General features: G+C 66.6%; 48 protein-coding genes and 2 pseudogenes (1 of these 50 running past the window's edge). 22 read left to right on the forward strand and 28 right to left on the reverse strand.

Annotated elements, in window-relative coordinates:
• Nucleotides 1-565: 565 nt before the first annotated feature.
• Both FHP25_RS23685 and trxB read right to left on the reverse strand, forming a co-directional pair.
• A complete protein-coding gene (locus tag FHP25_RS23685; protein ID WP_147849449.1) occupies nt 566-1456 on the reverse strand; it encodes a LysR family transcriptional regulator in 891 nt (296 codons plus the stop codon).
• A gap of 74 nt (nt 1457-1530) precedes the next feature.
• Nucleotides 1531-2502 carry a thioredoxin-disulfide reductase gene (trxB, locus tag FHP25_RS23690; RefSeq protein WP_147849450.1) on the reverse strand — a complete coding sequence of 324 codons (972 nt, stop codon included), beginning with the start codon at nt 2500-2502 and terminating at the stop codon, nt 1531-1533.
• A gap of 244 nt (nt 2503-2746) precedes the next feature.
• Here trxB and FHP25_RS23695 point away from each other — a divergent pair, with 244 nt between their 5' ends.
• Nucleotides 2747-3229, forward strand: coding sequence for an Lrp/AsnC family transcriptional regulator (locus FHP25_RS23695; RefSeq protein ID WP_147849451.1), 483 nt, complete (start codon nt 2747-2749; stop codon nt 3227-3229).
• A 45-nt stretch (nt 3230-3274) separates the two neighbouring features.
• Here the strand turns inward: FHP25_RS23695 and FHP25_RS23700 are convergent, their stop codons facing one another.
• The 6 genes from FHP25_RS23700 to FHP25_RS23725 form a co-directional block, all read right to left on the reverse strand.
• Nucleotides 3275-4069 carry an enoyl-CoA hydratase gene (locus tag FHP25_RS23700; RefSeq protein WP_147849452.1) on the reverse strand — a complete coding sequence of 265 codons (795 nt, stop codon included), beginning with the start codon at nt 4067-4069 and terminating at the stop codon, nt 3275-3277.
• Between the two features lie 56 nt (nt 4070-4125).
• Nucleotides 4126-5310: a CaiB/BaiF CoA transferase family protein gene (locus FHP25_RS23705; RefSeq protein ID WP_147849453.1), complete on the reverse strand. Its 1185-nt coding sequence runs from the start codon at nt 5308-5310 to the stop codon at nt 4126-4128.
• A 190-nt stretch (nt 5311-5500) separates the two neighbouring features.
• Nucleotides 5501-5977: a transcription elongation factor GreA gene (greA, locus tag FHP25_RS23710; RefSeq protein WP_147849454.1), complete on the reverse strand. Its 477-nt coding sequence runs from the start codon at nt 5975-5977 to the stop codon at nt 5501-5503.
• A 128-nt stretch (nt 5978-6105) separates the two neighbouring features.
• A complete protein-coding gene (locus FHP25_RS23715) occupies nt 6106-7026 on the reverse strand; it encodes a DMT family transporter (protein ID WP_147849455.1) in 921 nt (306 codons plus the stop codon).
• The gene (locus tag FHP25_RS23720; RefSeq protein ID WP_147849456.1) at nt 7023-7697 is read right to left on the reverse strand and encodes a gamma-glutamylcyclotransferase; all 675 of its coding nucleotides are present in this window, start codon (nt 7695-7697) and stop codon (nt 7023-7025) included. Before FHP25_RS23720 ends, FHP25_RS23715 begins: the two co-directional genes overlap by 4 nt.
• Nucleotides 7698-7760: 63 nt before the next feature.
• Nucleotides 7761-8225: a MaoC family dehydratase gene (locus FHP25_RS23725; protein ID WP_147849457.1), complete on the reverse strand. Its 465-nt coding sequence runs from the start codon at nt 8223-8225 to the stop codon at nt 7761-7763.
• A gap of 142 nt (nt 8226-8367) precedes the next feature.
• Between FHP25_RS23725 and FHP25_RS23730 the strand changes: the two genes are divergently transcribed.
• Nucleotides 8368-9201, forward strand: a complete 834-nt coding sequence (locus FHP25_RS23730) for an enoyl-CoA hydratase (protein WP_147849458.1) — start codon at nt 8368-8370, stop codon at nt 9199-9201.
• A gap of 135 nt (nt 9202-9336) precedes the next feature.
• Here the strand turns inward: FHP25_RS23730 and FHP25_RS23735 are convergent, their stop codons facing one another.
• From FHP25_RS23735 to FHP25_RS23770, 8 genes and pseudogenes are all read right to left on the reverse strand, one after another.
• A complete protein-coding gene (locus tag FHP25_RS23735; RefSeq protein WP_147849459.1) occupies nt 9337-10149 on the reverse strand; it encodes an ABC transporter permease in 813 nt (270 codons plus the stop codon).
• A gap of 150 nt (nt 10150-10299) precedes the next feature.
• Nucleotides 10300-11124, reverse strand: a complete 825-nt coding sequence (locus tag FHP25_RS23740; protein ID WP_147849460.1) for an ABC transporter ATP-binding protein — start codon at nt 11122-11124, stop codon at nt 10300-10302.
• A 5-nt stretch (nt 11125-11129) separates the two neighbouring features.
• Entirely contained in the window at nt 11130-12170 is a 1041-nt protein-coding gene (locus tag FHP25_RS23745; protein ID WP_231712447.1) for an ABC transporter substrate-binding protein, read from the reverse strand.
• A 122-nt stretch (nt 12171-12292) separates the two neighbouring features.
• Nucleotides 12293-13477, reverse strand: a complete 1185-nt coding sequence (locus FHP25_RS23750; protein WP_147849461.1) for an efflux RND transporter periplasmic adaptor subunit — start codon at nt 13475-13477, stop codon at nt 12293-12295.
• Nucleotides 13467-16659: pseudogene (locus FHP25_RS23755) on the reverse strand (efflux RND transporter permease subunit). Before FHP25_RS23755 ends, FHP25_RS23750 begins: the two are co-directional and overlap by 11 nt.
• Nucleotides 16660-16917: 258 nt before the next feature.
• Nucleotides 16918-17781: a crotonase/enoyl-CoA hydratase family protein gene (locus tag FHP25_RS23760; RefSeq protein ID WP_147849462.1), complete on the reverse strand. Its 864-nt coding sequence runs from the start codon at nt 17779-17781 to the stop codon at nt 16918-16920.
• A 112-nt stretch (nt 17782-17893) separates the two neighbouring features.
• Nucleotides 17894-18970, reverse strand: coding sequence for an NAD(P)-dependent alcohol dehydrogenase (locus tag FHP25_RS23765; RefSeq protein ID WP_147849463.1), 1077 nt, complete (start codon nt 18968-18970; stop codon nt 17894-17896).
• Between the two features lie 231 nt (nt 18971-19201).
• Entirely contained in the window at nt 19202-20806 is a 1605-nt protein-coding gene (locus tag FHP25_RS23770) for a GMC family oxidoreductase (protein ID WP_231712448.1), read from the reverse strand.
• A gap of 231 nt (nt 20807-21037) precedes the next feature.
• Here FHP25_RS23770 and FHP25_RS23775 point away from each other — a divergent pair, with 231 nt between their 5' ends.
• From FHP25_RS23775 to FHP25_RS23810, 8 genes are all read left to right on the forward strand, one after another.
• Nucleotides 21038-21727 (forward strand): helix-turn-helix domain-containing protein, encoded by a 690-nt coding sequence (locus FHP25_RS23775; RefSeq protein ID WP_178133738.1) that lies wholly within the window; start codon nt 21038-21040, stop codon nt 21725-21727.
• A gap of 225 nt (nt 21728-21952) precedes the next feature.
• Entirely contained in the window at nt 21953-23134 is a 1182-nt protein-coding gene (locus FHP25_RS23780; protein WP_147849466.1) for an ABC transporter substrate-binding protein, read from the forward strand.
• Nucleotides 23135-23161: 27 nt separating this feature from the next.
• Nucleotides 23162-24685 carry an ATP-binding cassette domain-containing protein gene (locus FHP25_RS23785; protein WP_147849467.1) on the forward strand — a complete coding sequence of 508 codons (1524 nt, stop codon included), beginning with the start codon at nt 23162-23164 and terminating at the stop codon, nt 24683-24685.
• On the forward strand, nt 24682-25563 hold the full coding sequence (locus FHP25_RS23790; RefSeq protein ID WP_147849468.1) for a branched-chain amino acid ABC transporter permease: 882 nt from the start codon (nt 24682-24684) through the stop codon (nt 25561-25563). The genes FHP25_RS23785 and FHP25_RS23790 overlap by 4 nt, the downstream gene beginning before the upstream one ends.
• Before the next feature lie 5 nt (nt 25564-25568).
• Nucleotides 25569-26582, forward strand: a complete 1014-nt coding sequence (locus tag FHP25_RS23795; protein ID WP_231712456.1) for a branched-chain amino acid ABC transporter permease — start codon at nt 25569-25571, stop codon at nt 26580-26582.
• Nucleotides 26579-28657 (forward strand): hydantoinase/oxoprolinase family protein, encoded by a 2079-nt coding sequence (locus tag FHP25_RS23800; protein ID WP_147849470.1) that lies wholly within the window; start codon nt 26579-26581, stop codon nt 28655-28657. Before FHP25_RS23795 ends, FHP25_RS23800 begins: the two co-directional genes overlap by 4 nt.
• Nucleotides 28654-30426, forward strand: coding sequence for a hydantoinase B/oxoprolinase family protein (locus FHP25_RS23805; RefSeq protein WP_147849471.1), 1773 nt, complete (start codon nt 28654-28656; stop codon nt 30424-30426). The genes FHP25_RS23800 and FHP25_RS23805 overlap by 4 nt, the downstream gene beginning before the upstream one ends.
• A 10-nt stretch (nt 30427-30436) precedes the next feature.
• Nucleotides 30437-31348, forward strand: a complete 912-nt coding sequence (locus tag FHP25_RS23810; RefSeq protein WP_147849472.1) for an N-carbamoyl-D-amino-acid hydrolase — start codon at nt 30437-30439, stop codon at nt 31346-31348.
• Here FHP25_RS23810 and FHP25_RS23815 read toward each other — a convergent pair.
• Nucleotides 31338-33230: a sugar-transfer associated ATP-grasp domain-containing protein gene (locus FHP25_RS23815; protein ID WP_147849473.1), complete on the reverse strand. Its 1893-nt coding sequence runs from the start codon at nt 33228-33230 to the stop codon at nt 31338-31340. The two genes, FHP25_RS23810 and FHP25_RS23815, sit on opposite strands and share 11 nt — an antisense overlap.
• A 195-nt stretch (nt 33231-33425) precedes the next feature.
• Here FHP25_RS23815 and FHP25_RS23820 point away from each other — a divergent pair, with 195 nt between their 5' ends.
• On the forward strand, nt 33426-34664 hold the full coding sequence (locus FHP25_RS23820) for an FAD-dependent oxidoreductase (protein ID WP_147849474.1): 1239 nt from the start codon (nt 33426-33428) through the stop codon (nt 34662-34664).
• 29 nt (nt 34665-34693) lie between these two features.
• Here FHP25_RS23820 and ettA read toward each other — a convergent pair whose 3' ends face one another.
• The gene (ettA, locus tag FHP25_RS23825; RefSeq protein WP_147849475.1) at nt 34694-36376 is read right to left on the reverse strand and encodes an energy-dependent translational throttle protein EttA; all 1683 of its coding nucleotides are present in this window, start codon (nt 36374-36376) and stop codon (nt 34694-34696) included.
• Nucleotides 36377-36697: 321 nt separating this feature from the next.
• Between ettA and FHP25_RS23830 the strand changes: the two genes are divergently transcribed.
• The 4 genes from FHP25_RS23830 to FHP25_RS23845 are packed head-to-tail and all read left to right on the forward strand — an operon-like array spanning nt 36698 to nt 39915.
• Nucleotides 36698-37033: a hypothetical protein gene (locus tag FHP25_RS23830; RefSeq protein ID WP_147849476.1), complete on the forward strand. Its 336-nt coding sequence runs from the start codon at nt 36698-36700 to the stop codon at nt 37031-37033.
• A 40-nt stretch (nt 37034-37073) separates the two neighbouring features.
• Nucleotides 37074-37844 (forward strand): glucose 1-dehydrogenase, encoded by a 771-nt coding sequence (locus tag FHP25_RS23835; protein WP_147849477.1) that lies wholly within the window; start codon nt 37074-37076, stop codon nt 37842-37844.
• Between the two features lie 53 nt (nt 37845-37897).
• On the forward strand, nt 37898-38695 hold the full coding sequence (gene pcaD, locus FHP25_RS23840; RefSeq protein WP_147849478.1) for a 3-oxoadipate enol-lactonase: 798 nt from the start codon (nt 37898-37900) through the stop codon (nt 38693-38695).
• A gap of 53 nt (nt 38696-38748) precedes the next feature.
• Nucleotides 38749-39915 carry an acyl-CoA dehydrogenase family protein gene (locus FHP25_RS23845; protein ID WP_147849479.1) on the forward strand — a complete coding sequence of 389 codons (1167 nt, stop codon included), beginning with the start codon at nt 38749-38751 and terminating at the stop codon, nt 39913-39915.
• 134 nt (nt 39916-40049) lie between these two features.
• Here the strand turns inward: FHP25_RS23845 and FHP25_RS23850 are convergent, their stop codons facing one another.
• Nucleotides 40050-40241 (reverse strand): hypothetical protein, encoded by a 192-nt coding sequence (locus tag FHP25_RS23850; protein WP_147849480.1) that lies wholly within the window; start codon nt 40239-40241, stop codon nt 40050-40052.
• 37 nt (nt 40242-40278) lie between these two features.
• Here FHP25_RS23850 and FHP25_RS23855 point away from each other — a divergent pair, with 37 nt between their 5' ends.
• A complete protein-coding gene (locus tag FHP25_RS23855; RefSeq protein WP_147849481.1) occupies nt 40279-41520 on the forward strand; it encodes a CaiB/BaiF CoA transferase family protein in 1242 nt (413 codons plus the stop codon).
• A gap of 43 nt (nt 41521-41563) precedes the next feature.
• On the opposite strand, the gene cysE is transcribed toward FHP25_RS23855, so the two are convergent.
• From cysE to FHP25_RS23870, 3 genes are all read right to left on the reverse strand, one after another.
• The gene (gene cysE / locus FHP25_RS23860) at nt 41564-42364 is read right to left on the reverse strand and encodes a serine O-acetyltransferase (RefSeq protein ID WP_147849482.1); all 801 of its coding nucleotides are present in this window, start codon (nt 42362-42364) and stop codon (nt 41564-41566) included.
• Nucleotides 42365-42499: 135 nt separating this feature from the next.
• On the reverse strand, nt 42500-43147 hold the full coding sequence (locus FHP25_RS23865) for an MlaC/ttg2D family ABC transporter substrate-binding protein (RefSeq protein ID WP_147849483.1): 648 nt from the start codon (nt 43145-43147) through the stop codon (nt 42500-42502).
• Nucleotides 43110-43799, reverse strand: coding sequence for an MlaA family lipoprotein (locus FHP25_RS23870; protein ID WP_178133739.1), 690 nt, complete (start codon nt 43797-43799; stop codon nt 43110-43112). The genes FHP25_RS23865 and FHP25_RS23870 overlap by 38 nt, the downstream gene beginning before the upstream one ends.
• Nucleotides 43800-44180: 381 nt before the next feature.
• On the opposite strand from FHP25_RS23870, the gene FHP25_RS23875 reads away from it, so the two are divergent.
• The 3 genes and pseudogenes from FHP25_RS23875 (at nt 44181) to metH (ending at nt 49803) form a co-directional block, all read left to right on the forward strand.
• Nucleotides 44181-45167: an ArsR/SmtB family transcription factor gene (locus tag FHP25_RS23875; RefSeq protein WP_147849485.1), complete on the forward strand. Its 987-nt coding sequence runs from the start codon at nt 44181-44183 to the stop codon at nt 45165-45167.
• Nucleotides 45168-45221: 54 nt separating this feature from the next.
• Nucleotides 45222-46118, forward strand: coding sequence for a methylenetetrahydrofolate reductase [NAD(P)H] (metF, locus tag FHP25_RS23880; protein WP_231712457.1), 897 nt, complete (start codon nt 45222-45224; stop codon nt 46116-46118).
• Nucleotides 46119-46123: 5 nt separating this feature from the next.
• Nucleotides 46124-49803: pseudogene (gene metH / locus FHP25_RS23890) on the forward strand (methionine synthase).
• Between the two features lie 118 nt (nt 49804-49921).
• Here metH and FHP25_RS23895 read toward each other — a convergent pair.
• The 5 genes from FHP25_RS23895 to iolG all read right to left on the reverse strand — a co-directional run bounded on the left by FHP25_RS23895 (nt 49922) and on the right by iolG (nt 54188).
• The gene (locus tag FHP25_RS23895; protein ID WP_147849489.1) at nt 49922-50935 is read right to left on the reverse strand and encodes a sugar-binding protein; all 1014 of its coding nucleotides are present in this window, start codon (nt 50933-50935) and stop codon (nt 49922-49924) included.
• 44 nt (nt 50936-50979) lie between these two features.
• Complete coding sequence (locus FHP25_RS23900) at nt 50980-51951, reverse strand: ABC transporter permease (RefSeq protein WP_147849490.1); 972 nt, start codon at nt 51949-51951, stop codon at nt 50980-50982.
• Complete coding sequence (locus FHP25_RS23905) at nt 51951-52691, reverse strand: ATP-binding cassette domain-containing protein (protein WP_147849491.1); 741 nt, start codon at nt 52689-52691, stop codon at nt 51951-51953. Before FHP25_RS23905 ends, FHP25_RS23900 begins: the two co-directional genes overlap by 1 nt.
• A gap of 99 nt (nt 52692-52790) precedes the next feature.
• Complete coding sequence (locus FHP25_RS23910) at nt 52791-53147, reverse strand: hypothetical protein (RefSeq protein ID WP_147849492.1); 357 nt, start codon at nt 53145-53147, stop codon at nt 52791-52793.
• A gap of 168 nt (nt 53148-53315) precedes the next feature.
• Nucleotides 53316-54188: an inositol 2-dehydrogenase gene (gene iolG / locus FHP25_RS23915; protein WP_408068540.1), complete on the reverse strand. Its 873-nt coding sequence runs from the start codon at nt 54186-54188 to the stop codon at nt 53316-53318.
• 86 nt (nt 54189-54274) lie between these two features.
• On the opposite strand from iolG, the gene iolD reads away from it, so the two are divergent.
• The 3 genes from iolD to FHP25_RS23930 all read left to right on the forward strand — a co-directional run bounded on the left by iolD (nt 54275) and on the right by FHP25_RS23930 (nt 57480).
• Entirely contained in the window at nt 54275-56119 is a 1845-nt protein-coding gene (gene iolD / locus FHP25_RS23920; RefSeq protein ID WP_147849493.1) for a 3D-(3,5/4)-trihydroxycyclohexane-1,2-dione acylhydrolase (decyclizing), read from the forward strand.
• A 2-nt stretch (nt 56120-56121) separates the two neighbouring features.
• Complete coding sequence (iolE, locus tag FHP25_RS23925) at nt 56122-57021, forward strand: myo-inosose-2 dehydratase (protein ID WP_147849494.1); 900 nt, start codon at nt 56122-56124, stop codon at nt 57019-57021.
• Nucleotides 57022-57132: 111 nt separating this feature from the next.
• Entirely contained in the window at nt 57133-57480 is a 348-nt protein-coding gene (locus FHP25_RS23930) for a TFIIB-type zinc ribbon-containing protein (protein WP_147849495.1), read from the forward strand.
• A 24-nt stretch (nt 57481-57504) separates the two neighbouring features.
• Here FHP25_RS23930 and FHP25_RS23935 read toward each other — a convergent pair whose 3' ends face one another.
• Nucleotides 57505-57671, reverse strand: the 3' end of a protein-coding gene (locus tag FHP25_RS23935) for a TauD/TfdA dioxygenase family protein (RefSeq protein ID WP_147849496.1). Its footprint extends 682 nt past the window's final position; the window shows 167 of its 849 coding nt (coding positions 683-849); its start codon lies off the right edge, out of view — the gene reads right to left on this strand; the stop codon is at nt 57505-57507.

Genomic DNA, 57671 nt, shown 5'->3' on the forward strand with positions numbered 1-57671 from the left:
AGCACAATATATCCATAATTGCTACTCAAAAACACCATTTACATGCCTACATACTGGACGCAAAATCGCCGCTTTTTTCAACAAAGCCAAATACTTACCTGACTCTGTCAGGGGTAACTTCGGGCTAGTCAGCGCAAGCACGGTGTTGCGAGCCCTGTAGACGCTCGCCGTCAATTCTAGCGACGCATTTGAGCATTCAAAAGAAAAGGCCGGGTCACGAGGACCCGGCCAAGTCAAACAGGGAGGCTTCACGTCTGGGAGACGTAGGATCCGAAGATCCTTGCCCGGGGAGGCCCCGAGCCCACTGCCGTTGCGCGCAACAATGCGGCGCATCAGTAGTAAGACAAAGATGGGCTTCCACATGCGTCTTTACCATGGGGAATAACTCATCACAGCCATGCGGACCCCGCATTACCTTTGCGGAAATGCAGGTATGCGCAAAATTCCGGCACGACTCCGCGTCCGGCACGGGCCGTCTTTTGCATGCTTGTGCGAAACAATTGGTGCGAGCGTGACAAGCTTTCCCGGCAATCCGGGAAAGTAATCGCGCCTTGCGTCGGAGGGATCAGAAGCGGGTCTCAGCGACCTTGCGCAGCAGGAAGTCGCGAAACACGGCGATCCGCTTGGAATGACGGAGCTCTTCGGGATACGTAAAGAACACATCCGTCGTGCGGACATTCACCTCGGGCAACACCTGCACCAGTTTCGTGGACTGCCGCGCCAGATAGTCGGGCAGCGAGGCAATGCCCAGTCCATTCTCGACGGCGCGGAAGATGCCGTAGGTGTTGTTGACCCGCAGCACCACCTTGCGCGGCTTGTTGTCGGGATTGCCTGCCTGCAGCAGCCAGTTGACGTTCTGCACCGGCGCGCGGGCATCCTCGCCAAAGATGATCAGGCGGTGGTTGTCGAGGTCCGAGACCTTGGTCGGCTTGCCGTACTTCTCGATGTATGCCGGAGCCGCATAGACATGGCTGTGCACCGTCATCAGGTGGCGCTGCACCAGACCGGGTTGGCGCGGCGCGATGAAGCGCAGCGCCACGTCAGCTTCACGCATGCCCAGGTCGAGCTCGTTGTCGGACAGGATCAGGCTGACGTCGATCTCGGGATACGTGCTGATGAATTCGTGGATCTGCGCCGTCAGCCATACCGAGCCGAAGCCGATCGCGGCCGTGATCTTCAGCCGGCCCACCGGCTTGTCCTGGTTGGCGTGCAGCAGCGTCTCGGCAGTCGCCACCTTGCCGGCCATCTCGCGCGCGGTACGGTACAGCAGCTCGCCCTGCTCGGTCAGGATGAGGCCGCGCGCATGGCGGTGGAACAGCATGACACCGAGCTGCTCCTCCAACGCTCCGATCTGCCGGCTGATCGCCGACTGGCTCAGCTTGAGTTGGTCCCCTGCGTGCGTGAAGCTGCCCGCGTCTGCCACAGCGTGGAAGATGCGCAGCTTGTCCCAGTCCATTTTTCCGTTTCCTCCCTGACCCGCTTCATTCGTGCTCATCACCTCACCTGTCCCGCTTGATGAGGAGGATCAACTCACTCCGCCGCTTTGGCCTGCGAGGACTCATGCGCCGCCAGGTAGCGCTCCGCATCCAGCGCCGCCATGCAGCCCGTGCCGGCAGCCGTGACCGCCTGGCGATACACCTTGTCCTGCACATCACCGGCGGCAAATACGCCAGGCACGCTGGTCTCCACCGTCCCGGGACTAGTCAAGATGTAGCCTTCGGCATCCATCGTCAGCTTGCCCTTGAACAACTCCGTGTTGGGCGTATGGCCGATGGCGATGAAGACGCCGTCCGTCCGCAGGATGTGCGACGCGCCGGTCTTCACGTTGCGCACCCGAACGCCCTGGACCAGCGGAGGGCTTGCCGTCTCGCCGACGATCTCCTCGACAACGCTGTCCCACAGCACATTGATCTTCGGGTTGCGGAACAGCCGCTCCTGCAGAATCTTCTCGGCCCGCAGGATATCGCGACGATGAATCAGCGTGACCTTGGTGGCGTGGTTCGTGAGGTACAGGGCTTCCTCGACCGCGGTGTTGCCGCCGCCGACGACCACGACCTCCTTGCCGCGAAAGAAAAAGCCGTCGCAGGTGGCGCATGCCGAGACACCACCGCCCCGGAATGTTTCTTCGGACGGCAGGCCCAGCCAGCGCGCCTGCGCGCCGGTGCAGATGATCAGCGTATCGCCGACATAACGGTCACCCGAATCGCCGACCGCCACGAACGGACGCCGCGTCAAATCCACATCCGTGATGACGTCGAAGACGACCTGCGTGCCGACGTGCTCGGCCTGCTTCTGCATCTGCTCCATGAGCCACGGCCCTTGGATCACGTCTGCGAAGCCCGGGTAGTTCTCGACATCGGTGGTGATCGTCAGCTGCCCACCCGGCTGCAGGCCTTGCACGAGGATCGGCTTGAGGCTGGCGCGGGCGGCGTAGATCGCAGCCGTATAGCCCGCCGGCCCCGACCCGATGATCAAGACTTTGCTGTGATGCGTCGTGCTCATCCCTGCCATCCCTACGTAATATGCATATGTACTACATGGACGCAGAGCTCAAGCCTTTATAGGGGCTATATATGCACATTGGGAAAAGCTGTTCGCGCTTTTATGCAGACATCGGGCTGACGTCCTATTAAGAGGCGAAAATAAGGCATCAAGCCCGAAAAATGCCCACTTCGGGATGATCAAGTAATTTTATTGCGTTCCACTGCCCAGTTGGCCTAGAACCGCGCCAACTTGGGAGCTAATGATGTCGAGCAGCCGCGTCAAATTGGACAAGATCGACCGCCGTATCCTGGCGGATCTGCAGGAGGACGGCCGCATGACCAATGTCGATCTCGCCAAGCGGGCGGGTATCTCGGCGCCACCTTGCCTGCGTCGTGTCCGGGCGCTGGAGAAATCGGGGGTCATCCGCGGCTACCACGCCGACGTGGCGCCCGACTCGCTGGGCTACACCGTGACCGTGTTCGGGCTTGTCGGCCTGAACAGCCAGGCGGAGGCCGACCTCAAGTCGTTCGAGGAGCTGATGGCGTCGTGGCCCAACGTCCGTGAGTGCCACATGCTGGCCGGCGAGGCCGACTTCCTGCTCAAGATCGTGGCCGAGGACTGGGATGCCTATCAGCGCTTCCTGACCACCAAGCTGACATCGGCCCCCAATGTCAGCCACGTGAAGTCGCTGATGGTGTTCCGCACCGCCAAGCACAAGCCCGGCGTGCCCATCCCGCCGGAATGACCGGGCGTCCCGCCTCGCGGCGGGCCCTGCCGCCGGCGCCGGTCGTCAACGTCCCTTGAAGGCCGGCTTGCGCTTTTCCATGAAGGCTCTGCGTCCTTCCTTGTAGTCGTCGCTGGCGAAGCAGACGTCCACCGCTTCCTGCACGCGCGCAAGGTCGCGCCGGTCGGGATCCTTCATCGCGGCGTTGATCGCCATCTTGGCCGCCTTCACGGTGAGCGGGGCATTGGCGGCGATGGTGGCGGCGTATTTGCGCACATAGGCCTCGAGCTCGGCGACCGACACGATGCGGTTCACCAGTCCCATGACCCGCGCCTCCTCGGCCGTGAACTGACGCGCCGTGTAGAAGATCTCCTTGGCAAACGATGGCCCGACGACATCGGCCAGGCGCTTGATGCCGCCATAGGCATAGCCGAGCCCCAGCTTGGCGGCCGGCACGGCGAAGGTCGATGTGTCGCCGCAAATGCGCAGGTCGGTGGTGAGCGCGATGCCCAGGCCGCCGCCGATGCAGTAGCCGCGGATCATGGCGACCGTCGGCTTGGCGGCATTGATCAGAGCGGCGTTGGCGTGATCGCCGGCCTCGTTGTAGACTTTGATGGCATCGACCGTGCCACGCTTCTGCTCGAACTCCGAGATGTCGGCGCCGGACACGAACGCCTTGTCGCCGGCGCCCGCCAGCACGATCACGCGCACATCGGGGTCGGCCTCGTAGTCGGCGATGATCCTGGGCACGGCCAGCCACATGTCGTAGGAGACGGCGTTCAGCTTGTCGGGCTGGTTAAAGATCATCCAGCCGATACCGTCTTCCTTGCGCGCGATCATCTTTGTCGTGCCGGTATCCATCACTTGACCTCCTGGAGTCGTCGTTCCTTCTTCCCGCGCAGGCAGGGAGAAGGGACCTAAACCACCTTGCGCTTGCGCAGGTCGGCGATCCTGGCGTCGTCGTAGCCCAGGCCGCGCAGGATCGCGTCGGTATGCTCGCCGCATTCCGGCGTCGGTCGGTCGATCACGCTGGGCGTGCGGCTGAGCCGCACCGCCTGATCCACCACGGCGACGTCGCCCTTGCTGGGGTGCCGCAGCGGCGCGGCCGCGCCGACATGCTTCACCTGCGGATCGGCGAAGACCTGATCGATGCTGTAGATCGGTCCGCAGGGCACGCTCGCCTTGTTGAGCCGCTCGATCAGCTCGGCGCTGGAATACCTGCAGCTGTAGCCGGCAATATCGGCATTGAGCTGCTTGCGGTTCTTCGAGCGGTCGGCGTCGGTCTTGTAGGCGGGGTTGTCGAAGAGCGCCCGCGCGTCCATCGCGGCGCAGAACCGCTTCCAGATATGCTGGCCCGAAGCCGCGATGTTGATATGCCCATCCTTCGTCGGGAACACGCCGGTCGGGATGCTGGTGGGATGGTCGTTGCCGGCCTGGCCGGGAACCTCCTTGCTCACCAGCCATCGCGCCGCCTGGAAGTCGAGCATCGCGATCTGCGACTGCAGCAGCGATGTCTGCACCCACTGCCCCTCGCCCGAGGTCTCGCGCTCCAGAAGCGCGACCAGCACGCCCATGGCGGCAAAGATCCCGGCGGTCAGATCGGCGACCGGTATGCCGACGCGCACCGGCCCCTGCCCCGGCAGACCGGTGATCGACATCAGCCCGCCCATGCCCTGCGCCACCTGGTCGAAGCCCGGCAGCAGCGCGTACGGACCGTCCTGGCCGAAGCCCGAGATGCTGGCATAGACAAGCCGCTTGTTGATCTTGCGCAGCGTCTCGTAGTCGACCCCCAGGCGATGCTTCACGTCGGGCCGGTAGTTCTCGACCACCACATCGGCATCGGCCACCAGCGCCTTGAAGATCGCGACCGCATCGGGCTCCTTCAGGTTCAGCGTCATGCTGCGCTTGTTGCGATGCAGGTTCCAGAAATCCGGACCATGGCGCGGACCGCCCATGCCCTCGCCGTCCTCGGCCGACGGCGGCATCTCGATCTTGATGACATCGGCGCCCCAGTCCGCCAGCTGGCGCACGCAGGTCGGCCCGGCGCGCACGCGGGTCAGATCGAGCACCTTGAAGCGCGCCAGCGGTCCCGTTCCAGGCATGCCGTCTCCTCCGAGTCGATGCCATGGTGGTAGCATTGGCGACGGGTCCTGGACGAGTCCCCTGGCACGCACGGCGGCCCAACGAAAAACGCCCGGCCGAAGCCAGGCGTCAACGCCGATGTCGCGCCGCCATCCCCGGACCGCGGCGCCTCACCCGCTCATGCGCGGGCCGGAGGCCACGGTCCCGTGATCACTTGAAGTGGACTTGCATGATCTCGTAGCTCTTGGTGCCGCTGGGCGTCAGCACCTCGACCGTGTCGCCTACCGTCTTGCCGATCAGGGCCTTGCCCAGCGGCGCCGTGACGGAGATGCGGTGCTTGGTGAGATCGGCCTCGAACGGCCCGACGATCTGGTAGCGCACCTCCTCGTCGGTGTCCTCGTCGGCGAGCTTCACCGTGGCGCCGAACTTGATCACCTTGCCGCCCTTGAGCTTGGCGATGTCGATGACCTCGGCCCGGGCGATCACGTCCTCGATCTCGCTGATACGGCCCTCGACGAAGCCCTGGCGCTCGCGCGCCGCGGCGTATTCTGCGTTCTCCGACAGGTCGCCATGGGTGCGCGCCTCCGAGATCTGCCGAATGATGCTCGGCCGCTCGGTCGTCTTCAGGGTCTTCAGCTCGTCTTCGAGAGCCTTGAACCCGGCGGGCGTCATGGGAACCTTTTCCATTTTTCGATCCGTCGGAAAAAAGAAACGGCCGGCGTTGAGGGCCGGCTCATTAGGGACACTATACCTGGATTTGGGGGCTCGGGGAACCCGCCGCAAGGGGTGCCGGCCGCCCTCTCCAGAGTTGCCGGCTAGGGTTTGGCCTCCGCCGTGGCGGTCCGGACCTGGGCGCGGCGCACGGCCTCGCGGTGCGAGATGTACATAGCGCTCGCGAAGATCACGGCCGCGCCGATGAAGGTCCAGGTGCTAGGCTGCTGCTGGAACAGGATAAATCCAAACAAAGTATTCCAGATCAGCGACAGGAAGCCGATCGGCTGGACGGCCGAGATCTCGGCCACCTGATACCCGTACTGCATGACCAGGTGTCCCACCGTGCCGAACAAGCCGGCCAGCAGGAACCAGCCGATATGCTCCCAGGTCGGAGTCTGCCAGAACACCGCGGCAAAAGGCGCCGCGCAAAGCACGATGAAGATATTTTGCCAGATCACGATCGTGTCGGCATCGTCGGTGCGCGCCAGAGCCTTGGCCATCAGGTTCGAGGCCGAGAACAACGGCGTCGCCGCCAGCGCCGCCAGCACGCCGATCCCGATCTCCGTGAAGCCGGGACGCACGATCAGCATGGCGCCGAGGAAGCCGACCATCACCGCCATCCAGCGCCGCAGCCGCACGTCCTCGCCCAGGAACAGCGCCGCGCCCAGGGTGATGAAGATCGGGCCGGTGAAGCCCAGCGCCGTGATGTCGGCCAGGGTGATCAGCGGCAACGCCACGAACCAGAGCTGCATGCCGCTGCTGTGCAACGCGCCGCGGATGGCGTGCAGGCCGATGCGTTGGGTGCGGAACGGCTCGACGAAGCCCTTGCGCCAGAAGATCGGCAGCAGGAACAGGCCGCCGAACAGATAGCGGCAGAACGCCATCATGTAGGAGTTCAGCTCCTGGGCCGGGAAGATCGTCGCGACATTCAGTGCCGCGAACAGCACGCCCGAGATCGCCACCAGGATGATGCCCTGCAGATTGCCAGACAGGGCTGCCCAGCGGGCCCGCAACCGCGTCATCGCTTCCCGCCGCGCAGCCGCAGCACCTCGGTCTCGAGGCTGTCGATATAGGGATCGCGAACCCCCAGGTCGCGCAGCTGGTCGGCGGTCTCGAAAAGATAGGCCCGGCAGGTGCCGCGCCGGCCTTCGGCATGGGCGATGTGATCGGCCTTCCTGTCCATGTCCAGCCTGCCGCAGTACTGCGGGTGGCCCGGGTTGATGACGAAGGTCACAGCTGACAGGCGCTGGCCGCCCGGGTCCGTGACGTCGACCCAGACCGCATCGTAGATTCCACTCAACATCTCGCGATTGAACAGGATGGAGAGCTCGGTTTCCACTTCGGAAGCCGCGACACGGTAGGCCATGCCGTCGCATACGCCGCCCTTCTCGATCGCCAGCATCAGGCCCGGCTTTTCCGGCGTGCCGCGGCCCAGCGGCGTCCAGAAGCAGAAGCTGCGGCGATAGCCTTCGAGGCGGCCCGGCCGGCGCTCCACGAAATGGAAGGCCGGGTTCCACATCAGCGAGCCGTAGGCGAACACCCAGGCATCGGTTCCGGGCTTCCAGCGGATCAGCGCCTCCGCCAGGCGCTGCTCACGCTCGGCGCGCGACAGGAAGTAGTCGAAGCCAGCCGCCTTCGCTTCGCTGGCGATCTGGTCGACACGCTCGGGCGTCAGTTCTTCGCGTTTCAGCACGGTCCGCGCGGTGGCTTTTGGAGCGTCACCCCTGTTCCTTTTTCTCGTCGGCGTGCGGCCGGCTCAGGCGTAGGCAATCCCCATGGTCTCGGCGATGCAGGCCGGCTTGTCGGCACCCTCGCGCTCGATCGTCCATTCGTAGGTCATGCGCATGCCGTTGCCCGGCATGGGATCGGCTGCCAGCAGCTTCTGGCGCGCCCGCAGCCGGCTGCCCACGGGAACGGTGCTGGTGAAGCGCACCTTGTTGCATCCGTAGTTGATGCCGCGCGATACCTTCCTGATCTTCAGGATGTCATGCGAGAACAGCGGGATAAGCGAAAGCGTGAGGTAGCCGTGCGCGATGGTCTTGCCATCGGGCATCTCCTTTTTCGCCTTCTCGACGTCGACATGGATCCACTGGTGGTCGCCGGTGGCATCGGCAAACAGGTTGATGCGCTCCTGCGTGATCTCGACCCAGTCGCTGACGCCGATCTCCTGGCCGACGAGCTTGGGCATATCCTGCGGGGTCTCGACTTCGCGCTTGGCCATCCATCCCTCCTGAATCCGACGGGCGCGGCCACGCCCGGGGCCGGCCGACCCATTCTGCCCATCGCCTTGCAGATCACAAGGCCGGCCGCCATAAATCAACGTGCATTCGCGCAATCCGCCTATACGGCTCCCGGAGGAAACCATGGCATACGAGACCGTGCTGTACGATGTCGCCGACGGCATCGCCACCGTCACCCTGAACCGGCCCGACAAGCTCAACGCCTGGACGCGTCTGATGCAGGGCGACGTGAAGGACGCCATGCTGCGCGCGGCCGCCGATGAGAGCGTGCGCGCGATCGTGCTGACCGGCGCCGGCCGCGGCTTCTGCGCCGGCGCCGACATGGAGGTGCTGACGGCGGCCAGCACGGGCGCCGGCGGCCCGGTCAGCGGCGCCGTGCCCCGGCCTGCCGTCGATCCGACCGCCGCGGTCAACGCGCGCGCCGATTTCCGCATGACCCATTCGTACTTCCCGGCAATCCCCAAGCCGATCGTCGCCGCCGTGAACGGCCCCTGCGCCGGGCTGGGGCTCGTGATCGCGCTCTACTGCGACATGCGCTTCGCCGGCCAGAGCGCGATGTTCACCACGTCGTTCGCGCAGCGCGGGCTGATCGCCGAGCACGGGCTGTCATGGCTGCTGCCGAAGCTGATCGGCGTTCCCCATGCCGCCGACCTGCTCTACTCGGCACGCAAGGTGCGTGCGCCCGAGGCGCTGCAGCTGGGCCTGGTGCAGCGGCTGTTCCCCGACCAGGAGCTGCTCGCCCAGACGCGCGCCTACCTGAAGACCATCGTCGAGGACGTCTCGCCCCGCTCGGTCGCCATCATGAAGCGCCAGATCTGGGAGGCGCAGTTCCAGACCCTGTCCGAGGCGACGGTGATCGCCAATCACGAGATGGAGCAGAGCTTCGGCACGGCCGACTTCAAGGAGGGCGTGGCCCACTTCCTGGAGAAGCGCAAGGCGCGGTTCACGGGACGGTAACGGCTCGGCCGTGCCGGTGACGGGTCAGACCGCGTCGCTCCAGCGACGCACCGGCGCATAGCGCCGGGTCATGATCATGAGCGCCGCTGGAGCGGCGCGGTCCCAGCCGTCACCGGCACGGTCAGGGTTCTTCATCTAGACCGGCTCGGTCTCGCTGGTCTTGGGCTGCCACAGCAGCAGGCGCTGCTCGACCAGGCCGACGGCCATGTCGAGCAGCAGCGCGAACGCGGTCAGCACCAGGATGCCGGCGAACACGGTGTTGATGTCGAACGTGCCTTCCGCCTGAAGGATGAGATAGCCGACGCCGTGCGCCGAGCCGAGATACTCGCCGACCACGGCGCCGACAAAGGCCAGGCCGACCGCATTGTGCAGGCTGGCGAAGACCCAGCTCATGGCGCTGGGCAGATAGATGTGGCGCAGCAGGTGGCGCTTGCTGGCGCCCAGCATGCGGGCGTTGGCGATGACGGTCGGGCTGACCTCGCGCACGCCCTGATAGACGTTGAAGAACACCACGAAGAAGACGAGGGTCACGCCCAGCGCCACCTTCGACCAGACGCCGAGCCCGAACCAGACGGCGAAGATCGGCGCCAGCACGACGCGCGGCATCGAGTTGAAGCCCTTGATGTAGGGATCGAAGATCGCCGATGCGGTCGGCGCCAGCGCCAGCCACAGGCCGATGCCCAGGCCGAGGACGGAGCCGACGATGAAGCCCAGCGCCGTCTCCAGCAACGTGATGCCAAGATGGGAGAAGATCTCGCCGGAGACGAACCAGTTGATGATGATCTCGAACACCCTGAACGGCTTGCCGAAGAAGAACGCGGCCCGTCCGGGATCGTCGAAATAGATCGGCGGCAGGAAGCCTGGGTCCGTCAACGCCCACCATACGCCAATCGCCAGGCCGAGCACGAGCAGCCGCAGCACCGTCAGCTTGAACTTGCCGATCTTCATGGGTGTTCCGTCTTTGGACCGCGCGCGTCCACGCGCGCATCGTCAGCAAACGCTTTACTTTCGCCTGTCGCGCGCCAGCGTCGACGCGTTCGCTCTTCGCTTCGCTGCGAGCGAATGCGGGCGTGGACGCCCGCGGTCCGAAAGAGGAGGCTAAGCCGCCTTCTGCCGGGCATAGGCCTTCAGCACTTCTTCCTTCATGGCGTTCCAGATCTCACGATGCAGCTCGTTGAAGCCGGGCGTCATGCGGATCTCCGAGACGTCGCGCGGGCGCGGCAGCTCGACCTTGAAATCGCCGATCGGCCGCGTGGCGGGGCCGGCCGACAGCACCACCACGCGGTCCGACAGGGCGATCGCCTCCTCCAGATCATGGGTGATGAACAGAACCGATTTGCGGCTCTCGGCCCACAGCGCCAGCAGCTCGTTCTCCATCAGCTGGCGCGTCTGCACATCCAGCGCCGAGAACGGCTCGTCCATCAGCAGGATATCGGGGCTGAGGATCAGGGTCTGCGCCAGCGCCAGCCGCTTGCGCATGCCGCCCGACATCTGGTGCGGATAGCGATCGCCGAATCCGGCCAGCCCGACCCGGCGCAGCCAATCCTCGCCCTGGCGCCGCGCCGCCTCGCGCGGCACGCCGCGGAACTCCAGGCCGGCGACCACATTGTCGATGCCGCGCCGCCAGGGCATCAGCGCATCGGCCTGGAACATGTAGCCGGCGCGACGGTTGACACCGCGTTCGGCAACAAGGCGCTCGCCGAAGACTTCCACCGTGCCCGAGGACGGCGCCAGCAGGCCCGCCGCCACGTTGAGCAGGGTGGACTTGCCGCAACCGGTGGGGCCGACGACGGAGACGAACTCGCCGGCTTGCACCATGAGCGTCGCATTGGCGACCGCCGTGTAGGCCTCGCCGCCATCGCGAGCGGCAAAGCGGCAGGTGACGTCGTTGAAGGCGAGCGCCGGCGTGCCGGTCGTCGTCATGCTGCTCAGGTCTTCTGGCCGGCGCGCTTAACGAACTCGTTCGTCCACGTCGCGGCAAGGTTGGCCTTGTCCGGCTTGATCTCCTTGTCGCCCTCGGCCAGGAACTTCAGGCAGTTCGCCGGGCCGTCGTCGGGCATCACGCCGTCAGGCGAGATCGTCTCGCGCACGCTGGTGAACGCCGTCATGTAGAGCTTGGGATCGCCCAGCAGATAATTCTCCGGCACTGTCTTGGCGACCTCCTCCGGGGCCGCCTTGTGCAGCCACTGGTTGGCGCGCACGATGGCGTTGGCCAGCGCCTGGGTCGTGCCCGGCGTCTTCTTCAGCAGGTCGGGCTGGGCATAGAGGCATGCCGCCGGCATCGAGCCGCCGAACAGCTCCTGGTTGCCCTTCATGGTCCGGGTATCGACCATCACCTTGATCAGGCCCTTCTGATCCAGCATCGTGATCGACGGGTCGGTCTGCGAGATGCCGTCGATCTCGCCCTTCTCGACCGCGGCGATCACCGAGGCGCCGGCGCCAACACCGATGGCCACGATATCGCTCGGCTTCAGGCCACCCTTGGCGGCCCAGTAGTTGACCAGCATATGGGTCTGCGATCCCGGGGCGCTGACGCCGAACTTCATGCCCTTGATATCGGCCGGCGACTTCACCTTCGCGGCGCGGTCCTTGAGCAGAGCGATGGCAAGCTGCATGCCGCGGCCGATCAGGGCGAAGCCGACAATCGGCTGGCCACGCTGCTGCATGCGGATCGTATGCTCGTAGGCGCCGGCAACCACATCGGCGCTGCCGCCCATCAGCGCCTGCAGCGACTTGGCGCCGCCCTGGAAGTCGTTGATCTCGACGTCCAGGCCCTCGTCCTTGAAGTAGTTGAGCCGCTCGGCGATGGTCAGAGACAGATAGTACAATCCCGACTTGCCGCCGACCGCGAGCACGACCTTGGCCTTCTCCGGCTTCGCAACGGCAGGGGCGGCCAGACTGGTCGCGCCGACAGCTCCCAGGGCGGCCGAGGTCAGCAGCAACCGCCGGCGCGCAAGGCGCATGTGCATCGTTTCCTCCAGCATCTCGCGATGACGGGCTTGCCCGCCCGTTCTTGCGCCAGCTTGCCGCAAGCGATGTCCAGCGTCCACCACCGACCGCTGTCGGCGCGACACTCGGCCGCGATGCCCGCTCAGCTCTTGCCGCTGCGGCCGGGTGGCGGCGCATCGCCGATGACGCGCACCTGATCACCCTGGGCGATGCCGTCGGGCGGGCTTTCGATGACCCGATCGCCGGCGGCGAGCCCCGATGCGATCTCGATGACCCGGCCGAGATCGCGGGCCACCGTGACCTTCTTCAGCACGACGCGGTTGCTGGCATCGACGGTGGCGATGCGCAGCCCGTCCTGGCCGAAGAGCAGGGCGCTGGAAGGCACGCTCAGCACCTCCGCCGGCCGCGGCAGCTCGAGCCGCACGCTGGCGAACGCCCCGGGCATGAGCTCACCCGCCGCATTGTCGACGGCGAGCTGGCCGCGCGTCGTGCCGGACGCGGGATCGACGGCCTGGGAAGACGCCTCGACGGCGGCAACGAAGACCCGGGCCGGATACTCCGGCACCGTCACCTGAGCCTTCGTGCCTTGCCGGACGCCGGGCACGAAGCTCTGCGGCACGTTCACGTAGAGCCTCAGCCTGCGGACATCGGCGATCACGAACAGGGGTGGTCCGCTGCCGTTGTCGGCATTGATCAACGCGCCCATGTCGGTGTTGCGCGCGGTCACGGTGCCGTCGAACGGCGCCACGATGCTCTTGAAGCCGGTCATGGTCTGCAGGCGGTCGACATTGGCCCGCGCGGCCTTGGTCTGCGCCTGCTTGACCCGGTAGTCGGCGACCTTCTCCTCGATCGCCTGCACCGATACGGCATTCGACCCGGTGAGCGCCTGCCAGCGCTTGGCTGTGACCTCGGCCAGCGCCTCGCTGGCTTCGGCGCTGGCCAGGCTGGCCCTGGCCTGCAGCAGCTGCTGGTCGAGGTCGGGGGCCTCGATCTCGGCCAGGACCTGCCCCGCCTTGACTGGCGCGCCGATGTCGACGGTCCAGCCCTTCAGATAGCCGCCGACACGGACATAGAGCGCGGCGCGGGCATAGGCCTCCAGGCGGCCCGGCAGATCGAGCGACACCGCGTTGGCGACGCGGCCGGGCTGCACGACGTTGACCGAGGGCACCGCCTGGGCATCGGTCCACGCCCGCAAGCGCGTGTCGCTGGCGAAGCGGCTGGCGACCCCGTTGCCCACCACGAGCCCGGCGATCAGCAGCACGGCGACGCCGACGACCAGCCATTTGCGGCCGGACGGCGGCGGACTCGGCATGGGCTCAGGCGGCATGACTCGCTCCGGAGGCAGGCGGAACCGGCACGGCCCCGCCGCGGCGCTGCCTGTGCACGATGCTGAACACGACGGGAACGAACACCAGCGTCGCGACCGTTGCAAACGCCAGGCCACCGACGACGGCGCGGCCCAGCGGCGCGTTCTGCTCGCCGCCTTCGCCCAGCCCGAGCGCCATCGGCGCCATGCCGATCATCATGGCAAGCGCGGTCATCAGCACGGGACGGAAACGGATGAAGCCGGCCTCGATGGCGGCGGTGAGCGGGTCGCCCGTCTCCGCCAGGCGTTCGCGCGCGAAGCTGATGACCAACACGCTGTTGGCCGTCGCCACGCCCATGCACATGATCGCGCCCGTCAAGGCCGGCACCGACAGCTCGGTGTAGGAGGCGAACAGCATCCAGACGATGCCTGCCAGCGCCGCCGGCAATGCCGAGATGATCACGAGCGGATCGCTCCAGGACTGGAAGTTCACGACGATCAGCAGATAGATCAGCACGATCGCGCCCAGCAGGCCAAACAGCAGCCCCCGGAAGGCGCTGTTCATCGTCTGCACCTGGCCCTGCAGCACCACCTGCGTGCCGCGCGGCGCGTCCTTGGCGGCGTCGGCGACGATGCGGCGGATGTCGTCGGCGACCCCACCCAGGTCGCGGCCCTGGGTCGTGGCGTAGATCTGCACCACGGGCTGGATGTTGTAGTGCGAGACGACGGCATTGCCCGTCACGCGCTTGATGTCGGCGACGCTGGCGAGCACCTGCGACGAGGTGCCGCTCTGCCCGGTCAGGGGAAGGTTGCGCAGCGCCGAGAGCGAATCGATCCGGTGCTGCGGCGCCTGCATGACGATCGGATAGGAGATGCCGTTCTCGGGATTGAGCCAGTAGGTCGGCGCGACCTGGCTGCTGCCGGCCAGCGACACGACCATGCTGTTGGTCACGTCGCGCACGGTCATGCCGATCGTCTGCGCCCGGGTGCGATCGACATCGACGTTGAACACGGGGCTGCCGCGCGACTGCTGGATCCTCGCGTCGGCAACACCGGGCACGCGCCGGATCTGCGCCAGCAGCTTGTTCGCGTGCTCGAAGTTGGCGGACAGGTTGGGCCCGCGCAGCTGCAGGTCGATGGGCGCCGGCGCGCCGAAGTTCAGGATCTGGCTGACGATATCGGCCGGCAGGAACGAGAACGTGGTGTCGGGGAAGCGCCGCGGCAGCTCCTCGCGCAAGCGCCGGACATGCTCCGCGGTCGGGGCATGGCCCGGCGCCAGCCGGATCTGGATGTCGCCATCCTGCGAGCCGATCGTGCCGGTGTTGTTGTAGGTTGATGCCGCTGACCGGCATGCCGATGTTGTCGACGATGGCGGCCAGCTCCCGCGGCGGGATGATCTGGCGGATCGCCGCCTGGATGGCCGCGAAGCGCACTGCCGTCTCCTCGACGCGTGTGCCCACGGGGGCGCGCGCATGCATCAGGATCTGGCCGGAGTCGACAGCCGGAAAGAAGTTGCGGCCCAGGAACGGGACCAGCAGGAACGATGCCAGCACCAGCACCATGAAGCCGGTCATGAACAGGCGCGGCCTGGCCAATGCCAGCATCAGCAGATCGCGATAGGCCAAACGCAGGCGCTCGAAGCGGGCCTCGAAGCCGCGCTGGAACCGCACCAGCGGGTTGCGCGACGGTGGCCGCGGCGCGTCAGCGCCGTGCACGGCATGCGGCTTCAGCAGGTACTTCGCCATGGTCGGCACCAGCGTGCGCGACAGGATGAACGAGGCGACCATGGCGAACATCACGGCCTCGGCCATGGGCACGAACAGGAACCGCGCCACGCCCTGCAGGAAGAACATCGGCACGAACACGATGCAGATGCACAGCAGGGAGACGAAGGCCGGCACGACGATCTGCCGGGCGCCATCGAGGATGGCGGTCTCGACGTCCTTGCCTTGCTCCAGGTGCCAATTGATGTTCTCGATCGTGACCGTGGCATCGTCGACCAGGATGCTGACCGCGAGCGCCAGGCCGCCCAGGGTCATGATGTTGAGCGTCTCGCCGACCGCCGCAGCGCCGCGATCGAGGCCAGGACCGCCAGTGGGATCGAGGTGGCAATGATGACCGTCGAGCGCCAGCTCCCCAGGAACAGCAGGATCATCAGGCTGGTCAGCGCGGCGGCGATCACCCCTTCATATGCGACGCCCGAGATCGCTCCTTCCACGAACAGGGACTGATCGCCGATCGGCACGATGCTCAGGGTCTCGGGCAGCACCGGCTTCAGGCCCGCCACCTCGCGCTTGATGCCGTCGATGATCGCGAGCGTGGACGTCGCGCCGTTCTTGAGGATCTGCATCAGCACCGAGCGGGCGCCGTCGACATGCACGATGTTGGTCTGCGGCGGGTTGCCGTCGCGCACCTGCGCCACGTCGCGGATGTAGACGACGGCGCCATTGGCGACCGTGATCGGCAGGTCGCCCAGCGCGGCGATCTCGGACGGCGCGGTGTTGAGCTGGATCGTATATTCGTAGCTGCCGATCTTCTGGGTGCCGACCGGGGTCAGGAGGTTCTGTGTCGCCAGCGCATTGGCGACATCCTGCCCCGACAGGCCGCGCGCCGCCAGCGCCGCCGGGTCGAGGTCGATCTGCACCTGGCGCGTCTTGCCGCCAAAGGGGAACGGGATCGCGGCGCCCGGCACCGTCACCAGCGGCGTGCGTGCGCACGGTGTTGAGCACGAGGTCGGCCAGCGCCTGCTCGGACAGCCCCCTGCCCGATAGCGCAAGCTGGATGATCGGCACCGTCGAGGCGTTGTAGTTGAGGATCAGCGGCGGCGTGAGGCCGGGGGGCATCTGCCGCAGGACGGTTTGTGACACCGCCGTGACCTGCGCGTTGGCGGTGCGAATATCGACGCCGGGCTGGAAGAAGATCTTAACGATGCCGACGCCGGTATAGGAGTTGCCCTCGATGCGTTCGATATCGTTGACGGTCGTCGTCAGCGAGCGCTGGTAGGGCGCCATGATGCGGCCGGCCATCTGGTCCGGCGGCAGCCCGGTGTAGTTCCAGACGACCGCGATGACCGGTATCCGGATGTCGGGAAAGATGTCGACCGGCGTGCGCACCGCCGCCAGCGGCCCGACGATGAGGATCAGCATCGCCATGACGACGAAGGTGTAGGGCCGCCGCAGAGCGACGCGGACGATGGCGAGCATCGTGCTTATGCCCCGCGGTTGAGCAGACGCCGGCCGTCAGGGCCGGTCATCGCACGACCCAAGCGCGCGACCCGGTGATGGTGCGAAAGCGGCATGGCGGGGCGGCAGTATACGGTCCCAGCAGTCCGACGCAAAAGCTGGCCTGCCGCCTGTGGCCTTCAACCTGCCATGCCGAAACGGGGGTGCCGGATGACGGGGATGTGATTTGGCGCCTGGGCGATCGGCGACGCAGCGCCGATCGCCCAGGCGCCGACAGGCCTACTTGAACTCGCGCGCCTGCCACCAGGGGAAGTAGCTCGGCATGTCCTTGCTGACCTTGTCCGGGTAGTTGGCCTTGCGCTTCTCCAGGAAGGAGACGACGCCCTCGCGCACGTCGGCCGATTTGCCGCGCGAATAGATGCCCTTGGAATCGACCTTGTGGGCTTCCATGGGATGGTCGGCGCCCAGCATCTTCCAGATCATCTGCTTGTTGAGGGCCACCGCCACCGGCGCGGTGTTGTCGGCGATCTCGCGCGCCAGCTTGTAGGCCTCGGGCAGCAGCTCGGCGGGCTTGTGGACCGAGCGCACCAGGCGGCCGCGCAGCGCTTCCTCGGCCGAGAAGACCCGGCCCGACATCACCCATTCCAGCGCCTGCTGCGGCCCGACCAGCCGCGGCAGGAACCAGCTCGAGCAGGCCTCCATCACGATGCCGCGGCGGGTGAAGACGAAGCCGTAGCGCGCCTCCTCCGACGCCAGCCGCACGTCCATCGCCAGCTGCATGGTGATGCCGACACCGACGGCCGGCCCGTTGCACGCCGCGATCAACGGCTTCAGGCAATCGAACAGGCGCAGGGTCAGCAGGCCACCGCCGTCGCGATGGCCGTCGAGCCCGGGATCCACCGGGCCGCGATTCTCGGCGTTGAAGGTGTTGGCGCCGCCCGACAGGTCAGCGCCGGCGCAGAAGCCGCGGCCGGCTCCCGTGAAGACCACGGCGCGCACGTCATCGTCGCGATCGGCGCGATCGATGGCGTCCAGCAGCTCCGACAGCATGCGCCCGGTGAAGGCGTTGAGCTTGTCCGGCCGGTTCAACGTGATGGTGAGGATGCCGTCCTTCACCTCGTATTTGATCTGCTCGTAGTCCATCATGTGCTCCGTTTGCTGCGCCGGCAATTTGAGCACGCAGGCATTTCAATGGCGAGGGGCCGCGGCAGCGCAGATGTCGGTCTGCGAGACGGAACGGCGCCGTCATCCCGCCTCAAGGTGAGATCGCCACCTTCAGCACGCCGTCGCGCTGGTTGGCGAACAGGTCGTAGGCCTCCTCGATCCTGTCGAGCGCGAAACGATGGGTGACGAGCGGCCTCGCGTCGAGGCGGCCGGACTCGATCACCGCCATCAGCCGACGCATGCGCTCCTTGCCGCCGGGGCAGAGCGTGGTGACGATGGTGTGGTCGCCGAGGCCGGCCGCGAACGCGTCGAGCGGGATCTTCAGGTCCTCCGAGTAGACCCCGAGCGAGGACAAGGTTCCGCCCGGCCGAAGCACGCGCAGCGCCGCCTCGAATGTCGACTGCCGCCCCAGCGCCTCGATGGCCACGTCGACGCCGCGCCCGTCGGTGAGCTGCATGATCGCCTCGACCGGATCGGCCTTCGAGAAGTCGACGATGTGGTCCGCCCCCATCTTGCGCGCGATCTCCATCCGCGCCGGAATGGCGTCCACGGCGATGATCGTCGTCGCGCCCATGAGCCGCGCCCCGGCCGTCGCGCACAAGCCGATCGGGCCCTGCGCGAAGACCGCGACGGTATCGCCGATGCGTATCCTGCCGCTTTCCGCGCCCGAGAAGCCGGTCGACATGATGTCGGGGCACATCAGCACCTGCTCATCGCTCAGACCATCGGGGATCGGCGCCAGGTTGGTCATCGCATCGGGCACCAGCACGTATTCGGCCTGGGTCCCATCGATCGTGTTGCCGAAGCGCCAGCCTCCCATCGGCCGGAAGCCGTGCTTCGTGCCGGCGCCGTCCTGCGAATGATAGCCGCACAGGCAAGCGGCGCTATGGCCGCTGGGCGTGATGGCGCCGGCGATCACCCGCTGCCCTTCCTGATAGCCGCGAACGGCCGAGCCCAGCTTCTCGATCACGCCCGTGGGCTCGTGCCCGACGGTCAGGCCGCGCGCGACCGGATACTCGCCCTTCAGGATATGGACGTCCGTGCCGCAGATCGTCGTGGTGGTGATGCGCATCAGCGCATCCAGGGGACCGACATCGGGAACCGGCTTCTCATCGAGGACAATACGGTTCGGCTCGACGAAAATCGCCGCCTTCATCTTGCGGGCCATGGTCTGCTCCTCGTCCTGTGGCGGGCGTGCGATCACGCCCGGACATCACATGAGTGACGCCGTGCCGAACGGCACCCCGACCACGCTCGTCAACGATGCTTGAGCGTCAATCGATGCCTTCAGACATAAGGGGCACGACCGGACGCAACCATGACCGAGATCAACGCGCGTGGCCCCGGAATGGTCAAGGCCAGATTTTCGGCCTTGCGCTGCAGAAATTGGCGCGCGCCGTCACGCTGATGCGGCGCGGATCATGTCGGCACATTTCTCGCCGATCATGATGCAGGCCGCGTTGGTGTTGCCCGACACGACCTGCGGCATCACCGACCCGTCGGCGATGCGCAGACCTTCGATGCCGCGCACGCGCAGCCGCTCGTCCACCACCGCCATCTTGTCATTGTCGGTGCCCATCTTGCAGGTGCCGACCGGGTGGTAGATCGATCCGCCATTGCCCTTGAGGAACTCCAGCCATTGCGCGTCACTCTGGACCTGGCCTCCGGGCAGCAGCTCGTCGGCGATCCACTCCTTCAGCGCCGGCTGCTGCGCGATATGGCGCACCGCCTTCAGCCCGGCGATCGCCGTGCGCCGATCGCTCTCGTCGGCCAGGTAGTTGGCGACCATCGACGGGTGCTGGCGCGCGTCGGCCGAGCGCAGCCGCAGGCGACCCCGGCTTTGCGGACGCGACTGGTTCATCGTCACCGTGAAGCCTGGGAAGTCGTGCAGCGTGGTTCCCATCTTGTCGGTCGAGAACGGGATGAAGTGGAGCTGGATGTCAGGATCCTCCAGCTCCGGCCGGGTGCGCAGGAAAACGCCCACCAGGCCGGCGCCGACCGTCAGCAGGCCGCGTCGCCCCAGCGCGTAGTCGAGCCCCATCCTCATCTTTCCGAAGGTGCTGCCGACCACCTCGTTCATCGTGCCGGGCTTGGCGCAGCGATAGAGCTGCCGGCACTGGTAGTGGTCATGGAGGTTCTCGCCTACGCCCGGCAGATGGCGCTTCACCTCGATGCCGTTTTCAGCCAGGTGCTCGGCAGGGCCGACTCCCGACAGCATCAGCAGCTGGGGTGAGTTGATGGCGCCACCGCACAGGATCACCTCACGGCCGGCCGTCGCGGTCTCGACACGATCGCCTACGCGATAGCGCACGCCCGTGGCGCGGCCGTCCTCGATCACCACCCTCTCCGTCAGCGCCCCGGTGACGATGCGCAGATTGGCGCGGCCACGCGCCGGCTGCAGGTAGGCGCGCGCGCTGGAGCAGCGCCGGCCGCCGCGCGTCGTCAGCTGGTAGTAGCCGACGCCCTCCTGCCTGGAGCCGTTGAAGTCGTTGTTGCGCGGGTAGCCCGCTTGCACGGCCGCCTCGACATAGGCCTCCGACAGCGCGTTGCGCCAGCGCATATCGTCGACGCCCAAGGGGCCCTTGCCGCCATGCAGCGCGTCATCACCGCGCACGTTGCTCTCGGCCTTCTTGAAGTACGGCAGGACGTCGTCAAAGCCCCAGCCGGTGTTGCCGAGCTGGCGCCAGTAGTCGAAATCCGACGGGATGCCGCGGATATAGATCAGGCCGTTGATCGAGCTGGAGCCGCCGAGGGTCTTGCCGCGCGGCCAGTAGACCTTGCGGTTGTCGAGGTGAGACTCGGCGTCGGTCTCGTACTTCCAGTTCACCTTCTCGTCGAGGAAGGTGCGGGCGTATCCGATCGGGATATGGATCCACAGGTGGTTGTCGACCGGTCCGGCTTCCAGCAGCAGCACCTTCAGGCGCGCATCCTCGCTCAGCCGCGCCGCCACGGCGCATCCCGCCGACCCGGCGCCGACAACGATGTAGTCGTAGCTCTCCGCCACCCCATCCTCCCTGGTACATGGCCGTCCGGCCTGCCCGGACCTCGACACTAGGCCGGCCCGCGCCCCACGACGAGCACGCTGCCCGGCGCATATCGCATGGCGGCGCGACGAGCGGCAGCATCTCAATTTTCTTCTTTCGGAAATAAACGTCCCGCCCGATTGTACAATGGGCATCTTCACGAGCCGTCTTGCCAAAGGAGGGGGAATCCCCTCGGCTGCGTGATAATTTCGATGACTGTCCCAGGCGGAGAAAGCCTCTTCATGCGCGTCTCGCACAACAGCACCCAGAATTCCAAGCCGCCCTCGCCCTCCCGAGCTGGCCGGCTGGATTTTGGTGAAAGGCTGCGCAGCCTGCGCAAGGGACGAGGATGGACGCTGGATCAGCTTGGCCGCCGCAGCGGCGTTGCGATCTCTACGATCTCGAAGGCAGAGCGGGGGGTGATCTCCCTCACCTACGACAATATCCTGAAGCTCGCTTTCGCGTTTGACATGCAGATGAGCGAGCTTCTATCCGAGCCGCAAGCGAGCGAACGGCCGCAGATGGTGACCGTCGAACGGCGTGGGCACGCGCAAGTCATCGAGAACAACTACTACGTCATGCACATGCTGTGCTCGGGGCGGGCACGCAAACGCATGGTGCCGGTGTTCGCGACAATCAAGGCTCATAGCGTCGAGGAATTCAGCAAGTACATCAGCCACCCGGGCGAGGAGTTCGTCTATGTCCTCGAAGGAAATCTGACCTTCCAGGTTGAAGGAGATGCGCCTTATGTCCTGAGCCAGGGTGATTGTCTGTATTTCGACAGTGACCTGGGGCATGCCTATTTGAGCTCGGGAGATAGCGAGACGAAATTGCTTGTGGTCTGTTGGCATCCGACATCGAGCGAAATCGACGACATGGGTCTCGGCGCGCGCGCGCTATAGCCGCACATCCTTCGCATGTGGACATCGCTTTCTACGGCCGGGGTGGTTGCATCCGTGACCCCTACCTATCCACGGATGGCGATTTTCAAATACGAAAATTCACCCTTGTCGTATGAGAAAAATACATTCAGATTTTTGCGCCATGACCGTATCGCGCCCAGCGGCCGCTTGGCCAAAGGGTCTCCCGGACAGCTTGCCATCAACGAAAAGCGCAGAGGTTGAACCATGTCGTTGCTGCGATTTGCATCGCCGCTATTGAGCGCCGGCATTCTGGCCCTGTCGGCGAGCATGGCCTTGGCCCAGGACAAGAAGCCGATCGTCATCGGCGCTGCGATCGCACGGACCGGCTTCATCGCCGCCTATGACGCCGATCCGGCACGGGCCGCCGAGATGGCCGTCAAGGAGATCAATGCTGCCGGCGGTGTCCTCGGCCGCCCGCTCAAGATCGTCTACGCCGATACCAAGAGCGAGATCCCGCAAGGCGCGATCGCGGCGACGGAGGTGCTGGACCAGGGGGCCGACCTGATCATCGTCACCGGCGATTTCGATTTCGGCGGCACGGCTGCACGCACGGCGAACGCGCAGGGCAAGATCGCGATCGCGCCCTTCGCCGCCGACCCGAAGTTCGGTGTCGAAGGCATCGGTCCCTTCGCCTTCTCGTTCTCCACGGCCAGCGACACGGTCGGCACGGTGCTGGCGGAGTTCGCGGCATCGAAGGGCTGGAAAACCGCCTACGCGCTCACCCAGACGAATATCCAGTACGACCTTTCGGTGAGCCGTGCCTTCCAGGCGCGCTTCAAGGAGCTGAACGGCAACGCCGCCTTGGTCGGGACCGACACCTTCTCCATGGACGACGCCACGATCGCGACGCACATCACGCGCATCAAGGCGCTCAACCCGCAGCCTGACGTGCTACTGCTGTCGACCTTCACTCCGGCCGGCCCCGGCGCGCTGCGCCAGCTCCGCGCGGCCGGGCTGCAGATGCCGATCCTGTCGGGCGAGGACATGGACGGCGACTACTGGCTGAAGAGCGTCCCGAACCTGTCGAACTTCTACTTCGCCGCCATGGGCTCGATCTTCGGCGACGACCCGCGTCCGGACGTCAACAAGTTCATCGCCGGCTTCAAGGCGCTGCATGGCAACCACCCCTCGACGGCACACACACTGACCGGCTATTCCGTTGTCCAGGCGATCAAGATCGCAGCCGAGCGCGCCGGCTCCATCAATTCCGATGCGATCAAGGCGGCGTTCGAGAAGTTCAAGGACGAGAAGCTGCTCGTCGGTCCGACCAGCTTCGATGCCAAGACGCATATCAACTTCATGCGGCCGATGGTCGTGATGCAGGTGCAGGACGGCAAGCACAGCGCCGTCAGCCTGCACACGCCGCAAAAGATTCCCGGCCGCTGAGCCGGGGCGCGTGGGAAAGCAGCGCCGATGGTCGATGCCGCCGCGCAGCCCGGCTCTCTCGTCGCGTTCGGCGTCGGTGTCCATTTCGAGGGTCTGCGGGCCCTCGAGGCGGTCGACCTGCGCTTGGCGCGCGGCGAGATCCTGGGCCTGATCGGCCCCAACGGCGCCGGCAAGACGACGCTGGTCAACGTGCTGAGCGGCTACCAGAGGCCGAGCGAGGGCGGCGTCAGGCTCGATGGCCTGGGTACCGCCGGCTGGCAGCCGCACCATTTTGCGCGCAACGGCTTGGGGCGCACGTTCCAGGCAGCGCGGCTGTTTCCCGAAATGACGGTGCTGGAGAATGTCGAGATGCCCGGCGTCGGGCTGGGGCTGTCACGGCGCCAGGCGCGCGCCCGCGCCGAAGCACTGCTCAGCGACCTCGGCATCATCCACCGCGCGACCGTGCCTGCCCAGGCGCTCACCTATGGCGAGGAGCGCCTCGTCGGGCTGGCACGTGCGCTGGCGCTGACCCCGAAATTTCTGCTGCTCGACGAGCCGGCCGCCGGCCTGAGCCCGCACGAAGCGCGGGAGCTGATGCAGCGCATCGCCGCAGTCCGGGAGCGCTTCGGCTGTGGCGTGTTGCTGATCGAGCACAACATGCAGGTGATCATGCGCCTGTGTGATCGCGTGCAGGTCCTGGCGCGCGGCAAGACCATCGCGGTTGGCACGCCAACCGATGTCCAGGCTTCGACGGAGGTGCGTCAGGCCTATCTGGGCGCGTCCGGCGACGCCGGCATCGCCATCGCGGGCAAGGCAGCAGCAGCGCAGGCCGGGCAGGCGCTGCTCGCGATCGAGAACCTGGTCGTCGACTACGGCTCGGCGCGCGCCCTGGCGGGCGTGTCGCTGAGCGTGTGCAAGGGCGAGTTCGTGGCCGTCATCGGTCCCAACGGGGCAGGAAAGTCGACGCTGTTGGCCACGATCACGGGGCTGGTGAAGCCGAAATCCGGCACCATCCAGTACGAGGGCCGGCGGCTCGGCGCCGAGCCGCCGGCACGACGCGTGCGCGACGGCATCGCGCTCGTGCCGGAAGGCCGGCGCATCCTGTCGAACCTCACGGTCGAGGAGAACCTGCGCGTCGGCGAGACCGTCCGTCGCGGCGATCCGGAGGCGGCCCGGCGCTTCGAGCATGTGCTCGCTACGTTTCCGGTCCTGCGCTCGCGGCTGAAAGGCTATGCTGGCCGATTGTCGGGCGGCGAGCAGCAGCAGCTCGCGATCGCTCGCGCCCTTCTGTCGGGTCCGAAGCTGCTGCTGCTGGACGAGCCGTCGCTTGGCTTGGCACCCCTGATGATCGAGCAGGTCTACGAAACGCTCGTGAAGCTGAACGAAGACGGCCTCACGATCCTGCTGATGGAGCAGAATGCCAACCGGGCGCTGCTGGCCGGCGACCGTGCCTATGTGCTGCGTCACGGCGTGGTCGAGCTCGAGGGGCCGACCGCAACGCTGCGGACCGACCCGGCGTTCGATCAGGCGTATTTCGGCTTCGATGCCCGCGAAGGGATTGCCACACATTGATCGCGCTGCAGCACATACTTGATGCCGTCAATGTCGGCGGGCTCTACGCGCTGATGGCGCTCGGCATCGGCCTGATCTTCGGAGTCATGCGGCTGATCAACTTCGCGCACGGCGAGATGGTCATGGCCGGCGGCTATGCCATGGCCATGCTGTCGGCCCTGCCGGCGCCGGCGGTGATCGCGGTCTCAATCATCATCGTCGTGGCCCTGGCCGTGGCGATCGAGCGCGGCGCGTTCCGACCGCTGCGCGGCAAGGATCCCGCGACGCTGCTGGTCGCCTCCTTCACTGTTTCCTACTTCTTGCAGAACCTGTCGGTGCTCGTCTTCGGCGCGCGGCCGCTGCCCTTCGCATTCATGCCGGGCCTGGCCGAGATCCTCGAGATCGGCGGATTGCGCGTGCCGTTGCTGCAGTTCGTTTCCCTGGGATTGACGGTCCTGGCGCTCGCCGGCTTGGCCATCCTGGTCAAGCGCACGACAATCGGCATCGAGCTGCGGGCAGCGGCCGAGGATGTCGTGACCGCGCAGCTGTCCGGCATCAACGTCAACCGGGTCATCGCGCTGGCATTCGTCATCAGCGCGGTGCTGGCCTGGGTCGTCTCGCTGACATACTCGGCGCAGATCGGACAGCTCAGCCCGGCCATGGGCGTGCGGCCGCTGATCATCGGGTTTGTCGCGACCATCCTCGGCGGACTGGGCAGCCTGCCGGGCGCGGCGCTCGGCGGCTTCCTCGTCGGTGCCATCTCGGTGCTGCTCGAGGTCGTCCTGCCGTCCGAGACACGCCCCTTCCGCGAGGCGTTCCTGTTCGGCCTCGTCTTCATCATCCTGGTCGTGCGGCCGGAAGGCATCGTGCGCGTGTGCGCCCTTCAGGAAAGGGTGTGACCGCAATGCGCTCGCCGTTTCGTGACGCGCTGACGACGGCGCTCCTGCTGACCGCGGCAGTCGCGATCGTCGCCGCCATCGGCACGCAGCTTTCGGGGGGCACGCAGCGCATCATCATCGACGCGATGATCAAGATGATCATCGTGCTGGGTATGTACATCTTCGTCGGCAACTCCGGTCTGTTGTCGTTCGGGCACATCGGCTTCCTCGGGCTGGGCGCCTACACGGCCGCATGGCTGACCATCCCGCCCTCGATCAAGGCGTCGCTGATGCCCGGCCTGCCCGATTTCCTCGCGACGGCCGCGCTCCACCCCCTGCCCGCCGCTCTTGCCGGCGGCGCGGCGGCTTCCCTGGCGGCGCTGCTCGTGGGGATTCCCCTGACGCGGCTGGCGGGGGTCGCCGCCTCGATCGGCACCTTCGCGATGCTGGTGGTCTTCTACGCCATCTTCTCCAATTGGACCTCGGTGACCGGCGGACAGGGATCGCTCTACGGCCTGCCGGTATTCACCAGCCTGCCGGTGGCCGCCGGCTTCACGGTCGCCACAATCCTCGGCGCCGCTATGTACCAGGCCAGCGCATCGGGCTTCCGGCTGCGCGGCTCGCGCGAGGACGCCGTTGCCGCCCAGGCCTCGGGCATCGACATTCGCCGGGAACGGCTGATCGCCTTCGTGATCTCTGCGTTCTTCGTCGGCGTTGCCGGCGCCCTCTACGCGCATTTCCTGCAGGTCGTCGTCGCCCGCGAGTTCTATCTCAAGCTCACCTTCATCACCGTGGCGATGCTGGTCATCGGCGGCATGCGCTCGCTGAGCGGTGCTGTGGCCGGGACCGCTTTCGTCGCCTTTCTCTCGGAGGTGCTGCGCCAGGCGGAGCGCGGCATCGATCTTGGTGTCGTCAGCATCGGCGGCCGGCTCGGCCTGCAGGAGGTGGGGCTTGCCATCGCCATGCTGATCGTTCTCATCTTCCGTCCGCGCGGCATTACCGGCGGGCGCGAGCTCACCCTTGGCTGGAGATCGCGATGAAACTGGTTGGCGTCGACGTGGGAGGCACGTTCACCGACGTGATGTACTCGGACTCGGTCGACAGGAAGGTCATCATCCACAAGGTGCCGACGACCGGCGACGACCCGTCGCGCGGGGTGATGACGGGTATCCTCGAGCTGTGCACGCGCAACGGCATCGACGCCGCCGACATCGACTATGTCTTCCACGGCACGACGATCGCGACCAACGCTGTCCTCGAATATCGCGGCGCCGAAGCCGGCATGATCACCACCAAGGGGTTCCGCGACATCATCCATATCGGCCGCCACCAGCGGCCGCAGCACTACTCGATCATGCAGGAGATCCCGTGGCAGGACAGGCCCCTGGTCCGACGGCGGCACCGCAAGGTGGTGACCGAGCGCCTGGCGCCGCCCAACGGGGCAGTGCTCGTGCCGCTGGACGAGGACGAGGTGCGCGTCGCGGCCCGCGAGCTGAAGGCCCGTGATGTTCAATCCATCGCCATCTGCTTCCTGTTCTCCTACCTCAACTCTATGCATGAGGACCGGGCCCGCGCGATCGTGCTCGAGGAGCATCCCGACGCTTTCGTGACCACGTCGAGCTCGGTGGTCTCGCAGTTCCGTGAGTTCGAACGCTTCACCACAGCAGCGATGAACGCCTATATCGGGCCGCCGGTGCGCAACTACGTGCAGCAGCTCGACAAGGCGCTGCGCGGCGCCGGCATGCGGGCGGAGCTGCGCATCATGCGATCCAACGGCGGCGTGGCGACGCCGGCCACCATCTCCGAGTTCCCGGTGCTGACCCTGCTCTCCGGTCCGGCGGCCGGCGTGCTCGGTGGCGCCGTGTGCGGCGCCCTGTCGGGGCGCCGCAACCTCATCACCTTCGACGTCGGCGGCACCAGCGCCGATATCGGCGTCACCAACGAAGGCGTGTTCAGCGAGGCCTCGGCGCGCGATACCACGATCGCCGGCTATCCCGTGCTGGTGCCGATGATCGACATCCACACGATCGGCGCCGGTGGCGGCAGCGTCGCCTATATCGACGCAGGCGGCTCCTTCCATGTCGGCCCGCGCAGCGCCGGCTCGGTTCCCGGGCCAGCCGCCTATGCGCGCGGCGGACAGGAGCCCACGGTGACCGACGCCAATGTCGTGCTGGGCCGCCTCGACAAGGACAACTTCCTGGGCGGCGCGATGAGCCTCGATGTCGAGGGCGCCCACAAGGTGGTTGGCGAGATCGCCCGGACGCTCGGGCTGAGCGTCGACGAGGCCGCCGCCGGCATCGTCACCATCCTGAACAGCAACATGGCCAATGCCATCCGCTCCCGAACCGTGCAGAAGGGCATCGACCCGCGTGACTTCTCGCTGATGGCCTTCGGCGGCGCGGGCCCGCTGCACGGCGCCGAGGTCGCCGACATGCTCGGCATCCCGGAAGTGATCGTGCCGGCCTTCCCGGGCATCACGTCCGCGCTTGGCCTGCTCGCCAGCGAGCTGAAATATGATGCGGTGCGCACGCAGTTCCAGGTCTCGACCGACCTCGACGTCGCGCGCCTCAACACCAATTTCACCCAAATGGAGCGCGATATCCTGCAGCAATTCGAGGCCGACCGGGTCCCGGCCGGTGACATCGCGCTGCGCCGCTTTGCGGACGCCCGCTATGTCGGCCAGGGCTACGAGCTGCGCATCGACATCGGCCAGGGCACGATCGACGGTCCGGCGATGCAGGAGGCCTTCGCGCAATTCCACCGCATCCACGAGGCCGAGTATGGCCACGCGTTCCCGGAAAGCCCGATCGAGATCGTCAACATCCGCGTGACCGGCACGGCGCCCAGTCCACAGCTCGAATGGCCCAGGAGCACCGCCGGAGGCTCGCGCGAGAAGGCGTTGGTCAAGGTCGCCAGCACGAAGTTCCGTGTCGATGGCGCGCTGCGCGCCTTCGACACCGCCTTCTACCGCCGCGCCGACCTGCCGGTCGGCACGGCGCTGTCCGGACCGGCCATCATCCTTCAGCTCGACGCCACCACGGTTGTGCCGCCGAACTGGTCGTTCACAGCCGATCCTCATGGCAATCTGATCCTGACCGCGGGAGTGGCACGATGAGCGCGCAGGCGATCCAGGGACGCATCGATCCCATCACGGCGAAGGTCATCCAGGGTGCCCTCGAGCACATCGCCATCGAGATGGGCTACAAGCTGATGCGGATGAGCTATTCGAGCATCATCCGCGAATCGGAGGATTTCGGCGCCGCGCTCATCGACGCGCAGTGCCGCCAGCTTGCCGAGGCCAAGCAGAGCACGCCGCTGCAGTCCGGCCCGATCCCGGGCTACATCCGCGGCATGCTGAAGATGCTTCAGGAGCGCGGCGAGACCATCCGTCCGGGCGACGTGTTCATGCACAACGACCCTTACGGCGGTGCCTCGCACGGACCGGACGTCGCCTTCGTCGTTCCCGTCTTCCACAAGGATGCGCTCGCCGGCTATGCGGTGACGACGGCGCACCACCTCGACATCGGTGCCCATACGCCGGGCAGCGGCGGCATCGTCGATGCCATCGACTGCTATGCCGAGGGCCTGCGGTTCCAGGCGATCAAGGTCTACGAGGAAGGCCGCCGCAACAATCAGGTCTGGCACATGCTGCGCACCAACATCCGCCTGCCCGACCTGGTGCTTGGCGACATGGAGGCGCAGATCGCAGCAGCCCGCATCGGCGCCCAGCGCTATGTGGAGCTGGTCGAGCGCTACGGGTTGCCGACCGTGACGGCCGCGACCGAGGACATGTTCGATGCCTCGGAGCGGCTGCTGCGCGCCGCCATCGCCAAGCTGCCCGACGGCGAGTACTCCGCCACGACCTACATCGACGGCTATCTCGACGACCCGAACCCGGCACGCCGCGACCTGCCGATCAAGGTCACGATCAGGATCGCCGGCGACGAGATGACCGTGGATCTGACCGGCACCGCGCCGCAGGTATCGGATCGACCGATCAACATGCCCTTCAAGGGCACAGTCGACTGCGCGATCTGGCTGTCGGTGCGCTCGGTGCTGCTCGATTCCGCGGTGCATGGCGAGATCCAGCAGAACGAGGGCCTGACACGGCCGATCAAGATCGTCGCGCCGGAAGGCACGCTGGCCAATCCCATCTTCCCGGCGCCCGTGATCGCGCGTTTCTGCCCTGGCATCGAGCTCTCGAATGCCGTCGTGCAGGCGCTGAGCCAGGTGGTGCCCCGCCAGGTCTGCGGCGGCTGCGCCAATGGCGGCGGCCTGCTGCTGGCCGGCCAGCAGGGCAACAATTTCTGGCTCCAGGTCGAGCTGTTCTCGGGCAGCTACGGCGGCCGCTGGCAGATGGACGGCATGGACTCTGTCGACGTGCTCTACGCCAATACCCGCAACAATCCGATCGAGGACATCGAATCGCACGTGCCGCTGCGCATCGAGCGCTACGAGCTGCGCGAGCAGGTGGCCGCCGCCGGCCGTTGGCGCGGCGGCGTCGGCTCGATCCGTCATTTGCGCTTCCTGTCACCGGGCAGCGCCTCGGTCGAGAGCGAGGGGCATAAATATCCCCCCAAGGGATTGTTCGGCGGCGCCGACGGCACACCCTCGCAGCTGGTGCGCGTCAAGACCGACGGCAGCGAAATCCAGCTTCCGTCCAAGCTGCCGCATCACCCGTTCGCGCAGGACGAGTCGATCGTTGCGATCCGGGCCTGCGCCGGCGGCTACGGCAATCCGCTGGAGCGCGACCCGCAGGCCGTGCTCGACGATGTGCTCGACGACTACATCACGCCCGAGCAGGCCTTCGCGCAATATCGCGTCAAGATCATCGACGGCAAGGTGGATGCCGCCGCCACCCGCGCGGCACGCGCTTCAGCCTAGGGAGACCACGATGGCACGTTTCCTCAACATCGCCGGGGCGCAGCTCGGCGGCATCGCGCGCAACGAATCACGGCAGAGCGTGGTGTCACGCCTGGTCGCGCTGCTGCGCGAGGCGCATGGCCGCGGCGCCGAGGTCGTGGTGTTCCCCGAGCTGGCGCTGACGACATTCTTCCCCCGCTGGTGGATGGAGGACCAGGCCGAGATCGACGGCTTCTTTGAGAAGGAGATGCCCAGCGCCACGACGCAGCCGCTGTTCGACGCGGCGAAGGCCCTGGGCGTCGGCTTCTACCTCGGCTACGCCGAGCTGGCGGTGCAGGCGGGCAAGACCAGGCACTACAACACCGCGATTCTGGTCGACCGCAAGGGCGAGATCATCGGCAAGTACCGCAAGGTGCACCTGCCGGGCCACGCCGATCACCGCCCGCACATGCCCTACCAGCATCTCGAGAAGCTCTATTTCGACGTCGGCGACATCGGCTTCGGCACCTGGGACTATGCCGGCGGCAAGTTCGGCATGGCGATATGCAATGACCGCCGCTGGCCCGAGACCTATCGCGTGATGGCGCTGAAGGGCGCCGAGGTGGTCGTGCTCGGCTACAACACGCCGACCCATATTCCTTGGGAGCCGGTCTACGATCATCTCAGCGCCTTCCACAACCACCTCGTCATGCAGGCCGCGGGCTATCAGAACAGCATGTATGTGGTGGGCGTCGCCAAGGCCGGCATGGAAGAGGGCTCGAACCTGCTGGCCGGCAGCTGCATCGTCGCGCCGTCGGGCGAGATCATCGCCCTGGCGCAGACGGCCGGCGACGAGGTGCTCATCGCCAAGTGCGACCTCGACATCTGCCTCTACAATCGCAAGGCGATGTTCAATTTCGCCGAGCACCGGCAGGTCCAGCACTACGCCAAGATCACCGAGTAGCACCCGCCAACCGTGAAAGGTGATAGGCCAGCAGCTCGCCCAGCCGGCTGCGCCCGATCGGGTCACGGTAGGCCCGCTGGATGAACGATACGTCCATGTTGCTGTTGCCTTCGATCACCATCGGCCCGTCGGTGGTGAGCGCCATGTCCCAGCCGATGACGATGCGGTTGCGAAACGCCCCGTGAGCCCGCCGGGCCAGGTCGCGCAGCGCCGGCCAGTCCTCGATCCGGCGGCCCAGCACCGGCGCGCCGGTCACGGGATGGTTGCGGTACCACGCAAGGCAGGTGTCGGGCTTGTCACCTGTCAGCCAGCCGAGGCGGCCCGTCTCGATGTCGATGGCAGCCCCGTGCTCCCAGTCCGGATGCGTGTCCCAGTCCGGCTCGATCTTGGCCAGCACGCGCAGCATGGCGTGCGTGACTTCCGGCTCGTCATCCCGGTCCAGGCAGGTCACGACCCGCACGACGATCAGAGACTCCTTGGCCAGGTCGGCAAGGCTGGCGTGGTTGCGCAGGCGTGGCTGGACGATGACCGGCGTCGTCTTGCCGCCGACCTCCGTCAGCGACTGACGCCGCACAGTCTCGATCACGTCGGCAAGCGACAGCGCATGGCCGCTGCGATCGAGATAGGTGAGGTGCGCGATACGCCGGAACTGCCCGGTCTTCATGGTGCCGCGGCCGCGCATCAGCTTGGCGAAGAGGTCGCGATCGAGATCCGCCGTATGTGCATGCCGGCGGATCCGGCCATCGATCGCCGACAGCAGGATCGGCGGCGTCGGGATGCCGGCCCTGGCGCAGACATCGCCGAACACCAGCTTGTCCGTCAGCTCATGCCGGATGCCGTCGCTGCGGGTCCGTGCCGCGTTGAGGACCGCGAACAGGCCGTTCTTGGTCTCGTAGCGCGTCAGGTAGTACGGCGCTTCCTTGCGTCCCGCGGACCGGTACAGCTCGAACAGGTAGTAGCTGACCGCGTCGATGCCTTGCGCGATGCCCATGCCGAGCAGGTCCCTGAACTGCCGGACCAGCGGTCTGCCGTCGACCCGCTCCACCTGAGGTCCGATCCGGCCCCCGAAGAAAGCGGCCATCGCCAGCGTCACCGCCTGCCGCAGGCCCGGCCGATGCAGGATGGGATAGCGCGTCGGATAGCGCGCCGCGCGGAACAGGTGCTGATCGAAGAACAGGGCGCGGGCGAGCGCCCCGACTTCGATCGGTGTCGCGGCACGCGGCGCCACGACGCCAACGCCACCCGCATCCGGCAGCGCCGGATGGCTGCGGATCCGATCGTCCAGCCGCGCCAGGACGAGGGACGTGACGTAGCAGAGGACAACCAGCAGCGAGGCATAGTCGACCGCGGCATCAAGCATGTCGGGCGACAGCAGGGACGCCGGACCGCTCACGCCGGCGATCACATCCAGCGCGCTCCAGACGAGCTGGACGGCGAAGCCGGCACGCAACCACAGGGCTACCCGTCGATGGGAGTCATAGAGGCGGGTGCATTGCTGCAGGCACAGGAACGCAACCAGCCCCAGGGGTACCGTGAACCAGCACGCCTCGTTCCAGAACGGCGCCAAATCGTTGAACCAGTCGGCGGTCATGCTGGTCGCGAAGAGCGCCATCCCGACGGTGGCAAACGCCCACCCGATACGGTGCGCCGGATGCCGGCGATGGCGATAAAACTGTGACGCGGCGAACGCCATGCCGCCCAGAACGATCACCGCTGCGCCGATCTCGACCGGCGAATCGGCGCGCCAGGCCGGGATGTCGGCCAGCGCCGGCACGAGCAGGGACAGGGACAACGCCAGCAGCGCATAAAGCACCGCAAGCGCGACGATCACGCGCGCCAACGGCCGTTGGTCCGGCAGCGGGCGTAAAATCCCTGGTCTCATCGGATGTCTCTCGGGGCCTGGCCTGACCTGGGATGTGGGTAGCGCCCCTGACAAATGGCTGATGGGTTTTATGAATTTGACGCGTCAAGTTGACCGATTGGAGAATAGCGTCCGCTCACCCACGAGGATGGTCATCGTGCCTCTGCAAGCGTTCACGTCCTTCATGCCGGCACGATCGATGCGGCCTGCGGCTCCATGACGCCCTACCGGATCGCCGTCGTCGGCTGCGGCGTCGGCGGCATGGCCGTGGCGACCCTGCTGGCGGATGCCGGGCATGACGTGACACTCTACGAGCGCTTCGGCGAGCCGAGGCCGCTGGGCGCTGGCCTGCTGCTGCAGCCGACCGGGCTGAAGGTGCTGCATCGCCTGGGCATCGAAGCCGCAGCGCTGGACATGGGCGCACATATCGCCGGCATCGACGGGCGCACCACGCGTGGCCGCAAGGTGCTAAGCCTGCGCTATGGCCAGCTCGATGCGCGCCTGCACGGGCTGGGCATCCATCGCGGCGTGCTCTTCCGCCTGCTGTTCGATCGCCTGCGGCGCTCGCCTGCACGGCTTGTGACCGCATCTGAGGTCGCCGGCATCGAGACGACGGCAAAGAGCGCGACCCTGCGCTTCGCCAACGGCGCGGCAACCGCTTCGGCCGACCTCGTGCTGGTGGCCGACGGCGCCCACTCGGCGCTGCGCGCGCAGGCAGGTGTCCGGTTTCGCGCCCCGCTCTATCCGTGGGGCTGCCTGTGGGCGACATTGCCCGACCGCGAGAACCGCTTCGCCGGCGTCCTGCACCAGCGCTTCCGCGACAGCCGGGTGATGATCGGCGCCCTGCCGGTCGGCCGGCAGCCGGACGATCCCGATGGCGAGCCTTGCGTCACCGTGTTCTGGAGCCTGCCGGCGCGTGACATCGATGCGGCGCGCGCCGCAGGCATCGCGGCCTTCAAGGCCAACGTCCTGCGCCACTGGCCCGAGCTGGGCCTTCCTCTCTCACACCTGCACGATATGGACCAGGTCGCCAGCGCCACCTATCGGCATGTCGCCATGCCGCGCTGGTCGCGCGAGCGGGCCGCGTTCCTCGGGGACGCGGCCCACGGCACCTCGCCGCAGCTCGGCCAGGGCGCCAACATGGCGCTGCTGGACGCCGCCGCGCTGGCGACGGCCTTCGCCACGGCGCCGGACATCACCGCGGCGCTGGCCCAGGCTGAAGCGGCACGGCAGGGGCCGGCACGCTTCTACCGCCAGGCCAGCCATCTGCTGACGCCGTTCTACCAATCGCGTTTCGCGCCGCTGGGCTGGCTGCGCGACCTGGCGTTCGGTCCGCTCTGCGCCTTCCCGCCGACGCGCGACATGATGCTCTCGACGCTGGCCGGCGTGCGCCGTGGATGGCTGGGGACATCCCCCGTGAACGCGGACGGCCGGCCCGACATCCCGATGGTGTAAGTGTCGGGCCGCGTGCGAGCGCCTCGCGACTATCCCCGTGTCAGCGGCTTGTACTTGATGCGATGCGGTTCCGTCGCATCGGCGCCGAGGCGACGGCGCTTGTCTTCCTCGTAGTCCTGGAAGTTGCCCTCGAACCACACCACCTGGCTGTCGCCCTCGAAGGAGAGGATGTGCGTGGCGATGCGGTCCAGGAACCACCGATCGTGGCTGATGATCACAGCGCAGCCGGCAAAATCGCCCAGCGCCTCTTCCAGCGCCCGCAGCGTGTCGACATCGAGGTCGTTGGTCGGCTCGTCGAGCAGCATCACGTTGGCGCCGCTCTTGAGCATCTTGGCCAGGTGCACACGGTTGCGCTCGCCGCCCGACAGCTGGCCCACCTTCTTCTGCTGGTCGGCGCCCTTGAAGTTGAAGCCGCCGCAATAGGCACGGCTGGGCATCTCGCGCTTGCCGATCTGCAGCACGTCAAGCCCGTCGGAGATCTCCTCCCATACCGACTTGTTGGGATCGAGCGAATCGCGCGACTGGTCGACATAGCCCAGCTTCACCGTCGGACCGACGGTGAAGCTGCCGGAATCGGCCTTGTCCTGGCCGGTGATCATGCGGAACAGCGTCGTCTTGCCGGCGCCGTTGGGGCCGATCACGCCGACGATGCCGCCCGGCGGCAGCTTGAAGTTGAGGTTGTCCATGAGCAGGCGGTCGCCGAAGCCCTTGGCGACCCCTTCGGCCTGGATCACCAGGTCGCCCAGGCGCGGGCCGGCGGGGATCACGATCTGCGCCTTCTCCAGGTTCTGCTTCTCGCCCTCCGCCAGCATCTCCTCGTAGGCTGCGATGCGCGCCTTGCTCTTGCTGCGGCGCGCCTGCGGACTCTGGCCCATCCACTCCAGCTCGCGCTGCAGGGTGCGCCGGCGCGCATCGGCTGCCCTCTCCTCCTGCGCCAGCCGCTGCTCCTTCTGCTGCAGCCAGGAGGAATAGTTGCCCTCCCATGGAATGCCCTGGCCGCGGTCGAGCTCCAGGATCCAGCCGGCGACGTTGTCGAGGAAGTAGCGGTCGTGGGTGATCGCCACCACGGTGCCGGGAAACTCCTTGAGGTAGCGCTCCAGCCACGCCACCGATTCGGCGTCGAGGTGGTTGGTGGGCTCGTCCAGCAGCAGCATGTCGGGCTTGCTCAGCAGCACCCGGCATAGCGCCACGCGCCGGCGCTCGCCGCCCGACAGCTTGGAGACGTCGGCGTCACCCGGCGGACAGCGCAGCGCGTCCATGGCGATCTCGACCGTGCGCTGGATGTCCCAGCCGTCGGCCGCGTCGATCTTCTCCTGCAGCTCGCCCTGCTCGGTGATCAGCTTCTCCATCTCGTCAGGATCGCTGACCTCGCCAAGCTGGTTCGATACCGCCTCGAAGCGCTGCACCAGCTGCGCGACCTCACCCACGCCTTCCATGACATTGCCCAGGGCGTCCTTGGTGGGATCGAGCTCCGGCTCCTGCGCCAGGTACCCGACCTTGACCCCCTCGGCTGCCCAGGCTTCGCCGGTGAAATTGTCGTCCTGGCCGGCCATGATGCGCAGCAAGGTCGACTTGCCGGCGCCGTTCAGGCCCAGCACGCCGATCTTGGCGCCGGGGAAGAAGCTGAGCCAGATGTCCTTCAGGACCTGCTTGCCGCCGGGCCACGTCTTGGACAGGCCCTTCATGACGTAGATGTACTGGTACGCGGCCATGTTATTGATCTTCCTTCATATTTTCGGCGGGCAAGCCGCTGGTTGCTGCGCGCTCGCACCGGCTGCGATGCGAGGGAGACGCCAGCCTTGTCCGCATGTCGATGAAACCGGGTTCGGCAGATATCTACGGGTTTCGCGGGGATAAAGCTAGGCACGATATCGGACCCGGAAGCCGGCCTCTGCCGGCCCCGCATTGCCGCTCGTGCTGCGGGGCGGAACCGCGTCGCAACGACAACGCGGCCATGCGCCGGTCGCCTTTTCCCGGTCGGAGAAATCGCCTTAAATGCCGGCCGTGAGCGAATATTTCGGAGCCGATACCTTATGCGCGGGCTGAAGATCGCGGCCATCGTCGCCGGTGCCATTATCATTTTGGTGATCGGCGGCGTCGTGATCTACCGGATCGCGGTCGAGGAAGGCGGTCCGGCCTTCGAGAAGGCCTTCAACGACAGCTTCCTGGAGAACTGCCTGACCTCGGCACGCCAGGCGGCGGCGAGCAGCGGCAAGAGCGGGCCCGAGATCGATGCCACCATCCAGCGCCGCTGCACCTGCGCCCTGGAGGTCGTGAAGCCGCTGCCGGTTTCGGACAAGGTTCTTCTGGGCCGGTCCGAGGAGAAGCAGCGCGAGGTGCTTGCCGAAGTCCAGAAGCGATGCCAGTGACGGCCGCGGGACAGGCGAACGAACCGGAGGGTGATCAGGGATGAGTGGACGGCTGGCAGGCAAGGTGGCGCTGATCACCGGCGGCGCATCGGGATTGGGCGAATGCTCGGCGATGCTGATGGCGCAGGAAGGCGCCAAGGTGGTAATCGCCGACATACAGGCCGACAAGGGCAAGGCGGTTGCCGGCAAGCTGGGCGCTGCCGGGCATTTCGTGGCGCTGGATGTCACCAGCGAGGCGCAATGGAAGGAAGCGATCGCCGCCGCGGTCGATCGCTTCGGCGCCCTGCACGTGCTGGTGAACTCGGCGGGCATCGGGCTGGGCAAGACGGTCGAGGAGATCGAGCTCGAGGAGTGGCGGCGCGTGCACGCCATCGATCTCGATGGCGTCTTCCTGGGCTGCAAGCACGGGGTGAGCGAGATCAAGAAGCACACCGCGACGCTGGGTGGCTCGATCATCAACATCTCGTCGATCTCCGGCATCATCGCCGGCGCCAACATGGCGGCCTACAACTCGGCCAAGGCCGGGGTGCGCCTGCTGTCGAAGTCGGTGGCCCTGCATTGCGCCAAGTCGGGCTACAACATCCGCTGCAACTCGGTGCATCCCACCTTCATCGACACGCCGATCCTCGACCGCTACCGCACGCGCTTCGGCGACGAGGTCATGCAGCAGAAGCTCGGCCGGCAGGTGCCGATCGGCCGACTGGGACGACCTGAAGAGGTCGGCTGGCCGATCGTCTTCCTGGCGTCCGACGAGTCGAGCTTCATGACCGGCTCTGAGGTCGTGATCGACGGCGGCATCAGCGCCATGTGAATCCGGGACTGCCGGCGCGGGATGTCGGCGCTCCCCGGCAACGGAGGAAACCCATGCTGCTGAACATCGACGGACACCGCATCTACTACGATATGGTCGGCCCCGATTCGGCGCCGATCGTCTGCTTCACCCACTCGCTGTCGTCGGATGGCGGCATGTGGCAGGAGCAGGTGCCGATCCTGCTGGGTGCCGGCTTCCGCGTGCTGCGCCTGGACATGCGCGGCCACGGCGGCAGCGACCCGGTGGCCGGCGACTACACGATGGCGATCCTGGCCGGCGACGTCGTCAAGGCGCTGGATGCGCTGGGCATCGACACGGTGCACTATATCGGCCTGTCGATCGGCGGCATGATCGGCCAGGCCCTGCTGCAGGACCATGGCCAGCGGCTGCGCTCGGCCATGCTGTGCGATACGCTGCCCGGCACGCCGCCGGGCTCCGAAGCAACCTGGGACGAACGCAAGACGGCGGTGCGGCAGGCCAACGGGCTGGCCACCATCGCCGACGGCACGATCGACCGCTGGTTCACGCCGGCTTTCAAGGACCGCAACCCGGCCCGCTGGCGGCAGATCCGCGACACCATCATCGGCACCACGCCGCAGGGCTTCCTGGGCTGCGCCGCAGCGATCCAGAGCTTCAATTTCGAGGACCGCCTGCACACCATCAAGGTGCCGACACTCGTCGTCTGCGGTGACCAGGATCCCGGCACGCCGCCGGACCGCAACCGGCTGATCGCCGAGAAGATCCCCGGCGGCCGTTACGAGGAGATCAAGAACGCGCGCCATTTGCCCAATGTCGAGCACCCCGAGGTGTTCAATCCGGTGATGGTGTCGTGGCTGCGGCAGAATCGTTAGCGAACCTCTCCCCGCGCGGCGGGGAAGCGCGTGCAAGGAAGGAAGAGACGACAATGCAATTCGGCTTCAGCGAGCAGCAGCAGGCGATCCGCGACAGCGTGGCGAAGCTGTGTGCCCAGTTCGACGATTCCTACTGGCTGAAGAAGGACAAGGAAGGCGGCTTCCCCAACGACTTCTATGCCGCGATGGCGGAAGCCGGCTGGCTGGGCATCGCCATGCCGGAAGCCTACGGCGGTGCCGGGCTGGGCGTCACCGAGGCGGCCCTGATGATGCAGACCGTAGCCGAATCAGGCGCCGCCCTGCAGGGCGCCTCGGCGATCCATCTCAACATCTTCGGCCCCAACCCGATCGTGGTGTTCGGCACCGAGGAGCAGAAGAAGCGCATCCTGCCCGACATCATCCAGGGCAAGGTCAAGGGCTGCTTCGCCGTCACAGAGCCCAATGCCGGGCTGAACACGACGGCGCTGGAGACCCGCGCCGAGCGCGACGGCAACGGCTACGTGGTCTACGGCAAGAAGGTCTTCATCACCACGGCCCAGATCGCCGACAAGATGCTGCTGATCGCCCGCACCACGCCGCGCGACCAGTGCCGGCGCCCCACCGACGGGCTGTCGCTGTTCTACACCGACTTCGACCGCTCCAAGATCGAGGTGCGCGAGCTCGACAAGATGGGCCGCAAGGCCGTCGACACCAACCAGGTGTTCATCGACGGGCTGAAGGTGCCGCTCGAGGACCGCATCGGCGAAGAAGGCAAGGGCTTCCATTATCTGCTGCATGGGCTGAACCCGGAGCGCATCCTGATCGCGGCCGAGGCGATCGGCATCGGCCGCGCGGCGCTGAAGCGCGCGACCCGGTACGCCAATGAACGCATCGTGTTCGGCCGGCCGATCGGCAAGAACCAGGCCATCCAGCACCCCCTGGCCGAGAGCTGGATGCAGCTCGAGGCGGCCAATCTGATGGCCTTCAAGGCCGCCTGGCTCTACGACAGCGGCCAGGACTGCGGCGCCGAGGCCAACGCCGCCAAGTATCTCGGCGCCGAAGCAGCCTACGAGGCATGCCAGCGCGCCGTGATGACCCATGGCGGCTACGGCTACACCAAGGAGTTCCACGTCGAGCGCTTCCTGCGCGAGGTCATGATCGCGCGCATCGCGCCCGTCAGCCCGCAGCTCATCCTCTGCTACATCGCCGAGAAGGTGCTGGGGCTGCCGAAGTCGTATTGAACCTCTTCCGCGAGCGGGAGAGGTCGGCGCGCAGCGCCGGGTGAGGGCTTCACACACGACATCTCGTGTGGAGCCCCTCACCTTCCCATCGCTACGCGATGGGCCCCTTCCTCTCCCGCTTGCGGGAGAGGAGATCAAGCCGGAACGGACGACGCATGCACCGGGCCGGTTGGCAGTTCGATCAGGTAGAAGGCGCGCTCGGCGCTGCCCAGCAGCGTCAGGATCGCGCCACGCTCGACCCATGGCAGCTCGGCGCCCAGCTGCAGGCAGCGATTGTTGCTCGACCAACATGACAGGGTTACGACATCTCGAAGACAGCCGGACACCCTTTTCCGCTAAGGTCGCAGGCAACAGGAGGAGCACATGCCAGGCGCGTTGGAGGGTGTGAAGATCGTCGACCTTACGGCGGTGCTGCTGGGGCCTTTCGCCACGCAGCACATGGCCGACATGGGCGCCGACGTGATCAAGATCGAGCCGCCGGAGGGCGACCTGCTGCGCAACTCCGGCCGTGGACCGTCGCCGAAGATGGGGCCGATCTATGTCGCGGCCGGGCGCAACAAGCGCTCGGTGTGCCTGGACCTCAAGAAGGCGTCGGCGGTCGAGGTAGTCAAGCGCCTGGTCAAGGACGCCGACATCTTCATCCACAACAGCCGCCCCCAGGCGATCGAGCGGCTGGGCCTGGGCTACGACGATCTGAAGAAGATCAAGCCGGACATCATCTATGCCTATGCGCTGGGCTACAAGCGCAACGGACCCTATGGCCACAAGCCCGCGTTCGACGACCTGGTGCAGGGGGCAAGCGGCGCCGCCTCGCTGCAGTCACGGGTCGATAGCGGGCCGCCGCGGTTCATGCCCAGCCTGATCGCCGACAAGACGACCGGCCTGCACCTGGCCATGGCGGTGCTGGCGGCGCTGTTCCATCGCGCGCGCACCGGTCAGGGCCAGATGATCGAGGTGCCGATGTTCGAGACCCTGGTTTCGTTCTGGATGACGGAGCACCTGTTCGGCGAGACCTTCGACCCGCCGACCGGAACGATGGGCTACGACCGCATCATCAACAAGTACCGCCATCCGTTCAAAACCAAGGACGGCTACATCTGCGCCCTGCCCTACACCGACCGGCACTGGCAGAGATTCTTCGAGCTGGCCGAACGGCCGGACATCGCCAAGGACCCGCGCTTCATCGACGGGCCGACTCGGGCGCGTCACTACTCTGAGCTCTATCAGGTGCTTGACAGCCTGCTGCTGAGCCGCCCGACCGGCGAATGGCTTACCCTGTTCGATGAAGCCGATATTCCGGCGATGCCGGTGAGCACGCTGGAGGACATTCCGCGCGACCCCCACCTGACGGAGACGGGCTTCTTCACCGAGCGTGAGCATCCTACCGAAGGTCGCATCACGACCATGGCCAGCCCGCTCGATTTCTCCGCGACGCCGACCAGCTTTCGGCGTCACGCGCCGCGCCTGGGTGTCGACGGACCGGACGTGCTGAAGCAGTATGGCTACACCCAGGCTGAGATCGATGGCCTGATGGCGGAGAAGGCGCTGCTGATCCCTATCTTCGAGGCAGCCGCACCGCCGGCGCAGGCTCTCGCGTCATCATGAGCACAGCCCGTGGATACGGGGCTTTGAATAGCCGGCGTGCGCCCTAGATTCGCTGGTCCATCTCCAGCGCCGGCTCGGGAACGTCGACGCAGCCGATGATCCGGGCCGGCACGCCGGCTGCGGTGCAGCCCGCGGGCACGGGATCGAGCACGACGCTGCCGGCTGCGATCTTGGCGCAGGCACCGACCTCGATATTGCCCAGCACCGTGGCATTGGCCCCCAGCAGCACCCCGCGCCGGATCTTGGGATGGCGATCGCCCCGCTCCTTGCCGGTGCCGCCCAGGGTGACTCCGTGCAGCATCGACACGCCGTCCTCGACGACGGCCGTCTCGCCGATCACCACGCCGGTGCCGTGGTCGATCATGATGCCCTTGCCGATCCGTGCCGCCGGGTTGATGTCGACGCCGAACAGCGAGCTGGCCCGGCTCTGCAGGAACAAGCCCATGCCCTTGCGGCCACGCTTCCACAGCCAGTGGGCGGCGCGGTGCGTCTGCAAGGCGTGGTAGCCCTTGAACCACAGGAACGGGTCGAGATGCGACGTGCATGCCGGGTCGCGCTCATGGACGGCGACGATGTCGGCGCGCGCCGCAACCCCCAGCGACGGGTCGGCTGAGAGGGCCTCGTCGAATGTCTGGCGGATCAGCATGGCCGGCGTCTCGGGCGTGCCCAGCGTGCGCGCGAGGTGATAGCTCAACGCCGCCTCGAAGCGCGGCTGGTTGATCACGGCCGCGTGCAGAAGCCCGCCCAGGGCCGGCTCGGTACGTGCAAGATTTTCGGCAGCCGCACGGACGGCTGCCCAGACCGGGTCGACGGCTGCGACCTTGGCAATCGCGCTGTGGTCCATCACTTCCCTCCGTTGACCCGACGCCTACGCCCTCGCCGAGGGTCGCTGCGAATGCGGCCGACCGCAAGCCCGGCTCGCACGAGTTTTACGTCACGTCGGACAAGAAAGACTAGGGCGAGCCCTGCCGGTGCCGGGTCAGCTGCCGCGTCGCTCGAGCTCGGCGATCAGGCCGTCGAGGCCATTGCGCTGGATATAGGCATTGAAGTCGGACCGCCGCGTGATCGCCATGCTGACGCCCTCGATGGTGACGTCGAGGATCTTGCCGTTCATGACCTCCCAGACGAGACGCACGGTCTGACCGTTCGGCTGCACGATCTGTGCATCCACCAGATCCTTTGGATTGTGGTGCGTGACCTTGCCGATCACCAATGATTGGCCGGAATACTCCCGGAAGCGGCTGGAATACGCCCTCACTTCTGCCTTCTCGAAAGCGGCGATGAAGCGCTGCCGCTGCTCGGGCGTGGCGGCGCTCCAGTGCCGCCCCAGCACCGTGCGGCCGATGCTGTTCATGTCGAAGCTCTCGCGCAGGATAGCCGACATCTCCAGCTCGCGCTGGGCGTCTGATGCTCCCGTCTTCAGCAGCGCCAGGACCCGGCTTGAGATCCCGCTGATCAGCGCCGCGGAGTCCTGCGCGCTGGCCGGGGCCGCCACGACGGCTCCCGTCACCAGAATACCCACGCCGCTCAGAACAGAGCGACGCGATAGCGTCGGCATAGACACGGGGTTCTCCCTTTGGAAGCTGCGCTCAGCGCGCCAGGCCGATCTCGGCCCGGCCCGGCCCATCGAGCGGCAGCGTAGACGCGCTTACCACGCCACGCTGACGGATCTGGGCAGCCCGGCGCTGGGTGTAGGCGCTGCGCATGGCGCTGTAGAAATCGACGGAATTCTTCTCGATGTCGTCCAGGGCCTGGATGACGCGTGACCGGCCATCGAGAGCCTCCGCGCCGGTGCGCGCATAGAGCAGCCATTCGACGTCAAAATGGGTCGCCGTGATCCGGAACGGGTCGATCAGGTAGTCGACCAGCATGCCGACGGCGTCGCGCGCATTGGACGGACCAGCCAGCGGCAGGACAAGGTAGGGGCCGCCATCCTCCGGCGGCGCCTTGGCCCATACGCCAATGGTCTGGCCGAAATCTTCCTTGGTCTGCGGCAGGCCGAAATCCTTGGCGACGTCGAAAATCCCCAGCACGCCAATGGTCGAGTTGATCAGGAAGCGGGCCACTGTCTGCGCCGCCCGCGTGCCCTCGCCCTGGGCCAGCTCGTTGATGGCGGTGACCGGCTCGCCCATGTTGTTGAGCACGTTGCGGGTGCCGCGCTGCACCCCGTTGGGCGTCAGGTCGCGATAGGTAACAGCCAGGGGACGCAGGATCAGGGTATCGAGGGTCTTGTTCAGCGCGAACATGAACCGGTTCGGCGTCTCCAGGGGATCCCACACCTCCCCTTCCTCAGGTGTCGCACATCCCCCCACCAGTGCCCCCGCCACGGCAAGCACAGCAACGGCACGGCGCGCGCCTGAAAACCAACTCGGCATCATGGATATCCCGTTCTAGCGACCGCAACCCATGGAACGGAGGCGACGCAGTATGACGAAGTGAACCCTCAAATCTCAATGCAAAAATAGCACGCGACTGCGTCCCCACCCCGTCGGACCATCGCTGAAATCCCTGCTGGGACAAGGCTTATATCACGCGCCTGCCACGCCTGCCACGAGACCGTCGCTCGGGTATCACGCTTGATTGGACACGGCGTCATCTTTCATCAGGCTGCTTTCACTCTCAGTCTGGACAAAGGGATAAAAATATCCTTATATGTAGGTATGGACGATTTGCTTACTGTTCTACGCACGGTGGCCGAGGAGACGCGGCTGCGCATCCTCGCCCTGGCGGCGCGCGACCAGCTCACGGTCAGCGAGTTCGTGGACATCCTGGGCCAGTCGCAACCGCGTGTGTCACGACACCTGAAGCTGCTGGTCGAGGCCGGCCTGCTGGAGCGCATCCGGGAAGGGCAATGGGCCTACTTCCGGCTGGTGCGCGACCTGGGGGCCAGCCAGTCCCTCGTCCGCGACGTCATAGACCGCCTGCCGCTGGACAACGCCATGCTCGCCGCCGACCAGGCGCGGCTCAGCGACCTCAAGCGCCGGCGCGAGAACCGCGCCATCGCCTATTTCCGGCAGAACGCTCAGCGCTGGGACCAGCTGCGCGCTCTGCACGTCGCCGACACCGAGATCGAGGCGACGCTGCTGGCGCAGCTACCCGAGGACACCGAGTCGCTGCTGGACATCGGCACCGGCACCGGGCGCATCCTGGAAGTGCTGGCGCCGCACGTGGAGCATGCCGTCGGCATCGACCAGTCGCGAGAGATGCTGGCGGTCGCGCGCACCAACCTGGCGCGCCTGGGCAACGGCCATGTCGAGATCCGGCAGGCCGACATGTATGCCCTGCCACTTCCGTCGATGTCCGTCGACGTCGTGACGATCCACCAGGTGCTGCACTACGCCGAGGACCCTGCCGCGGTGCTGCGCGAGGCGGCACGCGTTCTGAAGCCCGGCGGCACCATGCTGGTCGTCGATTTCGCGCCGCATGACCTGGTCGAGCTGCGCCGCGAGCACGCGCATGTGCATCTCGGCTTCGCCGACAACCAGGTGGCAGGCTGGCTCGCCGCTGCCGGCCTGCTGGGCGATCCGCCGATCCACCTGCCTGGGCGCAAGCTGATGGTCGGGATCTGGCGCGCGCGCCGCCCCGAGCGACGCGAGCCGGCGGCGTTGTCCGATGGCCCGGCGCCCAATCACGGCGGCATCAGCTGACCCCGCAGACAGGAACGTACGATGAGTCCCGATACCGGCCCCCTTTCTGCCGCCATGCCAACCCGCGAGTTTCCGGCCCGCAAGCCGTCAAAGCTCGTCGTGTCGTTCGAGTTCTCGCCGCCGCGCACCGAGGCGATGGCCCAGACGCTGTGGCAATCCATCGAGCGGCTGGCGCCGCTGCAGCCGGCCTTCATGTCGGTCACCTATGGCGCCGGTGGCTCGACGCGCCAGCGCACGCACGAGACCGTGGTGCGCATCCGGCGCGAGACCGGCATCGAGCCCGCGGCGCACCTGACTTGTGTGGCGGCCACGCGCGGCGAGATCGACGACATCGCGCGCGCCTATTGGGATGCCGGCATCCGCCACATCGTGGCGCTGCGGGGCGATCCGCCGCGTGAATCGGGCGGCCAGTATGTGGCGCATCCCGAAGGCTACCCCAACGCCGCCGCGCTGGTGGCTGGGCTGAAGCGCATCGGTGACTTCCAGATCAGCGTCGCTGGCTACCCCGAACGGCATCCCGATTCACCCGACGACAAGGCTGACCTCGACAATCTGCGGCGCAAGGTCGATGCCGGGGCCGATCGCTGCATCACCCAGTTCTTCTTCGACGTCGACGACTTCCTGCGCTTCCGCGACCGCGCCACGGCGATGGGAGTGCAGGTGCCGATCGTGCCCGGCATCATGCCGGTCTCGAACTTCGCCGGGATCGCGCGGATGGCAGGCATGTGCGGCGCCAAGGTCCCGCCTTGGCTCGCCGCCCTGTTCGACGGCCTGGACGACGACGCCGAGACTCGGCGCATGATCGCGGCCACGGTGGCCGGCGACCTCTGCCGCAAGCTGGAGTCGGAGGGTGTGTCGGCCTTCCATTTCTACACCTTGAACCGTGCCGACCTGACCTACGCGCTGTGCCATCTGCTCGGCGTGCGGCCGGCGGCGCGGCGTGCGGAGTGACAAGCATGCGACGCGACGCAAAGGCGGATCAGCTGCGCCGGCTGGCTGGCGAGCGGATCCTGGTGAAGGACGGCCCCTACGGCTCGATGATCCAGACCTATGGCCTGGACGAAGCCGGCTTCCGCGGCGGCCAAGCCTTCACCCATGATCAGAAGGGCAACAACGACCTGCTCAACATCACGCGCCCCGACGTGATCGGTGAGATCTGCGATGCCTATCTCGCGGCCGGCGCCGACATCGTGGCCACCAACACCTTCAACGCCAACGCCATCAGCCAGGCGGACTACGGCACCGAGAGCATGGTGCGCGAGATCAACCTGGCGGCGGCCCGGCTCACGCGCGCGGCTGCCGATCGCTTCAGCGCCGAGACGCCGGACAAGCCGCGCTTTGTCGCCGGTGCGCTGGGGCCGACGAACAAGACGCTGTCGGTGTCGCCCGACGTCAACAACCCGGGCTACCGCGCCGTCAGCTTCGACGAGGTGAAGGCCATCTACCGCGAGCAGATCGACGGCCTGCTCGATGGCGGCGTCGACTTCATCCTGATCGAGACCGTGTTCGACACGCTCAACGCCAAGGCCGCCATCGTGGCGGCCGACGAGGCGGCGGAAGAGCGCGGCGAGGAGCTGCCGGTGATGGTCTCCATGACGCTCACCGATCTCGCCGGCCGCAACATCTCGGGCCAGACCGTCGAGGCGTTCTGGCACTCGGTGCGCCACATCCGGCCGCTGACCATGGGCATGAACTGCTCGTTCGGTGCCACCGAGCTGCATCCCTATGTCGGCGTGCTGAACGCACAGGTCGACACGCTCTTGTGCGTCTACCCCAACGCCGGCCTGCCCAATGACATGGGCGCCTATGACGAGGCCCCCGAGACCACAGGGCGCCTGGTGCGCGGCTGGGCCGAGAGCGGCTGGCTCAACATCGTGGGCGGCTGCTGCGGCACGACGCCCGATCATATTCGCGCGATCGCCCAGGCCGTGAAGGGCCTGGCGCCGCGCACGCCCACCGTTCTGCCGCCCGCGCTGCGTCTGTCGGGCATGGAAGCTGCGAGTTTCTTCTGATGTCACAGCGTGTAGCGACGTTCATCAATATCGGCGAGCGCACCAACGTCACCGGGTCGGCCAAGTTCAAGAACCTGATCCTGGCCGGCGATTATACGGCGGCGATCGAGGTGGCGCGCCAGCAGGTCGAGGCCGGCGCGCAGATCATCGACGTCAACATGGACGAGGGCCTGCTCGACGCCGAGAAGGCGATGGAGACGTTCCTCAAGCTGATCGCCGCCGAGCCCGACATCGCGCGCGTGCCGATCATGGTCGACAGCTCGAAATGGAGCGTGATCGAGGCCGGCCTGAAATGCGTCGCCGGCAAGGCGATCGTGAACTCCATCAGCCTCAAGGAGGGCGAGGCGCCCTTCATCGCGCATGCGCGCAAGGTGCGCCGCTACGGCGCCGCGGCCGTCATCATGGCCTTCGACGAGAAGGGACAGGCCGACAGCATCGAACGCAAGGTTGCGATCTGCAAGCGCGCCTACGACGTGCTTGTGAGCAAGGCCGGCTTCCCGGCCGAGGACATCATCTTCGATCCCAACATCTTCGCCGTCGCCACCGGCATCGAGGAGCACAACAACTACGGCGTCGACTTCATCGAGGCCGTGCGGCGCATCAAGGCCGAATGCCCGCACGCCAGGATCTCCGGCGGCGTCTCCAACCTGTCCTTCTCGTTCCGCGGCAACGAGCCGGTGCGGCGCGCCATGCACTCGGTGTTCCTGTACCATGCCATCCAGGCCGGCATGGACATGGGCATCGTCAACGCCGGCCAGCTCGACGTCTACGACCAGATCCCGGCCGAGCTGCGCGACGCCTGCGAGGATGTGATCCTCAACCGCCGGCCGGATGGGACCGAGCGCCTGCTGGAGCTGGCGCCGCGCTACAAGAAGGAAGGCGCCGTCGCCGAAACCGCCGAGGCCGAGTGGCGCTCCTGGGCTGTCGCCAAGCGGCTTGAGCATGCGCTGGTCAAGGGCATCGACCAGTGGGTCGTGGAGGACACCGAGGAGGCGCGCAAATCCGCGCGCCGGCCGATCGAGGTCATCGAGGGGCCGCTGATGGCCGGCATGAACGTGGTCGGCGACCTGTTCGGCGCCGGCAAGATGTTCCTGCCGCAGGTCGTGAAGTCGGCGCGGGTGATGAAGAAGGCGGTAGCCCACCTCATCCCGTTCATCGAAGCGGAGAAGACCGAGAAGTCCAAGCCCAAGGGCAAGATCGTGATGGCGACTGTCAAGGGCGACGTGCACGACATCGGTAAGAACATCGTGGGCGTCGTCCTGCAGTGCAACAACTTCGAGGTGGTCGACCTCGGCGTCATGGTGCCGGTGCAGGACATCCTCAAGGCCGCCAACGAGAACGAGGCCAATTTCATCGGGCTGTCGGGCCTGATCACGCCGTCGCTCGACGAGATGGTCACCGTCGCCGAGGAGATGACGCGCTCGGGCTTCAAGATCCCGCTGCTGATCGGCGGCGCCACGACGTCGCGGGTCCACACGGCATTGCGCATCGCGCCGCGCTATCACGGGCCTACCGTGCACGTGCTCGATGCCTCGCGCGCCGTCGGCGTCTGCACCACGCTGGCCTCCGACACGCAGGCCAACGACTTTACCGCTCAGGTCGCCGCCGAGTATGAGGAGATCCGGCGCCAGCGGGCGGGCGGACAAAAGGACAAGCTGGCGACTCTGGCGACGGCGCGGGCCAACGGCCTGCACATCGACTGGAACGCCTACGAACCGCCGCAGCCCACCTTCATCGGCACCCAGGCATTCGCCGACTATCCGCTCGAGGATCTCGTCGAGCGCATCGACTGGACGCCCTTCTTCCGGTCCTGGGAGCTGGCAGGCAACTACCCCAAGATCCTCGACGATCCCGTGGTCGGTGACAGCGCCCGCCAGCTCTATGCCGATGCGCGCAAGATGCTGGACCGCATCATCGCCGAGAAATGGCTGACCGCGAAGGGCGCGCTCGGCTTCTGGCCCAGCCGCCGCGACGGCGACGACGTGGTGCTGTTCGAGGACGAGGCCCGCACCAAGGAGCTGTCGCGCCTCTTCTTCCTGCGTCAGCAGGTCGGCAAGCGCGAGGGCCGCGCCAACATGTGCCTGGCCGATTTCGTGTCGCCCGACCAAGACTACCTCGGCGCCTTCGCCGTGACGGCCGGGCACGGCATTGAAGCGCACCTGGAGCGCTTCAAGGCGGCGCATGACGACTACTCGAGCATCCTGCTCAAGGCGCTGGCCGACCGCCTGGCCGAGGCGTTCGCCGAACGCCTGCACGAGCGCGTGCGCAAGGAGTTCTGGGGCTACGCCGCCGACGAGGACCTCAGCAACGACGCGCTGATCCGTGAGAAGTACCGCGGCATCCGCCCGGCCCCGGGCTATCCGGCCTGCCCCGACCATTCGCAGAAGCCGGAGCTGTTCCGTCTGCTCAACGCCGGCCAGAATGCCGGCTTGAGCCTGACCGATGGCTTCGCCATGCTGCCCACGGCAGCCGTGTCGGGCTACTACTTCGCCCACCCGCAGGCGGCCTATTTCGGCGTCGCGCGCATCGGCAAGGATCAGGTCGAGGATTTCGCAGCCCGTCGCGGCGTGCCCGTGGCGCAGGCCGAGAAGTGGCTGCGGCCGAACCTGGGATACGAGGTCTGACTCTTTCCTGTCTGCCCGGCCTATCAGACGCTTCCACGCATCGACCTCCGTGCAAAGGCCTTCATGGTTCGACAAGCTCACCATGAAGGCGTCTTTGCGCTGAAGTTTCCCATCAACCTTACTTGCCGATGCAGGTCCCCGCGGTCTCGGGCGTGCAGACATCGAGGCCGGTATAGGTCGGGTCTTTCGGCGCCGGCTTGCCGTCCTTGATGTCCTTCAGGAACAGCATGGTCCGGTAGCCCATCTCGGCCGGCCGCTGCCCGACCTGGCCCTTCGAGAGCCCGGCCTTCAACAGGTCCATCTGCACCGGCAGCGTGTCGGCGACAACCAGCGCAAGAGAGCCGTCCTTGATGCGCGCCTTGTACTTCTCAGCGACCCGCTTGTAGGCCTGCGGGATGAACTGCGGGAAGCCGCCGGTCGGGATGAAGGCATCCAGCTTCGGGAACTTGCCCAGGATATCTTCCATCTGCTGCACCGACAGCGGGAAGTCGTCGTTCGTATAGAGCGGGCAGCCTGCCACTTCGGACCAGCCGTTCTGGCCCGTGAGCCGCGTGCCGGGCGCCTGCGCGCTCTTCGCGCCAGCCAGCGTGTCACGGATGCCCTGCATGCGCTCATTGTGGTTGGCTGCCGCGGCGCCGCCCGATTGGATGCAGATCGTGCCGCCCTTGGGCTTGATCTTCTGGGCAAGCTTCGCAAGGTTCACGCCGATCTCGTAGTTGTGCGTCCCGACATACGCGATGCGCAGCGCCTTGTCCTTCTCCAGGAGGTCGCTGTCCCAGGTCAGCACGGGGATGCCTGCCGCCTTGGCGCCTTCGAGCGCCTTACCCATGGCCGCCGCATTGGACGGCGATACGGCAATGCCGTCGACCTTCTTGGCGATGAGGTCGTTGACCACCTGCACCTGCTCCTCGCCGCCGCCATGCTCTCCCGGCCCGATGTAGAGGCATTCGACCGCGCCCTTGAGCTCTCGTTCGGCCTTCTTGCAACCGTCACGTGCCTGGTCGAAGAACGGATTGTTCATGTTCTTCGGGACAAGGGCGAAGACATACTTCTTGGATTGGGCCTCAGCGTCCTGGCTCATGGCGAGGACCGCAGCCGCCGCAATCGTTGCGTTGAGCAATTTGCCGATCATTGGACCCTCCCTTCGCAGGCGATGTGGACCGATCGGGCCTCCGCTCAGTCGGTCCGGCTTCCACGGATCCGCTCGAGCAGAACCGCGAGAACGATGAAGGCGCCGACAAAAGCGCCCTGCCAGTTGGAGTCGATACCGGCCATCAGCAGGCTGTTGCGGATGACCTCGATCAGCGTCGCGCCGATGAACGCCGCGAAGGCGCCGCCCTCACCGCCCATCAGATTGGCGCCGCCGATCACTGCCGAGGCGATGACCCGCAGCTCATAGCCCGTCCCGAGCGCATTGATGGCCGATCCCTGCCACCCGACCACCATGATCGCCGCGATGGCCGATGTCAGCGCGCAGAGGATGTAGGCCTGGAGCTTGATCCGGTTGACGGGAACGCCGGCGAGCCGCGCCGCCGCCTCGTTGCCGCCGATGGCGTAGAGGTGTCGTCCCCAGGGGGTGAAGCGGAAGACGAAGCCGAAGACCAGGGTCATGGCTACCAGCAGCCAGACCATGTTCGACAGGCCCAGGATCTCGCCGCCACCGATGGCGATGAACATGTCGCCGTCGGGTCCGAACTCGTAGATCATCTTGTTTTCCGATAGCACGACCGCGAAGGACCGTGCCGCAGCCAGCATGCCCAGCGTGACGACGAACGACGGCAGCCCGACATAGGCGATCAGCACGCCGTTGACGATGCCGCAGAGCGCGCCCGCCCCGAGTCCGGCCAGGACCGCCAGCCACCACGGATAGCCGGCCTGCAGGACCAGGCCGCAGATGATGCCCGCAAGGCCCATCACCGAGCCGACCGACAGGTCGATGCCGCCCGTGATGATCACCGCCATCATGCCGAGCGCCATGATGCCGATATAGGCGAAGTTGCGCGTGATATTGAAGAAGTTGTCGGCCGTCGGGAACGAGGCGGGCTGCAGGTACGTCATCACGGCGCAGATCACGAGCACGGCGACCGTGACCCAGAACGGCTGCGCGGCGATCATCTTCCCGATGAAAGACTCGCCCGCGGTCTTCATCAGGCGGTTCCAATGGCGCCGGTGATCAGGCCGGTCACTTCCTCCGGCGAGCTGTCCTGGATGGGCTTGTCGGCGACCTTGCGGCCGCGCCGCAGCACGACGACGCGGTCGGCGACCTCAAAGACGTCGGGCATGCGGTGGCTGATCAGCACGATGGCCATGCCCTGCTCGCGCAATCGCCGCAGCAGATCGAGGACCTCGGCGACCTGCCGCACGCTGATCGCCGCCGTGGGCTCGTCCATCAGGACGATCCTGGCTTGCGACAAGTGCGTGCGCGCGATCGCGACCGCCTGGCGCTGACCGCCGGACATCATGCGTACCGTCTCGGCCGGCCGCGTTTCCGACTTCAGCTCGGCGAACAGCTCACGCGACCGCTCGTTCATGGCCCGGTTGTCCAGGATGCGGAAAGGACCAAAGCCGCGCGTCTTCTCGCGGGCCAGGAAGACATTGGCCGACGCCGTCAGGTTGTTGCACAATGCGAGGTCCTGATAGACCACCTCGATGCCGGCGGCGCGCGCATCGCCTGGCTTGTGGAAATGGACCGGCCGCCCTTCCAGCAGGATCGTGCCGCCCGATGGCGGGAAGTTGCCGGCGATGATCTTGACGAGGGTCGATTTGCCGGCGCCGTTGTCCCCCATCAGCCCGACAATCTCGCCGCGCTCGAGCGCGAAATCGACATGCGACAACGCTTCGATGGCACCGAAGTGCTTGGAGATCGTCTTGAGCTCGAGAGCGGCCACCGATCCTCCCTTATTCGTTGTGAAAACCCTAAGCGGGCGTCTTCGCGCCTGTCCAGTGAAAATCAGATTGGTGCGGCCGATCCCAGCGCCACCACGAGCTCAGCTTCCCTCGATCTCTTCGTAAGCCGTGAAGGTGATCCGGTCCGGGGTCCGATCGAGAAGCGGCGCAAGGATTTCCTCTTCCCAGATCCGCCAGTTCGCGGGGTATGCGTCGAAACGCCTGGGGTGCTCGGGTGTCCCCCACAGAAGCTGCCACGCGTCGCGGCTTTCATAGATCCAGACGGCCGCGTACCTGCCGGCCCGCGCGCCCTTGATTCCCTTGACGACGTGGTGAGCGACGAGACCGGGCAGCCGAAGCAGGCCGCGTGCTTTCGCATCTTGAATTGCCCGCTCGAAGGCGCCGGCGTCGATGCCGGGCTTCAGCTCATACTCGTGAATGCTGACGATCTTCGGCATTGTGGCTTCCTTTACGCTGGGGGACCCTCAGCGGGGGCTGATGGCCACCGTCTTGCCCGTCCGGTGCGACCGCAGCGCAGCATCGGCCAGCAGTAGCGCCCGCCGTCCGTCGTGAACACTGACGGACGGCTTGCGATGGGCCAAGATCGTGTCGATGAAGTCATCGACTTAGTGCAAATAGGCGTCCGCATAACGCTCGACAAAAAAATGCAGAAGCGGATCGCGGGCATCCGTGGTCACGGCGTTCGACTTCAAGACGGCCGTAGGCCGCAGATTGTCGGAGCGGACCATGCCCCGGGAACCGAACACCTCGATCCGCTGATCATAGCCGTACGCGGCGCGCCGGCTGTTGTTGATATGACAGAGCGACCCCCGCCGCGTTGTCAGGATGACCATGGCGGTGTCAACATCGCCGGCCCTACCGATGCCGCGATCGACGCGACAGCTCGCCTTGGCCACCACCTCGACCGGTTCCTCGCCCAGCAGCCAGCGGGCCAGATCGAAGTCGTGAATCATCATGTCGCGGAACAGGCCGCCGGACACCTTGATGTATGCCGCCGGCGGCGGCTCCGGGTCGCGACTGGTGATGACGATCATCTCGACGTCACCGACATCGCCGTTGCGGATCGCCGCACGGATCGCGCGGTTTGTGGGATCGAAACGGCGGTTGAAGCCGATCGCCACCGGGACACGGTGCTTCTCAAGCGCGGCAAGACAACGGTCGACCCGCTTGATGTCGAGATCGATCGGCTTCTCGCACAGCACGGCCTTGCCCATGCGCGCCGAGGCCATGATGAGGTCGACATGCGTGTTCGTCGACGAGGCGATCACGACCGCGTCGATCTCCCGATCGGCGAGCGCGGTGGTCGCGTCAGGTGACGTCCGGGCGCCGACCTGTCGCGCCAGGACGGCTGCAGCCCTGGCCACAGGATCGACGACATACTTGATTCGGGCGCGTGGATGGGCCGCGATGTTTCGCGCGTGCAGCTTGCCGATGCGGCCCGCGCCGAAAATGCAGAAGGTGAGCCTGTCCTTGGCCATCGAAGGTCCTCCCTGCCGGCGCCGGTGACTTGTCGCGAGCGCTACGCTAAGAATATCCTGATCTGCCAACAGTCGGATCGAGCGCGATGAGCACCGTCCGTCTCACGATGGCGCAAGCCCTGGTCAAGCACCTGATCGCCCAGCGTACCGTGCTCGACGGCCGGGACGCACCACTGTTCGCAGGCGTGTTCGCGATCTTCGGCCACGGCAATGTCACCTGCCTCGGCGAGGCGTTGCAGGCTGCCCAGACCGACCTGCCGACATGGCGCGGCCAGAACGAGCAGTCGATGGCGCTGGCCGCCATCGCCTTCGCCAAGGCCACACGCCGGCGGCAGATCATGGTGGCAACCAGCTCCATCGGGCCGGGCGCCACCAACATGGTCACCGCTGCCGGCGTGGCACATGCGAACCGCCTGCCGGTGCTGCTGCTGGCGGGCGACACTTTCGCCAGCCGCCTGCCCGATCCCGTGCTGCAGCAGGTCGAGCATTTCCACGATCCCACGCTCACCGTGAACGACGCCTTCCGCGCCGTGAGCCGCTACTGGGATCGCATCACGCGGCCCGAGCAGCTCGTCGCCTCGCTGCCGCAGGCGGTGGCGCTGCTGCTCGATCCGGCCGCGTGTGGGCCGGCCTTCATCGCGCTGCCGCAGGACGTGCAGGGCGAGGCCTTCGACTACCCCGAGGCGTTCTTCGAGCGTCGTGCGCACCTTGTGCCGCGGCCGCGGCCTGACGCCGCGCAGCTCGCCGCTGCGGCCGGCCTCCTGCGCACCGCACGGCAACCGTTGCTGATCGCCGGCGGCGGCATTCGCTATGCGCTGGCGGAGGCCGAGCTGGCCGCCTTCGCGGAGCGCCACAATATCCCGATCGCCGAGACCGTGGCCGGGCGGGGTGTCCTGCCCCACGTCCACCCGTTGAATGTCGGCCCTCTGGGCGTGATCGGCGCGGCTTCAGCCAACGCGCTGGCGGCGACAGCCGACGTCGTGCTGGCGGTGGGCACGCGCCTGCAGGATTTCATCACCGGCTCCTGGAGCGTGTTCCAGAACCCGGGCTTCCGCTTGATCACCCTGAACGCCGCGCGCGCCGATGCCTACAAGCACGGCGCTCTTGCCGTCATCGGCGACGCGCAGGCTGGATTGGCAGAGCTCTCCGCGGACCTCGGCAACTGGCGGGCGCCCGTTGCCTGGCGCCGGCGTGCGCAGGATGAATACAAAGCGTGGAATAGCACGATCGACCAGCATGCCGGCCCGACCAATGCGACGCCGCCCTCCTACGCCCAGGTTGTCGGCGCCATCAACCGCAAGGCAGCAGAGACCGACATGGTGGTCACCGCGGCCGGCGGACTGCCGGGCGAGTTGACCAAGAACTGGCGGGTCAAATCGGTCGGCACGTTCGACTGCGAATTCGGCTTTTCCTGCATGGGCTACGAGATCGCCGGCGGCTGGGGCATCAAGATGGCGCACCCCGATCGCGACGTCATCGTGCTCGTCGGCGACGGCTCGTACCTCATGATGAACTCGGACATCTACAGCACGGTGCTCACCGGCCACAAGCTCATCATCGTCGTCTGCGATAATGGTGGCTATGCCGTGATCAACCGCCTGCAGACCTCAAAGGGCAGCCCGCCGTTCAACAATCTGGTCGAGCATTGCCGCACTGTGCGGCAGGTCGGCGTCGATTTCGCCCGACATGCGCAGGCGATGGGCGCCCTGGGTGAACGGGTCGTGTCGATCGCCGATCTGGAGCAGGCCTTCGAGCGGGCGAAGGACGCCGACCGCACCTATGTCATCGACATCAAGGTCAACGCCTCGCAATGGACCCCGGGCGATGCCTGGTGGGATGTCGGCGTACCCGAGGTCAGCCCGCGTGAGGCCGTGCGCCAGGCATCGGCGGATCATGCCGAAGCCAGGAAAAAGCAGCGGATCGGAGGGTGACGATGACCATCCGCCTGGGTGTCGCGCCGATCGCCTGGTCCAACGACGACCTGCCCGAGCTCGGCGGCGACACGCCGCTTGAGGTTTGTCTCACGGAGAGCCGCGCCGCAGGCTTCAGCGGCACGGAGACCGGCCACAAGTTCCCGCTGGACCCGGCCCGGCTCGGCCCCCTGCTCGCGGCACATGGCCTCACGCTGGTCTCTGGCTGGTTCTCGGGCCGGCTCCTCGGCGGCTCCGTCGAGGCTGAGAAGGCACGCATGGAGCAGCAGCTGGCGACCTTCAAGGCGCTGGGCGCGCCGGTGATGGTCTATGCCGAGACCACCGGCAGCGTGCAAGGCCAGCGCCGGACGCCCATCAGCCGGCGCCCGCAGCTGTCCGCTGCCGACTTCAGGGCTTACGGCGAGACACTGACCGTTCTGGCCGAGCACATGGCCGGACGCGGCGTGCCCATGACCTATCACCACCACATGGGCACGATCGTCGAGACCGACGCCGACATCGATCTGCTGATGGCCCACACCGGCCCCGCAGTCGGCCTGCTGGTCGATACCGGCCATATTGCGTATGCGGGCGGCGATCTCCTGGCGATCACACGCCGGCACGCACGCCGCATCAACCATGTCCATTGCAAGGATGTGCGCCCCGACGTGCTGGCACAGGCGCGCGCCAGCGACCTGAGCTTCCTCGAGGCCGTGCTGGCCGGTGTCTTCACCGCGCCCGGCGATGGCGGCATCGACTTTGCCGCGTTCGCCAATCTGCTCGCCGAGATCGGCTACAGCGGCTGGGTCGTCGTCGAGGCGGAGCAGGATCCCGTCAAGGCGCCGCCACTGGCATACACCCGGCTGGGGCACGACCATCTGGCCAGGCTGTTCTCCCAGGCTGGAATCACGATTGCGCGGTGAACGTGCGGAAGGTCTGGGCCGCAGAGGCAATATTGCGGCATGCGGCTCCGCCGTCCTTGAAACGCCACGTTTGCATCCACACATCGCGAGCGATCGAGGGAGCTCATCGCAATGCAATGTCCTGTCTGCACCACCGAACGCCTGGTCATGGCCGATCGCCAGGGCATCGAGATCGACTATTGCCCGAAGTGCCGCGGTGTCTGGCTGGACCGTGGCGAGCTGGACAAGATCATCGAGAAGTCAATGACCGTCGCGCCCACGGCGGAGCGCCGCGGCGATGACGGCGGGCGGCCGCAGGCGCCGCCGCCACGCTACCCCGAGCCGTCCCGCGAATACCGCGACGACCGTCACGCGCCGCGCTACGGCAAGCATTACGACGACGATGACGACCACCACCACCGCTACGGCAAGGGCCGCAAGCGCAAGTCGTTCCTCGGCGACCTCTTCGACTTCGACTGACCACCAGCCGCTGCTGCCGCGCGGCTATCCCAGCGTGCAGCCGGCCACCGTGATGCGGTGCATCAGGCGACGCTCGCCGTGATAGTCGTTGGCGGCGTAGTGCCAGGTCGCGCGGTTGTCCCAGAAGGCGAGCGCGCCGGACGTCCAGCGGAACCGGCAGGTGAATTCCGGCCGCGCCGCATGCCGATAGA

It is taken from the genome of Vineibacter terrae (assembly GCF_008039615.1).
GTDB classification, from domain to species: domain Bacteria; phylum Pseudomonadota; class Alphaproteobacteria; order Reyranellales; family Reyranellaceae; genus Vineibacter; species Vineibacter terrae.

Coding starts and splice junctions, on each gene's coding strand:
- FHP25_RS23810 (WP_147849472.1), top strand. CDS start 30,437: ATGGCACGTTTCCTCAACATCGCCGGGGCGCAGCTCGGCGGCATCGCG.
- iolG (WP_408068540.1), bottom strand. CDS start 54,188: ATGGCCAAGGACAGGCTCACCTTCTGCATTTTCGGCGCGGGCCGCATC.
- FHP25_RS23685 (WP_147849449.1), bottom strand. CDS start 1,456: ATGGACTGGGACAAGCTGCGCATCTTCCACGCTGTGGCAGACGCGGGC.
- FHP25_RS23760 (WP_147849462.1), bottom strand. CDS start 17,781: ATGGACTACGAGCAGATCAAATACGAGGTGAAGGACGGCATCCTCACC.
- metF (WP_231712457.1), top strand. CDS start 45,222: ATGCCAACCCGCGAGTTTCCGGCCCGCAAGCCGTCAAAGCTCGTCGTG.
- FHP25_RS23695 (WP_147849451.1), top strand. CDS start 2,747: ATGTCGAGCAGCCGCGTCAAATTGGACAAGATCGACCGCCGTATCCTG.
- FHP25_RS23930 (WP_147849495.1), top strand. CDS start 57,133: ATGCAATGTCCTGTCTGCACCACCGAACGCCTGGTCATGGCCGATCGC.
- FHP25_RS23740 (WP_147849460.1), bottom strand. CDS start 11,124: ATGACGACGACCGGCACGCCGGCGCTCGCCTTCAACGACGTCACCTGC.
- cysE (WP_147849482.1), bottom strand. CDS start 42,364: ATGGACCACAGCGCGATTGCCAAGGTCGCAGCCGTCGACCCGGTCTGG.
- FHP25_RS23765 (WP_147849463.1), bottom strand. CDS start 18,970: ATGGCCCGCAAGATGAAGGCGGCGATTTTCGTCGAGCCGAACCGTATT.
- FHP25_RS23785 (WP_147849467.1), top strand. CDS start 23,162: ATGGTCGATGCCGCCGCGCAGCCCGGCTCTCTCGTCGCGTTCGGCGTC.
- FHP25_RS23830 (WP_147849476.1), top strand. CDS start 36,698: ATGCGCGGGCTGAAGATCGCGGCCATCGTCGCCGGTGCCATTATCATT.
- FHP25_RS23805 (WP_147849471.1), top strand. CDS start 28,654: ATGAGCGCGCAGGCGATCCAGGGACGCATCGATCCCATCACGGCGAAG.
- ettA (WP_147849475.1), bottom strand. CDS start 36,376: ATGGCCGCGTACCAGTACATCTACGTCATGAAGGGCCTGTCCAAGACG.
- greA (WP_147849454.1), bottom strand. CDS start 5,977: ATGGAAAAGGTTCCCATGACGCCCGCCGGGTTCAAGGCTCTCGAAGAC.
- FHP25_RS23820 (WP_147849474.1), top strand. CDS start 33,426: ATGACGCCCTACCGGATCGCCGTCGTCGGCTGCGGCGTCGGCGGCATG.
- FHP25_RS23730 (WP_147849458.1), top strand. CDS start 8,368: ATGGCATACGAGACCGTGCTGTACGATGTCGCCGACGGCATCGCCACC.
- FHP25_RS23800 (WP_147849470.1), top strand. CDS start 26,579: ATGAAACTGGTTGGCGTCGACGTGGGAGGCACGTTCACCGACGTGATG.
- FHP25_RS23900 (WP_147849490.1), bottom strand. CDS start 51,951: ATGAAGACCGCGGGCGAGTCTTTCATCGGGAAGATGATCGCCGCGCAG.
- iolE (WP_147849494.1), top strand. CDS start 56,122: ATGACCATCCGCCTGGGTGTCGCGCCGATCGCCTGGTCCAACGACGAC.
- FHP25_RS23815 (WP_147849473.1), bottom strand. CDS start 33,230: ATGAGACCAGGGATTTTACGCCCGCTGCCGGACCAACGGCCGTTGGCG.
- FHP25_RS23910 (WP_147849492.1), bottom strand. CDS start 53,147: ATGCCGAAGATCGTCAGCATTCACGAGTATGAGCTGAAGCCCGGCATC.
- FHP25_RS23780 (WP_147849466.1), top strand. CDS start 21,953: ATGTCGTTGCTGCGATTTGCATCGCCGCTATTGAGCGCCGGCATTCTG.
- FHP25_RS23795 (WP_231712456.1), top strand. CDS start 25,569: ATGCGCTCGCCGTTTCGTGACGCGCTGACGACGGCGCTCCTGCTGACC.
- FHP25_RS23835 (WP_147849477.1), top strand. CDS start 37,074: ATGAGTGGACGGCTGGCAGGCAAGGTGGCGCTGATCACCGGCGGCGCA.
- FHP25_RS23705 (WP_147849453.1), bottom strand. CDS start 5,310: ATGCCTGGAACGGGACCGCTGGCGCGCTTCAAGGTGCTCGATCTGACC.
- FHP25_RS23725 (WP_147849457.1), bottom strand. CDS start 8,225: ATGGCCAAGCGCGAAGTCGAGACCCCGCAGGATATGCCCAAGCTCGTC.
- FHP25_RS23735 (WP_147849459.1), bottom strand. CDS start 10,149: ATGAAGATCGGCAAGTTCAAGCTGACGGTGCTGCGGCTGCTCGTGCTC.
- FHP25_RS23845 (WP_147849479.1), top strand. CDS start 38,749: ATGCAATTCGGCTTCAGCGAGCAGCAGCAGGCGATCCGCGACAGCGTG.
- FHP25_RS23895 (WP_147849489.1), bottom strand. CDS start 50,935: ATGATCGGCAAATTGCTCAACGCAACGATTGCGGCGGCTGCGGTCCTC.
- FHP25_RS23750 (WP_147849461.1), bottom strand. CDS start 13,477: ATGCCGCCTGAGCCCATGCCGAGTCCGCCGCCGTCCGGCCGCAAATGG.
- iolD (WP_147849493.1), top strand. CDS start 54,275: ATGAGCACCGTCCGTCTCACGATGGCGCAAGCCCTGGTCAAGCACCTG.
- FHP25_RS23700 (WP_147849452.1), bottom strand. CDS start 4,069: ATGGATACCGGCACGACAAAGATGATCGCGCGCAAGGAAGACGGTATC.
- pcaD (WP_147849478.1), top strand. CDS start 37,898: ATGCTGCTGAACATCGACGGACACCGCATCTACTACGATATGGTCGGC.
- trxB (WP_147849450.1), bottom strand. CDS start 2,502: ATGAGCACGACGCATCACAGCAAAGTCTTGATCATCGGGTCGGGGCCG.
- FHP25_RS23745 (WP_231712447.1), bottom strand. CDS start 12,170: ATGCACATGCGCCTTGCGCGCCGGCGGTTGCTGCTGACCTCGGCCGCC.
- FHP25_RS23715 (WP_147849455.1), bottom strand. CDS start 7,026: ATGACGCGGTTGCGGGCCCGCTGGGCAGCCCTGTCTGGCAATCTGCAG.
- FHP25_RS23855 (WP_147849481.1), top strand. CDS start 40,279: ATGCCAGGCGCGTTGGAGGGTGTGAAGATCGTCGACCTTACGGCGGTG.
- FHP25_RS23775 (WP_178133738.1), top strand. CDS start 21,038: ATGACTGTCCCAGGCGGAGAAAGCCTCTTCATGCGCGTCTCGCACAAC.
- FHP25_RS23875 (WP_147849485.1), top strand. CDS start 44,181: ATGGACGATTTGCTTACTGTTCTACGCACGGTGGCCGAGGAGACGCGG.
- FHP25_RS23865 (WP_147849483.1), bottom strand. CDS start 43,147: ATGGGCCGGGCCGGGCCGAGATCGGCCTGGCGCGCTGAGCGCAGCTTC.